52 protein-coding genes and 3 pseudogenes (2 of these 55 cut by a window edge) are annotated in these 57,671 nt (G+C 61.0%); 34 read left to right on the top strand and 21 right to left on the bottom strand.

The features are described 5' to 3' along the window. Both C7G61_RS19205 and C7G61_RS19200 read left to right on the top strand, forming a co-directional pair. Nucleotides 1-693: the 3' portion of an ABC transporter permease gene (locus tag C7G61_RS19205; RefSeq protein ID WP_108517123.1), read on the top strand. 123 nt of this gene lie to the left of the window's left edge; the window shows 693 of its 816 coding nt (coding positions 124-816); the start codon falls outside the window, past its left edge; its stop codon occupies nt 691-693. After that, nucleotides 677-1,825 (top strand): ABC transporter ATP-binding protein, encoded by a 1,149-nt coding sequence (locus C7G61_RS19200; RefSeq protein WP_108517121.1) that lies wholly within the window; start codon nt 677-679, stop codon nt 1,823-1,825. Before C7G61_RS19205 ends, C7G61_RS19200 begins: the two co-directional genes overlap by 17 nt. Before the next feature lie 11 nt (nt 1,826-1,836). Here the strand turns inward: C7G61_RS19200 and C7G61_RS19195 are convergent, their stop codons facing one another. Next, a complete protein-coding gene (locus C7G61_RS19195) occupies nt 1,837-2,490 on the bottom strand; it encodes a DUF1028 domain-containing protein (RefSeq protein ID WP_108517119.1) in 654 nt (217 codons plus the stop codon). Nucleotides 2,491-2,529: 39 nt separating this feature from the next. Between C7G61_RS19195 and C7G61_RS47465 the strand changes: the two genes are divergently transcribed. Continuing rightward, a complete protein-coding gene (locus tag C7G61_RS47465; RefSeq protein WP_108517117.1) occupies nt 2,530-3,117 on the top strand; it encodes a M20/M25/M40 family metallo-hydrolase in 588 nt (195 codons plus the stop codon). Here the strand turns inward: C7G61_RS47465 and C7G61_RS19185 are convergent. Further along, entirely contained in the window at nt 3,050-7,096 is a 4,047-nt protein-coding gene (locus C7G61_RS19185; protein WP_244608363.1) for an AfsR/SARP family transcriptional regulator, read from the bottom strand. The two genes, C7G61_RS47465 and C7G61_RS19185, sit on opposite strands and share 68 nt — an antisense overlap. 224 nt (nt 7,097-7,320) lie before the next feature. Between C7G61_RS19185 and C7G61_RS19180 the strand changes: the two genes are divergently transcribed. From C7G61_RS19180 to C7G61_RS19165, 4 genes are all read left to right on the top strand, one after another. Further along, nucleotides 7,321-8,466 carry a helix-turn-helix transcriptional regulator gene (locus C7G61_RS19180; RefSeq protein WP_108517114.1) on the top strand — a complete coding sequence of 382 codons (1,146 nt, stop codon included), beginning with the start codon at nt 7,321-7,323 and terminating at the stop codon, nt 8,464-8,466. A 178-nt stretch (nt 8,467-8,644) separates the two neighbouring features. After that, on the top strand, nt 8,645-8,920 hold the full coding sequence (locus tag C7G61_RS19175; RefSeq protein ID WP_145963653.1) for a hypothetical protein: 276 nt from the start codon (nt 8,645-8,647) through the stop codon (nt 8,918-8,920). Nucleotides 8,921-9,055: 135 nt separating this feature from the next. Continuing rightward, a complete protein-coding gene (locus tag C7G61_RS19170) occupies nt 9,056-9,382 on the top strand; it encodes a hypothetical protein (RefSeq protein ID WP_145963652.1) in 327 nt (108 codons plus the stop codon). Between the two features lie 173 nt (nt 9,383-9,555). Next, nucleotides 9,556-10,035, top strand: a complete 480-nt coding sequence (locus tag C7G61_RS19165; RefSeq protein WP_338026097.1) for a DUF6647 family protein — start codon at nt 9,556-9,558, stop codon at nt 10,033-10,035. Between the two features lie 430 nt (nt 10,036-10,465). Here the strand turns inward: C7G61_RS19165 and C7G61_RS19160 are convergent, their stop codons facing one another. The 4 genes from C7G61_RS19160 to C7G61_RS19145 form a co-directional block, all read right to left on the bottom strand. Next, nucleotides 10,466-10,660 (bottom strand): hypothetical protein, encoded by a 195-nt coding sequence (locus C7G61_RS19160; protein WP_108517105.1) that lies wholly within the window; start codon nt 10,658-10,660, stop codon nt 10,466-10,468. Nucleotides 10,661-11,080: 420 nt separating this feature from the next. Further along, on the bottom strand, nt 11,081-11,287 hold the full coding sequence (locus tag C7G61_RS19155; protein ID WP_108517103.1) for a hypothetical protein: 207 nt from the start codon (nt 11,285-11,287) through the stop codon (nt 11,081-11,083). Nucleotides 11,288-11,603: 316 nt separating this feature from the next. After that, complete coding sequence (locus C7G61_RS19150) at nt 11,604-12,965, bottom strand: amidase (RefSeq protein WP_108517100.1); 1,362 nt, start codon at nt 12,963-12,965, stop codon at nt 11,604-11,606. Beyond that, nucleotides 12,962-14,140, bottom strand: a complete 1,179-nt coding sequence (locus C7G61_RS19145; protein WP_108517098.1) for an MFS transporter — start codon at nt 14,138-14,140, stop codon at nt 12,962-12,964. Before C7G61_RS19145 ends, C7G61_RS19150 begins: the two co-directional genes overlap by 4 nt. A gap of 44 nt (nt 14,141-14,184) precedes the next feature. Here C7G61_RS19145 and C7G61_RS19140 point away from each other — a divergent pair, with 44 nt between their 5' ends. Next, nucleotides 14,185-14,526, top strand: a complete 342-nt coding sequence (locus tag C7G61_RS19140; protein ID WP_108517096.1) for a hydroxyisourate hydrolase — start codon at nt 14,185-14,187, stop codon at nt 14,524-14,526. A gap of 8 nt (nt 14,527-14,534) precedes the next feature. Here C7G61_RS19140 and C7G61_RS19135 read toward each other — a convergent pair whose 3' ends face one another. From C7G61_RS19135 to C7G61_RS19120, 4 genes are read right to left on the bottom strand one after another with little or no spacing between them, the layout of a single operon-like run. Continuing rightward, complete coding sequence (locus C7G61_RS19135) at nt 14,535-15,350, bottom strand: ABC transporter permease (RefSeq protein WP_108517093.1); 816 nt, start codon at nt 15,348-15,350, stop codon at nt 14,535-14,537. A 3-nt stretch (nt 15,351-15,353) separates the two neighbouring features. Continuing rightward, nucleotides 15,354-16,217, bottom strand: coding sequence for an ABC transporter permease (locus C7G61_RS19130; RefSeq protein WP_108517091.1), 864 nt, complete (start codon nt 16,215-16,217; stop codon nt 15,354-15,356). 11 nt (nt 16,218-16,228) lie between these two features. Next, the gene (locus tag C7G61_RS19125) at nt 16,229-17,272 is read right to left on the bottom strand and encodes an ABC transporter substrate-binding protein (protein ID WP_108517089.1); all 1,044 of its coding nucleotides are present in this window, start codon (nt 17,270-17,272) and stop codon (nt 16,229-16,231) included. A gap of 34 nt (nt 17,273-17,306) precedes the next feature. Continuing rightward, the gene (locus C7G61_RS19120) at nt 17,307-18,401 is read right to left on the bottom strand and encodes an ABC transporter ATP-binding protein (RefSeq protein WP_108517087.1); all 1,095 of its coding nucleotides are present in this window, start codon (nt 18,399-18,401) and stop codon (nt 17,307-17,309) included. Nucleotides 18,402-18,486: 85 nt separating this feature from the next. On the opposite strand from C7G61_RS19120, the gene C7G61_RS19115 reads away from it, so the two are divergent. Beyond that, on the top strand, nt 18,487-19,875 hold the full coding sequence (locus C7G61_RS19115; protein ID WP_108517084.1) for an amidase: 1,389 nt from the start codon (nt 18,487-18,489) through the stop codon (nt 19,873-19,875). Here C7G61_RS19115 and C7G61_RS19110 read toward each other — a convergent pair whose 3' ends face one another. Beyond that, the gene (locus C7G61_RS19110) at nt 19,876-20,625 is read right to left on the bottom strand and encodes an aspartate/glutamate racemase family protein (RefSeq protein WP_190241884.1); all 750 of its coding nucleotides are present in this window, start codon (nt 20,623-20,625) and stop codon (nt 19,876-19,878) included. A gap of 2 nt (nt 20,626-20,627) precedes the next feature. After that, nucleotides 20,628-21,407: a GntR family transcriptional regulator gene (locus C7G61_RS19105; RefSeq protein WP_108517412.1), complete on the bottom strand. Its 780-nt coding sequence runs from the start codon at nt 21,405-21,407 to the stop codon at nt 20,628-20,630. Nucleotides 21,408-21,590: 183 nt separating this feature from the next. Between C7G61_RS19105 and C7G61_RS19100 the strand changes: the two genes are divergently transcribed. From C7G61_RS19100 to uraD, 6 genes and pseudogenes are all read left to right on the top strand, one after another. Next, nucleotides 21,591-22,538: an ABC transporter substrate-binding protein gene (locus tag C7G61_RS19100; protein WP_244608381.1), complete on the top strand. Its 948-nt coding sequence runs from the start codon at nt 21,591-21,593 to the stop codon at nt 22,536-22,538. After that, complete coding sequence (locus tag C7G61_RS19095) at nt 22,522-23,373, top strand: ABC transporter permease (protein ID WP_108517078.1); 852 nt, start codon at nt 22,522-22,524, stop codon at nt 23,371-23,373. Before C7G61_RS19100 ends, C7G61_RS19095 begins: the two co-directional genes overlap by 17 nt. Further along, nucleotides 23,373-24,149: an ABC transporter ATP-binding protein gene (locus C7G61_RS19090; RefSeq protein ID WP_108517076.1), complete on the top strand. Its 777-nt coding sequence runs from the start codon at nt 23,373-23,375 to the stop codon at nt 24,147-24,149. Before C7G61_RS19095 ends, C7G61_RS19090 begins: the two co-directional genes overlap by 1 nt. A 115-nt stretch (nt 24,150-24,264) precedes the next feature. Further along, complete coding sequence (locus C7G61_RS19085; RefSeq protein ID WP_108517074.1) at nt 24,265-24,990, top strand: aspartate racemase/maleate isomerase family protein; 726 nt, start codon at nt 24,265-24,267, stop codon at nt 24,988-24,990. 21 nt (nt 24,991-25,011) lie between these two features. Next, nucleotides 25,012-26,420 (top strand): annotated as a pseudogene (gene hydA, locus C7G61_RS19080) (dihydropyrimidinase). Between the two features lie 38 nt (nt 26,421-26,458). Further along, entirely contained in the window at nt 26,459-27,346 is an 888-nt protein-coding gene (gene uraD, locus C7G61_RS19075) for a 2-oxo-4-hydroxy-4-carboxy-5-ureidoimidazoline decarboxylase (RefSeq protein ID WP_108517071.1), read from the top strand. Between the two features lie 448 nt (nt 27,347-27,794). Here uraD and C7G61_RS43975 read toward each other — a convergent pair whose 3' ends face one another. From C7G61_RS43975 to C7G61_RS19060, 4 genes are all read right to left on the bottom strand, one after another. Further along, nucleotides 27,795-28,025, bottom strand: coding sequence for a hypothetical protein (locus C7G61_RS43975; RefSeq protein ID WP_145963651.1), 231 nt, complete (start codon nt 28,023-28,025; stop codon nt 27,795-27,797). Continuing rightward, complete coding sequence (locus C7G61_RS19070) at nt 28,025-29,005, bottom strand: Bug family tripartite tricarboxylate transporter substrate binding protein (protein ID WP_108517069.1); 981 nt, start codon at nt 29,003-29,005, stop codon at nt 28,025-28,027. The genes C7G61_RS43975 and C7G61_RS19070 overlap by 1 nt, the downstream gene beginning before the upstream one ends. Nucleotides 29,006-29,256: 251 nt before the next feature. Further along, on the bottom strand, nt 29,257-30,498 hold the full coding sequence (locus tag C7G61_RS19065; protein ID WP_202975781.1) for an alpha-hydroxy acid oxidase: 1,242 nt from the start codon (nt 30,496-30,498) through the stop codon (nt 29,257-29,259). A gap of 105 nt (nt 30,499-30,603) precedes the next feature. Next, complete coding sequence (locus C7G61_RS19060) at nt 30,604-31,584, bottom strand: LysR family transcriptional regulator (protein ID WP_108517064.1); 981 nt, start codon at nt 31,582-31,584, stop codon at nt 30,604-30,606. 234 nt (nt 31,585-31,818) lie between these two features. Between C7G61_RS19060 and C7G61_RS19055 the strand changes: the two genes are divergently transcribed. The 10 genes from C7G61_RS19055 to C7G61_RS19010 all read left to right on the top strand — a co-directional run bounded on the left by C7G61_RS19055 (nt 31,819) and on the right by C7G61_RS19010 (nt 44,921). Then, the gene (locus tag C7G61_RS19055) at nt 31,819-32,433 is read left to right on the top strand and encodes a UbiX family flavin prenyltransferase (RefSeq protein WP_108517062.1); all 615 of its coding nucleotides are present in this window, start codon (nt 31,819-31,821) and stop codon (nt 32,431-32,433) included. A 32-nt stretch (nt 32,434-32,465) separates the two neighbouring features. After that, entirely contained in the window at nt 32,466-33,884 is a 1,419-nt protein-coding gene (locus C7G61_RS19050) for a UbiD family decarboxylase (RefSeq protein ID WP_108517408.1), read from the top strand. 6 nt (nt 33,885-33,890) lie between these two features. Then, nucleotides 33,891-35,624, top strand: coding sequence for a thiamine pyrophosphate-binding protein (locus tag C7G61_RS19045; protein WP_108517060.1), 1,734 nt, complete (start codon nt 33,891-33,893; stop codon nt 35,622-35,624). Between the two features lie 54 nt (nt 35,625-35,678). Continuing rightward, nucleotides 35,679-36,521 (top strand): helix-turn-helix transcriptional regulator, encoded by an 843-nt coding sequence (locus C7G61_RS19040; protein ID WP_108517058.1) that lies wholly within the window; start codon nt 35,679-35,681, stop codon nt 36,519-36,521. Nucleotides 36,522-36,653: 132 nt separating this feature from the next. After that, entirely contained in the window at nt 36,654-39,668 is a 3,015-nt protein-coding gene (locus C7G61_RS19035; RefSeq protein WP_108517055.1) for a xanthine dehydrogenase family protein molybdopterin-binding subunit, read from the top strand. Continuing rightward, a complete protein-coding gene (locus tag C7G61_RS19030) occupies nt 39,665-40,480 on the top strand; it encodes an FAD binding domain-containing protein (protein ID WP_108517053.1) in 816 nt (271 codons plus the stop codon). The genes C7G61_RS19035 and C7G61_RS19030 overlap by 4 nt, the downstream gene beginning before the upstream one ends. Then, nucleotides 40,477-40,995 carry a (2Fe-2S)-binding protein gene (locus C7G61_RS19025; RefSeq protein ID WP_108517051.1) on the top strand — a complete coding sequence of 173 codons (519 nt, stop codon included), beginning with the start codon at nt 40,477-40,479 and terminating at the stop codon, nt 40,993-40,995. The genes C7G61_RS19030 and C7G61_RS19025 overlap by 4 nt, the downstream gene beginning before the upstream one ends. Further along, nucleotides 40,988-42,532 carry an AMP-binding protein gene (locus tag C7G61_RS19020; protein ID WP_108517049.1) on the top strand — a complete coding sequence of 515 codons (1,545 nt, stop codon included), beginning with the start codon at nt 40,988-40,990 and terminating at the stop codon, nt 42,530-42,532. The genes C7G61_RS19025 and C7G61_RS19020 overlap by 8 nt, the downstream gene beginning before the upstream one ends. A gap of 25 nt (nt 42,533-42,557) precedes the next feature. Beyond that, nucleotides 42,558-43,364, top strand: a complete 807-nt coding sequence (locus C7G61_RS19015; protein ID WP_108517047.1) for an enoyl-CoA hydratase/isomerase family protein — start codon at nt 42,558-42,560, stop codon at nt 43,362-43,364. 102 nt (nt 43,365-43,466) lie between these two features. Beyond that, complete coding sequence (locus C7G61_RS19010; RefSeq protein ID WP_108517045.1) at nt 43,467-44,921, top strand: aldehyde dehydrogenase family protein; 1,455 nt, start codon at nt 43,467-43,469, stop codon at nt 44,919-44,921. Between the two features lie 31 nt (nt 44,922-44,952). Here the strand turns inward: C7G61_RS19010 and C7G61_RS19005 are convergent, their stop codons facing one another. After that, nucleotides 44,953-45,906: a LysR family transcriptional regulator gene (locus C7G61_RS19005; RefSeq protein WP_108517042.1), complete on the bottom strand. Its 954-nt coding sequence runs from the start codon at nt 45,904-45,906 to the stop codon at nt 44,953-44,955. Nucleotides 45,907-46,103: 197 nt separating this feature from the next. On the opposite strand from C7G61_RS19005, the gene C7G61_RS19000 reads away from it, so the two are divergent. The 7 genes from C7G61_RS19000 to C7G61_RS18970 all read left to right on the top strand — a co-directional run bounded on the left by C7G61_RS19000 (nt 46,104) and on the right by C7G61_RS18970 (nt 52,716). Further along, on the top strand, nt 46,104-47,093 hold the full coding sequence (locus C7G61_RS19000) for an ABC transporter substrate-binding protein (protein ID WP_108517040.1): 990 nt from the start codon (nt 46,104-46,106) through the stop codon (nt 47,091-47,093). Between the two features lie 159 nt (nt 47,094-47,252). After that, on the top strand, nt 47,253-47,972 hold the full coding sequence (locus C7G61_RS18995; protein ID WP_244608361.1) for an ABC transporter permease: 720 nt from the start codon (nt 47,253-47,255) through the stop codon (nt 47,970-47,972). Next, nucleotides 47,870-48,730: an ABC transporter ATP-binding protein gene (locus tag C7G61_RS18990; protein WP_244608360.1), complete on the top strand. Its 861-nt coding sequence runs from the start codon at nt 47,870-47,872 to the stop codon at nt 48,728-48,730. Before C7G61_RS18995 ends, C7G61_RS18990 begins: the two co-directional genes overlap by 103 nt. Before the next feature lie 21 nt (nt 48,731-48,751). After that, nucleotides 48,752-49,546, top strand: coding sequence for an enoyl-CoA hydratase/isomerase family protein (locus tag C7G61_RS18985; protein WP_108517036.1), 795 nt, complete (start codon nt 48,752-48,754; stop codon nt 49,544-49,546). Nucleotides 49,547-49,548: 2 nt separating this feature from the next. Beyond that, nucleotides 49,549-50,721 (top strand): thiolase family protein, encoded by a 1,173-nt coding sequence (locus C7G61_RS18980; RefSeq protein ID WP_108517034.1) that lies wholly within the window; start codon nt 49,549-49,551, stop codon nt 50,719-50,721. A 1-nt stretch (nt 50,722) separates the two neighbouring features. Continuing rightward, complete coding sequence (locus C7G61_RS18975) at nt 50,723-51,139, top strand: Zn-ribbon domain-containing OB-fold protein (RefSeq protein ID WP_108517031.1); 417 nt, start codon at nt 50,723-50,725, stop codon at nt 51,137-51,139. A gap of 8 nt (nt 51,140-51,147) precedes the next feature. Beyond that, nucleotides 51,148-52,716 (top strand): class I adenylate-forming enzyme family protein, encoded by a 1,569-nt coding sequence (locus tag C7G61_RS18970; RefSeq protein ID WP_108517029.1) that lies wholly within the window; start codon nt 51,148-51,150, stop codon nt 52,714-52,716. A 463-nt stretch (nt 52,717-53,179) separates the two neighbouring features. Here C7G61_RS18970 and C7G61_RS18965 read toward each other — a convergent pair whose 3' ends face one another. Further along, nucleotides 53,180-53,770 carry a FadR/GntR family transcriptional regulator gene (locus C7G61_RS18965; RefSeq protein ID WP_190241883.1) on the bottom strand — a complete coding sequence of 197 codons (591 nt, stop codon included), beginning with the start codon at nt 53,768-53,770 and terminating at the stop codon, nt 53,180-53,182. A gap of 163 nt (nt 53,771-53,933) precedes the next feature. On the opposite strand from C7G61_RS18965, the gene C7G61_RS18960 reads away from it, so the two are divergent. After that, the gene (locus tag C7G61_RS18960; protein WP_108517025.1) at nt 53,934-54,551 is read left to right on the top strand and encodes a glutathione S-transferase family protein; all 618 of its coding nucleotides are present in this window, start codon (nt 53,934-53,936) and stop codon (nt 54,549-54,551) included. A gap of 72 nt (nt 54,552-54,623) precedes the next feature. On the opposite strand, the pseudogene C7G61_RS18955 reads toward C7G61_RS18960, so the two are convergent. The 3 genes and pseudogenes from C7G61_RS18955 to C7G61_RS47460 form a co-directional block, all read right to left on the bottom strand. After that, a pseudogene (locus C7G61_RS18955) lies at nt 54,624-55,292 on the bottom strand (oxidoreductase); the annotation flags it as partial. A gap of 318 nt (nt 55,293-55,610) precedes the next feature. Continuing rightward, entirely contained in the window at nt 55,611-55,919 is a 309-nt protein-coding gene (locus C7G61_RS18945) for a hypothetical protein (RefSeq protein WP_108517022.1), read from the bottom strand. Nucleotides 55,920-56,325: 406 nt separating this feature from the next. Then, nucleotides 56,326-56,589: pseudogene (locus C7G61_RS47460) on the bottom strand (DUF6088 family protein); the annotation flags it as partial. Nucleotides 56,590-57,480: 891 nt separating this feature from the next. On the opposite strand from C7G61_RS47460, the gene C7G61_RS18940 reads away from it, so the two are divergent. Then, nucleotides 57,481-57,671, top strand: partial view of a phosphoribosyltransferase-like protein gene (locus C7G61_RS18940; RefSeq protein WP_244608359.1) — the start only. It continues 958 nt past the right edge of the window; only the first 191 of its 1,149 coding nucleotides appear in the window; the start codon lies at nt 57,481-57,483; the stop codon falls past the right edge of the window.

Raw genomic sequence — 57,671 nt, 5'->3', positions numbered from 1 at the left:
ATCCTGCAATTTCCGCCGCAGTCCTGGTCGCTGCGCTGGTTCTGGCGCGCCTTCTCCTATGCCGATTTCGCCAAGGGCTTCTGGAACGGCCTGACGGTGACTGTGTGGGCGTCGAGCATTGCCGCCGTGGTGGGCTCGGCCTTTGCCTTCGCCATTCATCGCTACAAATTCGTGCTCAGGGATTTTCTCGAAGGCATTCTGCTGTCTCCGCTGATCATTCCGCATTACACGATCGGTCTTGGCGTGCTCATCCTCGCCTCGCAGACGGGTATCGGACGTGGCTTTCCGCTCGTCATCTTCGCCCACGTGGTAATGGTGCTGCCCTTCGTGATGCGCAGCACGTATATTTCACTGGAGAATCTCGACACCCGGCTCGAACTGGCGGCGTCCAGCCTTGGCGCGACGCCGCTGCGGATCCTGTTCACCGTGACGATTCCGCTCCTGATTCCGGGCCTGCTGAGCGGCTGGCTATTCGCGGCAATCCTGTCGTTCAACGAATTCACGGCAACTTTGTTCGTAAGCAGCCAGGCCACCCAGACGCTGCCGGTCGCCATGTACAATTACGTCCGCGAATTCGCGGATCCGACCCTCGCCGCACTGTCGGTCATTTACATCGTTGTGACCGCAACTTTGCTCACGATTGCCAATTCCTTCCTGGGCCTCGGAAAAATTCTGAATGTTGATGCGCACTGATCAGAAGACTGCGAGCACGCCAGCCCCGGCAAGCGACAAGATCCGGCCGGCCGTGCAGCTCGATGGCGTCACCAAGCGCTTCGGCGATTCCGTCGCGCTGCATGAGGCCTGGCTCAAGATCCAACCGAGCGAGTTCATGACCTTGCTGGGTCCGTCCGGCTGCGGAAAGACGACGCTGCTCAATCTCGTCGCCGGTTTTCTTGAAGCCGACAATGGCGAGATCTTCATCGAAGGCGCTCTGGTGACCGAGACCCCCGCGCATATGCGCGAGATCGGCATTGTTTTCCAGAACTATGCGCTGTTTCCGCATATGAACGTCGCCCACAACGTCGCTTACGGCTTGAAGACCCGCGGCATCGAGAAGAAGGAAATCGCGCGCCGGGTCGACGAGGCGCTTGCGCTCGTCAAGCTCACAGGCTTCGCCGACCGCAAGCCAAGACAGCTGTCTGGCGGCCAGCAGCAGCGCGTCGCGCTCGCACGCGCGCTCGTGATCAAGCCGAAAGTCCTGCTGCTTGATGAACCGTTCTCGGCCCTCGACAAGAACCTTCGCGGTTCCATGCAGGTCGAGCTCAAGCAGATCCAGCGCGAGCTCGGCGTCACTACGATCTTCGTCACCCACGATCAGGGCGAGGCGCTGTCGATGTCAGATCGCATCGCAGTGATGTCGGCCGGGCGCATTCGCCAGATCGCCGCACCGGACGATATCTATCGTCGGCCCGCCGATCGCTTCGTCGCCTGCTTCGTCGGTGATGCTAATCTTCTCAACGGTCGGCTCGTTGAGCGGCGCGGCGATGTCGCGATGGTCTCGATTGGTGATGTGTGCGCCAGTGTTCCTGCAGCGTCCATTGCTGAAATATCTGTTGGCGATGTCGTGGACGTCTTCGTACGGCCGGAACATCTTTCCGTGACGTCGCGCGGAGCCTCCAGTTCGCTGCCTGGTACGGTGATGACACAGGTCTTTCAGGGCGGTCATGTGGATCTCTATATCGACGCGCCGGGAAGCGCGCATGATCGCATTCTGGTGCGCGTGCCGGGAATTGCCGCGTTGTCGTCGTGTCCCGTCGGAGCCGAGATCGGACTGACGATTGGTTCCGACGATATCGTGGCATTTCCGCCGGGCGAGGCGCGGTGAGGCGAGCCCGTTTAGAAAGATGGCGCTGCGCCCGGATTCATCGCGCGTGCGATATAGTCTTTCTGCTGCGGCCGGTAGCGTTCCCACAGCGCGCGCAATTCGCCGATCGGCGCATCGTGCCAGTCGACACGCAGATCGACCACCGGCCAATCGAAGATGTGAGCCACATGCAGGCCTGCGGCATGTTCGTCGTCGGTTTCGCCGCCGGCATCGAGGCCGGCTTCCAGCGCCGACATCAATCGCTCCGCCAGCAACTGGCCGGCGGTTTCCTCAAAACGTGCGATCATCACGCTGGGCACCTTCTCATCAACAAGCAGATTGCCGAGCGCGAGGCAGCCGGTGCCTTGTGCGATCGCTGCGGTTGGCAGCGCCTGCGTGCCGGAATGCCATGCCACCTGACCATAGCGGTCGATCACGCCGACCTGCCGCCACGTCGGCTGCGGCGTACCGAGCGTCAAGTTGTTGAGCACTGCAGCCGCACCAAAACCCTGACGCAACTGCGCGAGACCGGTCGGGCCAAGCGCCGGGTCGGTCGCATTCTGCGACACCACGAGGCCCAGAGGTCCTACCCAGGCGCAACGCGCCGGCACGGCAATGCTGGACGAGGTGATGGCAATGCCGAACGCGCCGGTCTCCGGACAGCGCGCCGAGATGGAATAGGTCATCGTGATGCTCCCGCAATTGTAAAAGTATTGGGACTATAGATGATCGATAAGGTAGCTCAAATACTTTGCGAGCTGATCAGTATTGAAAGTATAAGTGCGAATTCGAATCTCGATATCATCGCATATATCGACAAGATACTTGCGCCGTCCGGTGTGTCCGCGCGGTGTGTGCTATCGTCCGATGGACGCAAGGCGTCGTTGCTCGCGACCATTGGTCCGGCGGATAGGCCGGGACTTGTTCTCTCAGCGCATACGGATGCGGTGCCGGTGGAGGGCCCGGCCTGGACCGTGTCGCCATTCGCGGGCGTCATTCGCGATCAACGCATCTATGGCCGCGGCGCCACCGATATGAAGGGCTTTCTGGCGGTGGTGCTCGCCAACGTGCCGCGTGACGTTTCTGGTGCGAAACTGGTGCGGTCCGCGCACGTCGCTCGGGTGGCCGGTCCTCTGAAGGGTTTCGGATGCCGGCCGCCGAAACACGCGGTGCCATCTCCCAAGTGGCCGGCGTCCGAAACACCTCACACAAGTGGCCATTCAGCAATGGGCCATCCAGTCAGACCTATGCTCTCAATTGAGCAAGCAACGCTTTGGCATCTTTCAGGTCGGCTGTGTCGAAGCCCTCGGTGAACCAGCCATAGACAGGCGCAAGTAGATCACGGGCTTCAACATGCCTCCCCTGGTCGCGCCATAGCCGCGCGAGGCTCGTGGCGGCGCGAAGCTCAAACATCCTGGCGCCCTGCGCACGGCTCACGTCCAGCGCCCTACCAAAACACTCTTCCACATCGGTCAACGAATGTCCCGCGGCGCGCCGCACCTCGCCCTCATTCCGGTGAAGCTCCGCCTCCCAAATGTATTGTTCGGAGCGCTGTGATCTTTCTCGCGCATCGATGCACAGTGCCAAAGCTGACTGGAAGTCGCCAGCGCGACCACGAACCTGGGCCAACAGGCTCGTGAAGAGCGGAACAAGAAATGTCAGATTCTTGGCGTCGACATCGGCAATGCCCTTTTGCATCAGAGAAATGCCGCTCTCCGGTCCACTAGTCCATGAGAGGGCCCAGCCCTCAAAAATGATCCCACTGCTCCGCCATGCCAACACGCCGTGCTCCGTCGCAAGAGCATTCAAGGTTTGCGTATGAGTTAGCACTGCGGCTGCATTTCCGAAAAGCTGCTCAAGCGCGGCTCCCGCTAAAAAGTGGACGAAACCAATTGTGTTGACGTGATTGAGTTCGGTAGCGCAGCTGAGAGCTCGTATCTGCATTTTTGCTGCACGATCGGGGAAGCCTGAAATCCATGCGACTGACGCTAGCAACGCTAATGCAGACGCGAATGGATCAGTGATGTACCGGGCCGCAAGGGATCGGTCACGCTCGGGATCGTACAGCGCAAGAGACTGCTCGAGTTCTTTCCGAGCCAGTCCAAGTTTTCCAAGCTGATACAACACAATCCCGGTTCCACGATGTGCCATCAGCTGCATCACCCGGTCGCCTTGGCGGATGCCTAGCGTCTGGCAGCGTTCTGCGAATTCCAGCGCCTTGTAAGTGCTGCCGGTCGTATTGCAGTAAGAGAACTGGGCATAGAGCGACGCAAACAGGTGTCCGACATTATCCAGCTTCTCGGAGAGGAGAATTGCGCGCTCGCTCGCAGCCCCGACCTCAGGACTTGAGTATCCACTCACTGCCACCAACGGTGTGCCTAAGGTGATCTGGAAATCGAGCTCATGGCGATCGCGGTCCTCCGACTCCGGGAGCGTCCTCAGAAGCGCCAATCCCCGTCCAAGATGGCGGACTGCTTCCTGATCAGCCGAGCGCTCGGTGGCGCGTTGACCCGCCTTGAACCAATGGCCGATCGCCTCCGTCGCAAGCTCGGCCTCGGTGAAATGATGGGCGACGGTCTCGGGCAGGGTTTCGGTCACCACCGGGAACTGCTCGACCAGCACTTTGGCGATGCTCGCATGCAGTTGCCGCCGCCGACTCTTGAGCATCGTGGCGTAGGCGGCGTCCTGCACCAGCGCGTGCTTGAAGGCGTAGGTCGCGATCGGCGGCGTTCCGCGGCGGCAGATGAGACCGGAGACCGCCAGCCGCTCGAGCGCCGCGTCGAGGTCCTCCGGACTCAAAGATGCCACAGCGCTAATCAGTTCATGGGAGAACTCTCGTCCGATCGCGGCGCCGATCTGCGCCACACCCTTGACCGAGGCGAGGCGATCGAGGCGCGCCACCAGCGAGGCCCGGAGCGTCGTCGGGATCGCGAGCGGCAACAGCGGTCCGTCGAGCACGTAGCGGTCCGCAGTCTCACGCAACAGCCCGCTCTCCAGCAGAGCGCTCATCAGCTCCTCGATGAACAGCGGCACACCATCGGCGCGTGCAAGCACCTGCTCGACGACCGCATCAGGCAGCGCCTTGCCCTTGGTGACGCCGACAATGATGCCGGCGCTATCGCGACGGCCGAGGCGGCTCAGGGGCAGCGTCGTCACATGGGGCTGGTCGACCCAGGTCGGCTGGAATTCCGGCCGGAAGGTGACGACCAGCAGCACCGGCATGGTAGCGGCACGGGCAATCAGTCGATCGAGCAGGTCGAGCGATGTCGGATCAATCCAGTGGATGTCCTCGAACAGGATCAGGACGGGGCGCAGCGCCGCTGCGCCGTCGAGCTGGTCGAGAAGCGCCGTGAACGTCATCTCTCGCTTCTTCTGCGGGCTGACTGCCAACGCGGGGTACCGCTCGTCGGCCGGCAGCGCCAACAGCTCGGCGATCAGCGCCACATCGCGCGGTACATTTTTAGCCGTTGGCTTGAGCAAGGCCTCTAGCTTGTCGAGCTTCGTTCTGTCGCTATTCCCCGGTTCGAAGCCCGCGGCCCGCTCGAGCTGCGCAATCAGCGGGTAGAGCGGGCTGTGCGTATGGTGCGGCGAGCAGAAATAGCGAAAGCGTGCATACGGCTCGCCCTCGCGCGTGGCCAGGCTTTCAGCAATTCGCGACTTGCCGATGCCGGGCTCGCCCGAAAGCAGCACGACGCGACCCTCACCGAGCTTGGCTTGATCCCAGCGGCGCAGCAGCAGCTCAATCTCTTCCTGCCGGCCAACGAGCGGGGTCAGCGCGCCCGCGCGCCGCACCTCGAAGCGGCTAACGCCGGCCGTCTCGCCGCGCACCTGCCACGCCTCCATCGGTTGCGGCAGCCCCTTCACGTCGATAGCAGCAAGCGCGCGGCAGTCGAACATCCGCCCCGCCAGCCGATGCGTGCCGGCGGCGATCACGACCTCGCCGGGCGCTGCCGCGGCCTGCAGCTGCGCTGCCAAGTTTGGCGCCTCGCCGATCGCAACGCACTGCTGTGTGTCGCCGGTCCCTGACCGCTCGCCGATGACAACGAGCCCGGTGGCGATGCCAACGCTCACCTGAACAGTCACGCGTGGAGACGCTTTCAACGTGCCGATCGTGTCAAGGATGGCAAGGCCCGCACGCATGGATTGCTCGGCGTCATGCTCGCCAGCAGCGGGGTAGCCAAAATAGACGAGCACGCCATCGCCCAGGTACTGGGCGACAAATCCATCGAAGCGCGAAACAACATCGGCGACCGATTTGTGGAAGGCGGCGATGAGATCGTGCATGTCTTCAGGGTCGAGGCGCGCCGAAAGCGGCATCGACCCGACCATATTGCAAACCATGATCGTCAGCTGTCGCCGCTCGGGGCTTCCGGAGTCGACTGCCACCGCAGACGATGCTTCATCGCCGTCCGCTGCGGGATTGTCGGCGTTCTCGTGGTCTCTCATATTGCCAAAGGGCAACGCCACAATCGATGACCGGTCGGGCTGCGGCAGCGCGGGCCTGGCGATCTCCCTTTCAGCGGACGACCTGCCCGGCGGCTCCGTGGCGCGAAGCTCGGCGGCGAGCGATCTGGTCGCAGCATCGGGCTCCGTGTTCAGTTCGCGCTTGAGCAGCGCAACGAGGTCCTGGTAGTGCTTGAGAGCCTCGGCCTTGCGTCCCGTAGCGGCCAGCGCCCGTACCATCAACCGGTGGGCGTCCTCGCGCATGTTGTTGAGCGCGATGGCGCGCTGGCCGGCCTTCAGCGCCTGTTCGGCACGGCCAGCGGCCAGATCTTGTTCGCCGAGCCCCATCATGGCGCCAAGGGCAAGATCCAGCAATCTCTCGCGTTCACCAGTCAGCCATTCGTTCCAGCCCTCCTCGCCTACGCTAACGTCGTCGATCAGCCGACCCCGGTAGAGATCGGCTGCCGCGCTCAACGCATCCCGGCTACCGTCACGGACCAGGGCCTCGAACTGGCTGACGTCGCATCGGACGGCCGCCGCATTGAGCGATACGACCTCACCATCGCTCTCCAGAGCGTCCTCGCCGAGCACTTTGCGCAGCCGGAACAAAGCCTGGCGCAGGTTCTGCCTGGCCTGCGCGTCGAAGCGGGAGCCCCACAACAGGGCCGACAGCTTCTCACGCGACTGCGGCCGGGGCGCGTTGCAGGCCAGATAGGCCAACAAGCCTGCAAGCTTCTTGCTCGGCAGGTCGACCACGCCATCCGGTCCGGTCAGCTCAAAGCCTCCCAGCAGCGAAAGACCAAATTTTGGAAAAAGCACGCCGTCCATTGGCGCACGCGGAATTTGCACGATGAAGCTCCTCCTAGGACACAATTTCTACGCTTTTCTTGGCCCTCCGAGCAAGATTAACGCCGTTGTCACGCCGAACTGACGCCGGTGACGACGGCGGCAGGGCTCAATTGGCGAGGTACCGGGCATACCGGCCGCCAGAATCGGAGGACCACCATGCGCTCCGTCGGGATCATTGCATCCCTCGGCGCACTATCGAGTGGCGCTGCCAGGGAGGGCTCTACGTGATCGGTTTGGACGGTGTCTCCGCCCAGCAGCTATCCGACACAATCGGCGCGATCTACGACTGCGCGCTCGATCCGCATCAGTGGCCAGACACTTGCCGGGAAATTGCCGATCTGTGTGAAAGCACAGCGGGCGGAATATGCGTTCACGACATGCGGCACGTGCAAAATGATCAGTTATTCGTGTTCGGATACCGGCCGGAATTCCTTGAAAAGCTGGGAAGCCACTATGCACAAAGTCCAATGGCAGCAGCGGATATCGTCTCGAAGATCGGTGACGTTAGTGCTCTCTCTATGATGCGCCTCGAATTGTTGGGAAGCCGTTTCGCTCGAGAAGTGCTGGAGCCGTTCGGACTACTGGACATAATCTGGTTCCCGGCGTTGCGGACTGGCGGTCGCATGGCCTCCATGCATGCCTCACGGAGCGAGAAGGCGCCGCATTACCAACAGCTCGAGATCGGCCTGCTCAAGCTTCTTTCCCCGCACGTCTGCCGTGCCCTCGCCATCTCGGATGCGCTCGATATCAGGGCGCTGAGGTCGGAGATGTTGGAAAAGACGCTTGATGCGCTTGTCACAGGTGTTTTCCTCACGTCACGCGATGGCCGCGTCGTCTATATGAATGCCGCTGCCGAGAGGCAGGTCAAAACCGGCAGCTCCATTCGCATCGTGAACAACCGGATTTCTCCCACCGATCCCGCCACGCGCGCTGCGCTGTCGAAGGCCATTGACAAGGCGTCGCGCGACGATATCGACCTGGATACAAGCGAGCATTCCCTTGCGATCCCCGATGTCGATGGCGCCGGCTATGTCGCAACCCTCCTTCCGGTCGATCGCGGTCAGCGCAGCGGCATTATCGCGCCGTTTGCAGCATCGGTAGCTGTGTTCACAAAGGATCCTGCTGAGGCGCCGCTGATGCCGGGTGAGGCTTTTGCCAGGCTTTACAGGCTGACCGGCGGCGAACTCCGCGTGCTGCTGGCGCTTACTCAGGGGTTGGGCGCCAAGGAGGCAGCCGACATGCTCGGCATCAGCGAGCCGACCGCGCGCACCCACCTGCAGCACATCTTCTCCAAGACCGATACGACCCGGCAGGCCGATCTCCTGCACCTGTTGCAGAACTCGACGCCTCAGGTTCGGGCCCCACAGTAGCCGGTTCATTAATTCCTGAGGCGGCCTGCCTCTTGATCGGCACCGCGTCCTATGGGCGACGGGACCGGCGCAATTGCGATCTGGGCTGGGGCCGACGGGCCCGGGCAGACGATCGGAAGGCAGCACACAACAGCAGTACCAGCCTCATTGGTTCCGATGATGCGGCGGCGGCGGTCGATTGCATAACATCAAGCATCGCCAATCCCAGGCACGTGCAACCGAAGGAACCGTCATGCGCGCACATCCCGTTGTCGCGGTCGCCACACTTATCCTGGTCGGGGTCGGGGTGAAGCTCACCTTCTTTTCCGCGCCGATGGCTGCGGCAGACGTACGCTCCTCCAAAAGCGCGAGCATCGACGTCGCCGAGATACATCGAGAGATCAAAGATCTTCCGGTGGAGAATTTTCACGACATGACGTTCGCATTTCCAGTGGCGATTGATCGCACGATCTAGCGCCTCCGAGACGCGGGCGTTGCCTTTCTTCTTAATACTCACACCCGGAGCGGCAATCGATATTGAGCAGTGAATCTTTAAGCGCCTTCTTTTCAAAAAAAATCATCGCGGACCAAACTGCCTCAGGAGGTTTTCTTGCAAATTTACAGAAATAAACTTGGTCACGCCGACCATGCCATTGCGCGGCTGCCTTTGACATGGTGGGAGCGCGCCTGCTTCCGGTCAAAGCTGCGCACGGATATGAGGGACAGATCTGATTTTCTACGCGATATCGGCATCGACGCGCTTGAAGCGCATGCTGAAGCGTGCCGCTTTTTCTGGCAACCGATCACGCTGAAGCGCCTGCCAATCCTGGATTATGCCCCTGCAACTGCCGCCATCGCGCGGTCAGCCGTCGAGGCCATTGGTTCCAGATTTTGTGCTGACAGCGCATCAAATCATCAGGCTGCCGTGGTGTCCTGATAATGAAAAACACTTCGCACTCTTCGGCCGTACTGCCGCCTCTCGCTTCGTTTCACGTTTTATCACGTCGGCGCTGCACAGCTCACGGCGCCTCCAGGCGGGTCGAATCCTGCGTCAATACGAACACTTGATCGCGCCTTCCGAGCAATCCGCTCCACGCCAATCTAGCCAGGATTCCGAAACTCGGGAAATGCTCGTCACCAGCAGGCCGGCTCAACCGAGAGGTCGTTTCCTTGGATAGCCTGATCGCAATCTACATCGCATGGATCGTTGCCCAGACCGGTTTGTCGGCTCCCGATCATCCGCCGATCCACTTCGTGACACCGACGGAAATGGCAATGCGACATAGCTCGCCGGAAAATAGCGGGCTGGAGTTGCAGGCGCTCTATAATCGCAACAAGGGCTCAATTTACCTGCCGCAGGAGTGGCGACCCAATGATCTGCGGCAGAAGAGCGCCCTGTTGCATGAATTGGTGCATCATGTGCAGCGGTTCAACAAGATGGAGTTGCCTTGTCTCGCCGCGCTTGAGCGCCAGGCCTACGACCTACAAATCAAATGGCTGCGCGAACAAGGGGTGGACGATCCTTATGATCTGATCAAGACAAACGAGCTCACCGTCTACTTGGTGAGCACTTGTCGTGACGGATCATAGTCGCTTGCGACAAGAGCTGGTTCTCAACGGTTTCGGCAGGGTGAATTGAGTGATCGACCGCGCGCCGGTGCAACTTCGATTGTCCGGATTTTGCCTGCAATCGGCCGAACAGCCCTTTGTCGGGCAGGGCCAGGGGCGTTTTACAAATGGCGCAATGATCTAGTAGTGCCCCTGATTTGCCCGACGTGTCAAAATGTTTTCGCGGAGTTCGCTCAAAGCATCCATGCCGGCGGCCACCATGCTACTTTGCATGGGGTTGTTTTCGATATTTTGGGCGGGAGCGGCACCAGTCCGCCTTCGCCCTTACAGGCATCTTGAGTCGATTCGAAAATCACGCTGGATGTTGAGTGTTGAGCCTCGACGGTCCTACTAGATGTCGCCACCCACCAGCGCCGGTCGACTGCAGAGGATGCAGTCCAAAAGCTTCATTTCACCAGGCGTTTGGAAGCTCGCCGTCCTTGTGCGCACCTATCCAGACGTCCTGTTCGAGATTCGGCTTTTCCAGTCCGAGGGCCGCAAACGTTTCGTTCGGCATCATCTGCAGGGCGCCGAACACCGCCAGCCGGTGAGTGCCGTCGATGGGGCTCAATCCTTCGGGTCGGCGGATGATGATGATCGGCGCCACCGGGAACGTGCCGGCGTTCAGCGTGTAGTGAAAAATGTTGTCCCAGCGACGTTTGGTGCTCTCACTTGGCGCGCCGCCTGATATCGTTGCGGATCTCCATTACGTTCGCCTGCGCTCTCGGTGACACGGAACGTTGACCGAGCGGCCGCCCCAAACGATGGTGGCCGTATAGTTCGGCCGGCGGCCATCCCATGCCTGCGTCGTTCGCAAGCTCGATCAACCATCGATCACACGGGCTGGCGTGACGGCATGTCGCGGCTGAGTCAGGGCCTTGGCTCACCAAACGGCGTCGCGGAGCGCGTCAATCAAGCTCTTAGCGGCAATGTGTGATGCACGAGGCACTGCGGGGCATCCTAGCGCGGTAACGCTGTAGGCCAATGTTCGGCTGAACGGGCGCGCGAATACGCGCGGTGGGGGACTTCACTCCCCGTGGCCTCTTCCGGTTTCTGCTAAATTATCTGCGGGGCCGTCAGTCAGGTTGGACGGAGCAAGCCCCCTCGCGTAGGGCGTGGTCATGGCGTCGTAGTTACTCGCGAGACGCAACAGACGTTTCTTGATGAAGGGGTCGGCTTCTTTGGCAAGTTGCCTGATATGCTGGGCTCGCTCTCTATAAAACGCGTCGTCCATCAAGATCCCCAAAATGTGGCACGTCCTGAATCCGGCGGGCAGTGGCTTAGCGCCGGTTAGCAGACCCTGGAAAACGCTGGTGTGAACGAGATCACAAGGGCATGCAAAATGATCGATTGGTGCAATTTTGGCGGCTCGGCACGAATTTTCGTCGCACGAAATGGAGTTGGTTCAAGCTGAATAGCAAAGGTACAACGGACCATCGGGCGCAACGGCAGCTTCTGGCGCTAAGCGGGCATTGACCTGTGGATGTTCGATTTGGCCAACTCACGCTTGAAGAATCCAAAACCAGCTTGCTCATGATAGCTGGGACAAGTCAGCGAGGAAGCGTGCGTATCTCAGCCTCAATGCGCATTGCCGCGTGCAGCAACATCCAGTCCCGTCTCCTTCGTGCGATGATCTGAATACCAAACGGAAGGCCGCTACGATCGTGCCCGCAGGGAACTGTAATTGCGGGCAAGCGCGCATGATTGACGAAAGGCGTGAAGGCGGCGTGAGCCCGAGGGCTTACTTCCTTGCCATCGACCATTTTGGGGCCCAGTTGTACAAGAGGCCAGGCAACACAGGGAACGGTCGGGGCGAGCAGCAGGTCGAACTCGCAAAAGAATGCGGCGAACGCGGCTCTGATTGCGGCACTTGCGCCGAGGGCGGCAGTTACCTCCACTCCGCGCAAGGAGAGACCGCGTTCGATCTGCCTGGCCACGTCGGGGTCGAATTGCGCCGGATCTTTTTGGAAGGCCGCGCCGTAGAGCCCGGCAAGTCCCACATGCTGCAGAGGCATCAGCGCCTCCTCGGTTGCGCCTTGCGGCCAGACTGGGTCTCGACGGACAATTCGCAGTCCCTTTTCGCCGAGATGCTCGACGATGGCCTCGAGCCTTTCGGTGATGACGGGATCGACGGGGATATCCAGCGCGAGCTTTGGCGAGAACGCGATGCGTAACTCCGACGATTCTGCATCTGCGGACTCAACCAGCGCGGAAGCAGAATCGCGGACATCGGGGCCGGCCATCACCTCGAATGCGAGCGCTGTGTCCGCGACGTTGCGAGCGATCGGTGCGATCACGGATATGTCGAAGAACGGCTCGGCGAACCCCGGGCCATATGGAATGGCACCATATGACGGCTTGAAGCCGACAACGCCGACATGGGCGGGAGGGCGCCGGCTCGAGCCGCCAGCGTCGGTGCCGATTGCCAGCGGTACAAGGTCGGCTGCGACAGCCGTTGCCGGGCCGCCCGACGAGCCACCGGGTGTCAATTCCGGATTGAGCGGATGCCGTGTTGGCCCGAACAGCAACGACGTCGTTACGCCTTTGCAGGCGAATTCAGACGTGGCGCCCATGCCCACAACGATAGCTCCCGCCTTCTTCAATCGCTCGACGGCAATGGCGTCGCAGGGCGCCACAAAATCGGTAAAAAGCCGAGACCCCTGCGTCACCCGCCAGCCGTCGACCCAGATATTGTCCTTGATGACAACAGGGACGCCGGCAAGAGGCATGCTTTCACCGAGCTGCAGGCGACGATCTATCGTGGCCGCGTCCGACAGCGACCGCTCGGTGTCCACGGTCACGACAGCGTTGAGCGCTTTGGCGGCAGCGATGCGATCCAGCGCGGCGCGAACGATTTCGACAGCTGAGGCGCGCTTGCTCGAGACTGTGGCGACGATTTCGTGCGCATTCATCGTGCGCCTCCCCGGATGAGTGCTGCCGTTCCACCAAACGCGAGGATCGCGAGGCCGACGAACGCGCTGGCAAGGCCGGCGAGGGCCTCAACGGCTGACATCAGGACCGGCGTCACCAACAAGCCGGCATACGAAGCTGTCAGCACAGCTCCAGTCGTCTCGCCGATGCGGTCTTGCGGTGCAAGCCGGGCGACCTCCGCGAGAAAGATACCGTTCCAGCCGCTGGCCGTGAGACCAAAGGCAGCGGCGAGCACATATTGTCCCGATTTGCTGAGCATGTCGCCCCATAGCCCGAATACGGCTGCACAAGCGGCCATTCCCAGCCCGAGGCTGATCAATACCAATCGCACGGAGCTGACACGCATCGCCAGGAGGCCCCACCCGAGGCGTCCCAGCAAGCCGCCGGCTTGCGCGCAGGCAAGCGCGGCCCCCGCTTCGAGATGGCTGAGCCCGAGTTCGCGTACACCGAGCGAGACAAAGTAGGTGTTGAGGGCGAGCTGCATTCCGCTAAAGGGCATCGAAGCCGCCGCGAGGGCAGCGATACGCCGGTCAGAGCTTACCAACGCCAACCGTGCGCGCATACCGAGTTGCGGAGGCGCTCGCGCCAACCCTTCATATCGGGGGCGTAACCACTCGAATACGATAATCCCGCCGATGGCACAGACGCCTACCGTTGCAAAGGACCACTGCGGGGCAAGCCAGATAGCGATAGCGGGCAACGCAAGCGAGCCGCAGACCGCACCAATCTGATTGCCGGTCTGGCGCACCGAGAAAACCAGGGGACGCCGCTCATCGGTAACCAGGTTGCCCAACAGTGCCGTGCTGGCCGGGGTCTCTGGACCAAAGGCGAGCCCGAGGCAAAGCCCTGCGACAAGCAGTGCAGGACCTGTTCCTAGCGCAGCGAATGACATGCTGGCGACCACCGCGCCGGCGCAGAGGCTTGCCATGCGAAGAGACCCGATGCGGTTGATCAGGCCACCCGTCCAAGAAGATGTGACCACGCCGACGGCGAATACGGCCGTAGAGAATATCGAAAGGCTGGGAATATCGAGATGGGTGGAGGGGGCGACAGCTCCCGGTGCAAACAGCGCGAGCGCCACGAGCGCCTGGAGCCACGTCATGGCCACTAGTGCTGGCAAGAGTGCTGGCTGACCGGCCGTTGGTGCGTGTATCATCTGCCAGTGCCTGGCAGACAGGGGACCAAGGGGCAGGAGCGAAAATGGCCGGCGGAATATCCATTCATGCAGTCGATGTCGCAAGCGGGCGTCCGGCCCAGGGCTTGCGTGTCGAGATATGGCGCATCGAACCCGCGCCTACGCGGATCGCTGAAGGTCGACTTGGCTCGAACGGCCAGCTCGATCATCCAGTAGTAAGCGGATCGGGAATCAAGGCTGGTGAATACGAGGTTCACTTTCACCTTGGTGAATTCTTCGCGGGTAGCGCTGGCGCCAGTTTCCTCACCACCGCGCCTTTCCGTTTCAGGATTGAGGAGGTGGATGAGCATTTTCATCTGCCAATGAAGTTCACCCGCTGGGGCTATTCCCTGTTTCGGGGAGCGTGAGGCGCGCGTCAGCTGGTCAAACGCTTCGAGAGGCCGGTGACACGCTCCATGATCGCCATGAGCGCCACCGTAGCGATGATCAGAACACCGGACAATGCGGCGATCGTGACGTCGAGTTTGCCTTCAAGATCCTGCCACATCCGGATCGGCAGCATGTCGGTGGCAGCGTCGCGCAGGAACAGCGAGACAGGCACATTGTCGAACGAGGACATGAAGGCGATGAACGCACCGGCAATCACCCCAGGGCGGATCAGGGGCAATACAATCCTCCGAAAGGTGTAAAAACGGCTGGCGCCGAGAATGGCTGAACTTTCCAGCAAGGTCGTCTCCAGTTGGGCGAGCGCCGCCACCGTGTTGCGCACCACATAGGGAACGCAAACAACGGTGTGGCCGATGACCAGCGTGAGCGCGGATACCGGCAGGCCTACCAGCGAGAACAGCATCAGGGCGGAGAGCCCAAAGGCGAGCGCGGGAAGCACCAGCGGCGACATGAACAGCGAGTCCAGTACGCGTGCCGATAGCGTAGGCGAGCGTGCAATGGCCAGTGCTGCGGCAACACCGAGCACGATGGACAGGCCAGTCGACCACATTGCGACGACAAAGCTGTTCTTTGCGGCAAAATGCAATTGCCATGCGTCCCACAGCTCGCCGTACCATCGCGCCGAATAGCCCGGCGGCGGGAATTTGAGCGAGAATCCGTTGGTGAATGAGACGATCAGGACGACAAGCGAGGGCGCGATGATGACGATCAGTGCGATCAGCGCGACCGCCGTCATGACGACTTCGAAGCTGATGGCCTCCCAAGTGCGTTTCCGGCCGCCCATCGGTCAGGCTCCACCATATCCGCGCGACAGCCGGCCTAGCATGCCGAATACGGTCACGACGGCGAGAACCGCAAGAAGAAAGATGATCGAGATCGCGGACGCAAATGGCCAGTTCTGCAGTGTCGAGGCCTGCTGGTAGAGATACATCGGCATGAAGAGCATTTGTCCGCCGCCGACGAGAGACTGCGTGATGAAAGCCGTGATGGCAGCGGCGTAGGTGAGGGTGCAGCCGGCGATGACGCCGGGCAGCGACAACGGCAGGACTACCCTCCAAAAGGTACGCCAGCTTCCGGCACCGAGGGAGCAGGACGCATCCTCGAGGTTCATGTCAATTCGCCCGAGCGCGGTGATGAGCGGCAACGTCATCAACGGCATTTGCACCTGGGCGAGAGCAAGCACCACCCCGGCCTGGGTATAGAGAAGGCGAATTGGTGTGTCGATTGCACCGATCGAAAGCAGCGTCGAGTTGATGATGCCCTGACGGCCCAGTATGACGATCCACGCAAAGGTACGTACGACGACACTCGTCAGGAGGGGCAGCAAGACGATGAGGATGATGAGCGTCTGGGCTCGCGATCCGACCCGGTGGTAGAGCCATGCGATGGGAAAGCCCAGCACAAGGCACAAGGCGGTCACTTCCGCGCCCAGGAGCAGCGTCGAGCCGAGTACGCTCAGGCTGAATGGATCGGTCAGGAAATGAACGTACTGGCCGATGCCCCAGACGACACCGGCCGCATCGTTGTGCAGCGACAGAACGAACAGCTGCACCAATGGCGCGACAAAGAAGAACAGGAAGAATAGAGCCAGCGGTGCGGCCAGCCCTATGCCGTATGATGTGACGTCGCGCGGCACCGATGCGGCAGCCATCGTCGTGGTCCTCAGAGCTTGATTTCGCGATTGAACCGTTCAATCCAGGCGGAACGCTGCTCGTTGATCTTCTTCCAGTCCTGGAAGACGAACTTCTTCTTCAATTCCGCCGTGTCTTTCGCCAGCACGCGGGCGATCTCGCCGCCCATCGGGACCTTGGAATTCGTCGGCACGATCAGATACGGCGATTTCATCAGCGTCGTCTGTACCTCCGGCGAGAGGGAGGCTTCGATGAGCTTGAAGGCGAACTCCTTGTTCGGCGAGTTCTTGACGACATGGATCGTGGTCTTGAAAGCGATCGCGCCTTCCTTGGGTGCCACGAATTCAACGGGAACGCCGCGCGCCTTGAGGATTTGGATGGCATTGAAATTACCGGGCGAGATATCGATCTGCCCCTGCTGGAACAACGTCGCCAATGCACCCGGATTGGCTGCGACCGCGGCCAGATTTGGCTTCAGCGCTTCCAATGCCTTGAAGGCCGGGTCGACATTGGCTTCCGAGCCCCCATGCATCTTGGCGATTTCGACAAGCCATCCGGTGCCGAGCGTCGAGTTTAGATTGGTGATGCCGACTTTTCCCTTGAACTCCGGCTTCCAGAGATCGGCCCACGAGGTAGGCGGAGTTTTGACCGTGTCGGGATTGTAGGTGAGCCCGACGACCTGGAAGAACGGTGCCGGCCCCGTCGGCTCCTGTGCTTCGGCAATGAGGTCCTTGTAGTAAGTACTCTTCTCGACCGGGAACGCTTCGACGAGGTCCTGCCCGATCGCAACAAGGGCCGGACCGGGATCATGCAGCATCACATCGATCGGCGGATTGGCACGCGCCGCGTTCACTTTTGCGATCTGGTCGACGGACAGCATCGGGTCGAGCACGATCGATGCATCGGCGTTCGCCTTGCGGAAGGCTGGCACCAGCACCGCTTTGTGGGCCTCCTCCCAGCTACCCGTGAACGTTGCAAAAACCAGCGGGCGGGCCTGGGCATAGCTTAGTCCCGGGAATGCCTTCATGGCCCCGAGCGTCAATGCGGTCGTTAGAAGTGTTCTGCGATTGATCATGAGGTTTTACTCCCGTTGTAGTCTGACGCGGTTCTCAAAGTGATGCCGGAAAAGCGGTAGCGAGAGCAGCAGCGAGCGGTGCAACACGCACCGCAACGCCACTCTCCAGCAGGCGTGTATCGCCGAACCGCGCCTGGGATATTTTCACGCCCGAACCATCGGCCGTTGTTACTTCATGTACGACAGTGGCGCCGAGCGGCAGGGCCATTCCGACCACGCCGGCGAAGCCGGAATCGTCGGTCACGAACTGCAAATGCTCCGGTCGAATGCAAACCGTGACACGGCCGCCTTCCGCCATCGACTTTGACGCGGGTCTCGCGATGATGTCGGCACCGGCGTCGAGGCGAACTTTCGCGCCGGTCGGATCGGCCGACACCAGTGTGCCGGGCATGCGGTTGGTGGAGCCGACAAACGTGTTCACGAACAGGGTTTGCGGACGGTCATAGACGTCGGACGGCGATCCGAACTGTTCGAGCCGGCCCTGGCTGAGAACCGCGACGCGGTCGGCCATCGACAACGCCTCTTCCTGGTCGTGCGTCACAATGAGTGTCGTAATGCCTGACACCCGCTGCAATCGCTTGACTTCGATCTGCATATCGAGCCGCAGATTCTTGTCGAGCGCCGCAAAGGGCTCGTCGAGCAGCAAGATCGATGGCTGGATCGCCAGTGCGCGCGCCAATGCCACGCGCTGTTGCTGGCCTCCGGAGAGCTGGCGCGGCAAACGTTCGGCCATCGCGGGAAGCTGGACAAGTTCGAGCAGGCGCTGCGCTTCGCGCCGACGTGTTGCCGTGTCGACGCCGCGGGCAGCGAGGCCATAGGCGACGTTCTCGGCGATCGTCAGATGCGGAAACAGGGCGTAATTCTGGAAGACGATGCCGACGGCGCGCCTGTTGGGTGGCAACCTGTCGACGATGTCGTCGCCGATAATGATCCGCCCCTGGGTTTGAGCGATAAAGCCGGCGACGATGCGCAGCAGCGTGGTCTTGCCGCAGCCGGACGGGCCGAGCAATGCGATGATTTCGCCGCCCTTCACGTCGAGATTGATATTTTCCACTGCGATCGCGCCACCGGGATAGCGGTGCGTGATCGCGTCCAGTACGAGCGAACGACCGCCCTTTGCTTCAGCCATGGGGCATTCCTCCCGACATTGGTGGGAAAGCAAATCCCATGCCTGCGCTATCGTCATTTCCGCGGAGTTCGTGCATTCTTGCGCCATGACAATTGAAGCCAATCCTTGCGAATTGACGGCCGCTGCTCTGGCCAAGGCTTTGACACGGCGTGAGATCTCCGCGCGTGCTGTGCTGGAGGCCCATCTCGCGCGCATTACCGCGCGCGACGCCCAGCTTTCGGCCTTCATTACGGTCGATGCCGACGGTGCGCGCCGTCAGGCCGATGCATGCGACGCGGCAGGCGCGCCGATGGGCCCCCTGCATGGTCTGCCAATCGCCGTGAAGGATCTGACGAATACCAGGGGATTGCGCACGACGTGTGGATCGCTGCTGTTCCAACACAATGTCCCCGAGCAAGACGAGCTTGTGGTCGCGAGGCTTCGACAGGCAGGCGCTGTGATTATCGGCAAGACCAACACGCCGGAGTTCGGCTTTGGCGCGGTCTGCACAAATCGGCTGCGCGGGCCAACGCGGAATCCCTTCGACCTCGCGTTGACTTCCGGTGGCTCTTCGGGCGGTTCTGCTGTCGCTGTCGCAACGGGAATGGTTCCTCTCGCTCACGGCACCGATTTCGGCGGCTCCGTGAGAACGCCGGCAAGTTTCTGCGATGTGGCCTCGATCCGCCCGACACCCGGCCGGATACCGGTTCCTGCGCGCGCCCTTGGCTGGGACATGCTCGCTACGCACGGTCTTCTGGCGCGCAGCGTTGACGATCTCGAACTTGCGCTCTCCGCCTGCGTTGGCCCCGATGTTCGTGACCCGCTGTCGATCGGCACTGAGCCTCACATTGGGTCTGACGCGGGACGGCCGCAGCTCGCGGTCACGGCTGATTTCGGAGTCGCACCGATTGCGAAGGAAGTTCGCTCGCGCTTTGCTGTGGCTTGCGATGCGCTGTCGCAGATCGCCGATGTCGAAGAGGTCTCTCCCGACTGTGGGGGCGCCATCGAAGCTTTCCGTACGCTGCGGGCCGCCCATGTTGCTGACAGCTATGGCACACTGCTGCGCGACCGGCGGGCCGAACTCACGCCGACTGTCATTTGGAACATCGAGGCGGGCGCCCAACTCACGGCGCAGGATTATCTCGCCGCCGAGCGGCGGCGCACGGTGGTCTTCCGCAGTTTTCGCGGCTTGTTTTCCCGCAAGGACTTCCTTGTCGTGCCCGCGGCATCGGTTCTTCCTTGGAAGAACGACGAGAGCGATGTGATGCTGATCGACGATATGCGCCTCGAAACGCCGATCGACTATCTCGCCGTCACCTTCATCGTCTCGCTGGTCGGCTTCCCGGTGCTGACCTTGCCGACGCCGAGACACCCGGATCAGAAGCCGTTCGGCGTTCAGATCATTGCCGCCCCGGGGGAGGAGTCCAAATTGTTCGCATTCGGCCGTCGGATCGAAGAGCAATTGGGCTTTTGTCATCGTCCGCCACCCATCTGATCAAGTGTCGCGATGTTCGAGGCGGGCGGCGAGCGGAGTTGCGAGGCCGCTCGACGGTTTCGCGTCGGGCCGGCGAAATGTCCCCGCGCTCGCTTTTCGCAGCCGGAGCGCGTGCAGGGCTTCGACCTGTTTCACAGCTGCAACGACCTGATCGATGACAGGCACCGGAATTCGATCGGCGACCCGCTCGGCCAGTCCCGACAAGGGCGCGCCGGCTAGGATAAGGACGTCGGCTTCATCCTCCTCCACGGCGCGCTTCGCGAGTTCGACCAGAAGGTCTTCCTTTTCGGCCCCCACCTCGGCGATCTCACGGAACGGGTCATCGAGCATGCGGATGCCCGCACATCGTTCCCAGAGCCCGTGGGAACGAACGCATTCCTCGAACCAGGGGCCCAGCGCCCGGGCGAATGTCACAAGGCCAAATCGACGCCCAGCCATGCATGCCGTGAGCATCGCGGCCTCGGCCATGCCGACGACGGGAATGTCGAACAGTTCCCTGGCTGCAAACAGTCCGGGGTCGCCGAAGGCCGCGATGATCGCACCGTCAAATTCCCGGTGTCGTTCCGCGAGCATTTCCAGCGCTACGGCGCCACCGATCTGAGCTTCGGCGCGCGTCGATATGTAGGGCACGCCGCGCGGCGCGGTGAGAGGTATCAACGATGTTCCCGGTGCAGCGGCACGCTGTCCAACCTTCAGCATGAGGTCGGTGATATCTGCGCGTGTGTTCGGATTAAGCAGCAGGATATTCATCGTCAGGCCGCCGGTCTGCTGATCGGGGTTTTGGGCAGAACCTCCAATAGCGCCGTGCCAGTGCGTTGCACATGCGCCGAGAGGAGGCGCCCTGCCGCTTCGCCATCGCGAGCCTCGAGTGCCGCAAGAATGGCCGCATGTTCCTCAACGGAATTGCTCCAGCGCCGCTCCGCACCGAGCGCTAGATAGCGGGCGCGCTCTGCCCTCGACAGCAATGTCTCGTGCGCCTCGCGCAGCGGCGCATTCCGTGCCGCACGAACGATCAGGCCGTGTATCTCGCCATTGATGGCGAAATAATCGTCGAGCTTGCCATCCCGGTGATAGTTCTCCATGCGCGTCTGCAGGAGGCGCAGACGTTGCAAGTCGCGCTCGGTGGCACGTTGGGCCGCAAGTTCAGCCGCGAGCCGCTCGATGCCGGCGAGCGCTTCGAACAGCTCGAGTATGCGATCTCTCTCGATCTCGGCGATCCGCGGGCTGCGGTTCGGTCTTAATTCCACCAGTCCTTCGGCGGCCAACAGCTTCATGGCTTCACGCAACGGCGTTCGGGAAACGCCAAGCGCCTCTGACAGCCTGGTTTCCTGCATCGACGATCCGGGCTCCAATTCTCCGCGGATGATCATGTCGCGCATCCGCGCCGCGGCGCGCTCATGCAGGCCTGTCCGCTTGAGCTTGACTGTCTTTCGACCCGTACCGACGTCCGATTTTTTCCGCACGTGTCCCGCCTCATTGAATTCGAGATTAGCCGTTTTGGGGCTCATGTCCTGCCCAAAGTATCGGCGTATATAGATGAAAACAATAGCATATCGAATAAATTGTATGCAGTGTGCAAAATCACCATTGCACTGGCGTACGCACGGAAGGATGATCGCAAATCGCGGCGTCGCAGGCGCCACCAACGGAGCGCAATGATGGCGAAGCCTTTCCACCGAGCCTTTCTTCTGATCGCAGTGACGCTGGCGGGAACGATGTTTGCCGCCGCGCAAACGCCGAAGATCAAACTCGGTTTTGCGAAGTGCGCGCACTGTTTACCGATGTCGCTGACCCCTGGCCTCGCCAAGGGCGTCGAGATCGAGGCCACCGGGTTCAATTCCGGCAATGACGTTCTGACTGCACTGGTGTCGAAGAGTATCGACGTCGCACAGGTGACTTACCTTCACTATGTGACGGCGCTCGACAAAGGCTTCGACGTCGTCGCGGTCTCCGGCCAGATCAATGGCGGTTCGGAGTGCCTCTCATCCAACAAGCTCGCGCTGGCGGGCGAGGATTGGGTCGCCTTCAAGAGCATCGTCGCAAAAGCAAAGTCCGACGGACAGCCCCTGAAAATTGCAGCCTCCCGAGGTAACGCGCAGGACATTCACATGCGCGGCGCATTCCTCAAACAAGGTGTCGATCCCAACAAGGACATTCAATTCGTCAATATTCCGAACCCTGCCGATCATTTCGCCGCCCTGCAGCGCGGGGAAATCGACATGGTCTGCTCCGTGGAGCCGTTCGCCTCGCAGATCAGGCTTGCCGGGGCCGGCAAGCATTTCGTTTTCCCCTATGACCAGGCGGCCGGCAACCTCACGAACCTGATCGTCACCCGTTCGGACGTCGTCGCGAGCCAGCGTGCCGGCGTCCAGGGCGTGGTCGGCGCCGTTGTCGCGCTCAATGACAAACTGTCAGTCGAAAATGGTCCCTGGATCGACGTCATCAACAAGCTGACCGGGCTCGACAAGACCGTTGCCATGGAGGCACTGAAAAACGCGTCGCCGGATGCGGCTATTCACCGTCCGCAAACGCTCGCCATCGCGACCATGATGCGCGACCTCAAGTACATCTCGAAGGATGTTTCCGCTGAAGCGGAAAAGAACATGGACTATTCGTTCCTGGAGCAGGCGACCGGCAAGGCGAAAAATGACCTCGGTTATTGAGATTTCACCGGCAAAACCGGTTGCGCGCACGGTTCGCGCATCTCAAGCCTTGGAGCGCTTCGTCGTTCCCGCGCTCCTGATCGCAGGCTGGGAAGCTTTCGCCCGATCCGGCTATCTGCCTCCGGCGCTGCTGCCTGCGCCAAGCGCGGTGCTGCACGCGCTGGGCGACTGGGTTTTCGGTTTCGACGAGACAACGCAGACCTATTCCGGTCACTGGATACGCGACGCCTGGGCCAGCGGCCTGCGCGTTTTCGGTGGCTTCGCTCTGGCGAGCGTATTGGGCATCCTGGCTGGCGTCGCCATCGGCTGGTCCCGTCTCTTTGAAAAGGCCCTTGAACCGACGTTGCAGATGTTGCGGCCCATTCCACCCGTCTCCTGGATACCACTGGCCATCATCTGGTTTGGTATCGCCGACAAGCCGGCGATATTCCTGGTCTTTCTCGGCGCGTTCTTTCCGGTCCTCATGAACACGATCCATGGCGTGAAAACGGTCGACCACAATCTCGTGCGCGCCGCCGCAATGATGGGCGCTACCGAGCGGCAGTTGCTGGCCGGCATTGTCTTTCCCGCGGCGCTGCCTTCGATTTTCTCCGGTCTGCGTATCGCGATCGGCTCGGCCTGGATGCTGACCGTCACGGCCGAGATGGTCGCGGTCAAGAGCGGCCTCGGCTACGTGCTATGGGATTCCTATTACTTTCTTCGCTACGATCTGGTCCTTGCCGCCATGATCTCGATCGGCCTGCTCGGATATCTGTCCGACCTCGGTCTCAAGGCCATCATGGCGCGCGTGCTTCACTGGCAGAGCGCAACGACCGTGCAGGGGAGGGCCGGCTGATGGCTGCGATTGAACTTCGCAATGTCGTCAAGATATTTGCCGACCCCAAGCGCGGTCGCGAACTTCTGACGCTGGACAATATCGACCTCGACATCGATGCGAACGATTTCGTTTGCCTGCTGGGCCCGTCGGGTTGCGGCAAGTCGACCTTGCTCAACATCATCGCCGGGTTCGAAAATTCGACTTCCGGACAAGCTCTGGTCGACGGCAGGATCGTTGAAAGACCGGGTTCTGATCGTGGCGTGGTCTTCCAGCAGCCGACGTTAATGCCCTGGCTGACCGCGATCGACAATGTTGCCTTCTCTCTGAAGCTCAAAGGCGTTGCGAAGCAGGAGCGCCAGCGGAGGGCCATGGAGTTTATCGATCTCGTCGGCTTGACGGGATTTGAGCATCACCATCCCGCCGAATTGTCGGGCGGTATGAACCAGCGCGTCGGCATCGCACGCGCGCTTTTGATGAACCCGCGCGTTATCTTGATGGATGAGCCGTTTGCCGCGCTCGATGCGCAGACCAAGCTCGAAATGCAGGAAGAACTCGTGGCGATCTGGCAGAAGCACCGCTGCACGATTGTGTTCGTCACGCATAGCGTCGATGAGGCGCTCGTGCTGGGCAACAAGATCGTCGTCATGACCCGAAGGCCGGGTCGCATTCGTGAATCCGTCACCTTCGACCTGCCGCGGCCACGCGACATCACTAGCCCCGAATTCAACGACGCCAAGCGCCGCGTCCTCGCGCTTATCCGCGAGGAATCGACGCGCGGTGCTCATGTGGCCTAGCCATAGAGGTGATCGCGCCAAATCTCCCGGCCTGGGATTTACCGGGAAGCCTTCTTGGGCACGGCATTGCGTTGATCGCCATGGTCGGCCACAACATGGACCGATGGTGAATGCAATGCGAACGCGCCTTGGGATGCTTACGCCATCGTCGAATTCGGTTCTCGAACCGGTGACCTGCGCCATGCTCGCTGGAGCCCCCGGGATCAGCGCGCACTTCTCCCGCTTCCGGGTGACCGAGATCGCATTGGATGCCCAGGCGCTCGATCAGTTCGATCCATCCAGGATGTTGCCGGCGGCAGATTTGCTTGCCGACGCCAAGGTCGATGCCATGGCCTGGAACGGCACTTCGGCCAGCTGGGTTGGAATCGAGCGCGACCGGAGCCTTTGCGAAGCGATCGGTGCGCGTACTGGAAAGCCTGCCACGACGTCGACACTGGCCTGCATTGATGCGGTGCGGTCGAGTGGCGCGCAAAGGGTTGGCTTCGTGACGCCCTATACCGACGATGTGCAACTGCGCATCGGCAAGGTTTGGGCGGGTGAAGGTATTGCCTGTCATGCCGAGCGACATCTCAGGCTGCGCGATAATTTCTCGTTCGGAGAGGTAACTCCTGCCGAGATAGCTGACATGATCCGTGCCGTTGCTGCGGAGGGCTGCGACGCGATCGTCGTCCTGTGCACGAACATGGACGGGGCTGCCATTACGGAGGCCCTGGAGCGTGAACTGAATGTCTTGATTCTCGATTCCGTCGCAGTCACGCTGTGGCGAACGATGTTGCTTGCCAATGCAGACCCGAGAATATTGTCAGGGTGGGGACGGCTGTTTCAGTCCCCATTCACCTAGAAGCGACCGGAGGCATTTCACTTGGTACAGCTTGACCTCGCCATCCGCGGCGGCACTATCGTAACGGCCAGCGACGAATTCCGGGCTGATATCGGCGTTCGTGATGGCCGCATCGTAAGCATCGCCGACCGTATTGATGGGGCATCGCGGGAGATCGATGCAACCGGCTTGCTGGCTTTGCCCGGTGGCATCGACAGCCACGTCCACATTTCGCAACCGTCAGGCCCTGACGTCGTGATGGCCGACGATTTTGCCTCGGCTACTCGCGCCGCCGCGGCCGGCGGCAATACCACGATCCTGCCATTCGCATTGCAAATCAAAGGTTCATCGCTGCGCGCATGCGTCGAGGAATACCGAAAACTCGCCGAAGGCGAATGCTACATCGACACATCGTTTCATCTGATCATATCTGACCCGACGGCGGTCGTTCTCGGTCAGGAACTGCCGGCGCTCGTCAAGGATGGTTACACGTCCTTCAAAGTCTTCATGACTTATGAAGACCTTGTTCTAAGCGACAAGCAGTTGCTCGAGGTTTTCGAGGTGGCCCGCCGCGAGCAGGCGCTCGTAATGGTGCATTGTGAAGGGTACGATGCCATCCGTCACCTGACCGAAAGACTGGAACGTGAAGGGCATATCGCGCCATATTTTCACGGAACTTCGCGGCCTCAGATTGTTGAAAGGGAAGCGACGCACCGCGCGATCAGTCATGCCGAGATTGTTGGCGTCCCGATCATGATCGTTCACGTGTCGGGCAGGGAGGCTATGGAGCAGGTACGCTGGGCTCAGCAGCGGGGCTTGCCCGTGCACGCGGAGACCTGCCCGCAATATATCACCCTGACCGCCGACGATATGAAGGGCCTGAATATGGACATGAGCGGTGCGAAATATGTGTGCTCGCCGCCGCCGCGCGACAAGGAGAGCCAGGACGCGATCTGGGAAGGTATCACCGGGGGCGTCTTTCAGACCTTTTCATCCGATCATTGTCCATTTCGGTATGACGATCCGAAGGGCAAGCTGACGCCGAACTCGCGCACTTCGTTTCGCTGGGTGCCAAACGGGATTCCCGGAGTGGAAACGCGTCTGCCGATCTTCTTCTCGGAAGGGGTGTCGAAGGGACGGATAAGTCTTCAGAAATTTGTGGAACTGACGTCGACCAATCAAGCGCGGATCTATGGCCTTTATCCACGCAAGGGCTCGATTGGCGTCGGCTTCGACGCCGACATCGTCCTGTGGGACCCGAAGCTCAAGAAAACGATCCGGCAGTCCGATCTACATCACGGCTCTGATTATACACCGTGGGAAGGATTTGAGGTAGTAGGCTGGCCGGTGATGACCATCGCCCGGGGCAGGTCGTTGCGGACAATGGTAAGATCGTCGGGACCAAAGGCGCCGGCGAAGTGCTGAGCCGCGGCAAGTCGAGCTTGGTCTGAACTGCCGCCCCTCCAGCTCTAATGGTAGCTAGGGTAAAATGTCGTCAGTACTTCTCTCCGTTTTGAATGCTTGCAGCAGGGACGAGTTCGTCGCGGCTCTCGGCAATGTCTTCGAGTATTCGCCCTGGATCGCCGAACACGCTGCTATCGCAAGGCCTTTTGCGGGCGTGCAGCAACTGTTCGAGGCGATGAAGACTGTCGTCGAACAAACAGCACCGGACCGCCGGCTTGCTCTCATCAGGGGTCATCCAGATCTCGCCAACAAGACGCAGCGTGCCGCCGGCCTCACCGCGGAGTCTAGCGCTGAACAGAACGGCGCTGGACTCGATCGGTTGTCGGATGCCGAATTCAAGGCATTTGAGCGGGTCAACAGCGCCTACCGCACCAAGTTTGGTTTTCCCTACATTGTATGCGCACGTCGCCACACCAAGGGTTCCATCCTGCGTGACTTCGAACGCCGCCTGCCGAACGATACCGCGACCGAGGTACAGAACTCGATCAATGAAATATACCGGATTGCGGCGCTGCGTGTTGCCGAGCTTGTGGTGTCAGACGATCGGCTCGGGGTGTACGGGCGTTTGTCGACCCATGTACTCGACGCTCACAGCGGTAGGCCAGCAGAGGGCGTTGCGGTCGAACTGGTTGAGTTGTCGGACCTCGGCGCAAGTCGCGTCGTGACCCGTACGATCACGAACGCGGACGGCCGAACCGATCCGCCGCTGATCTACCACCGGCCGGTCCCGATCGGCTGTTACGAATTGACGTTCAGTGTGGGAGACTATTTTGCCGGACAGCAAGTAGCGACATCCGATCCGCCGTTTCTTGACCAAATTCCCCTGCGCTTTTCCGTGAGCGAGCCGGAAAGCCATCTCCACGTGCCGCTCCTGGTGACGCCCTGGAGCTACACGACCTATCGGGGTAGCTGAGCAGGCCATCCCGATCGCGCCACGCAGATGAGGACGCGCTCGAGCGGCCTCGAGTTGGGCGGATGTGCGCACCAGGCGGCGTGCTAAACCTACTGAGGCGGATTTAACTGAGGGCTCAGTTCGCGAGATGAGCGGTTATCGAATGACTACTTTGGCGCAAAGCGGACGTCAACGGAACGACTGCGAGCAATCTTGCCGTGACATGACCGGCTCGATGAGCGATCTGCTCACGTGTACAATTGGCCGTTCGGCAACTAAATATCCATTTCCGTCAGCGCAAACTTCTTATGTCTACCTAGAGCCGGCCATCTGCATTCAGACAACGGATCATGGACAGGCCGTCCGGACTGGACGAGGGGGGAGGTATCTGCTCGGCCCGCCCCGGTGGTGAATTGCGACTATGCCGATATCGACGCGCGCTGTTCTACAGGCTGCGCCAGGACGTCTGTCAGACGAAAAAGCACCAACTGCTTCTCCGGCTTCCGCCACGCCTGTTTGCTCCAGAAGGGCGCTGGAAACGATTCGGCATCGCCCGCGACGCGGTAAGGGGGAACAGCAGGCCGGTAGCGTCGATGCAGAATTCTTTTACGTCGGCAGCACAGTCCGTGAGGTCGATTGCCGCATCATGTCGGACAGTTGTCGGATCAATAGCGTCACTGACCCCATCGATCGCAAACATCAGTTGCTCGAAATGCCGGTTTCTTTGATGAGAGTTCGCCATTTGATGACCTCAGATGAGATCAAGGCTTTGAATTCAGCCTGGGTCGTGTAGATCGGGTCGGCGCCGATATCGACCATCCGCTTCTGCACCGTCGGATCAGACATGATCTTCACCACCTCTTGGTGCAATCGATCAATAATCGGTTTCGGCGTTCCCTTCGGCACGAGCAGACCGAACCATGCGAAGGATTCCAGATCCGAAATGCCCGATTCCGCCATCGTGGGGACATTCGGAAGTGCCTTGCTGCGTTGCTTGCTGGTTACCGCGAGGGGCCGCAGCTTACCGGCCTGAAGTTGGCCCGCGATGTTGGGTATGAGTTGAAAGCTTGCCGGGACGTCGCCAGAGACAAGATCCAGTGCGAGTGGGCCCGCGGCGCGGTAGGGGATATGACGCAGACGCGTTCCCGTCCGGCGCTCGAACAGCACGCCTGCAAGATGCTGCGAACTTCCGTTGCCGATCGACGAATACATGACCTCGTCAGGCCGCGCTTTTGCAAAATCGATAAATTCCTGAACATTGTTCGCGGGGATCTTTGACGGATTGACCACAAGAACGTTGGGCATTGTGGAGATCAATGAGATCGGCTCGAAATCGTTCTCTGGATCGTAAGGGAGGTTGGTTGTGAGCGTCTTGTTGACGGCGAGCGGACCTGAAGAGCTCAGCAAAAGGGTGTAGCCATCCGGAGCAGCCCTCGACACGTTATGCGTGCCGATATTACCGCCGGCGCCTCCCTTGTTTTCGACCACGATGGTGCCGCCCAACGCCTCTCCCAGTTTCTCCGCTAGAATACGGGTGACTGCGTCGCTTGCGCCGCCTGCGGGGAAAGGTACCACCAATGTAATCGGACGGGAGGGATAGTTATCTGCAATTGCCGAAGGGCTATATCCAGCCAGAGCCGAGAATATGCATAGGCCAATCGCGGTAAAGCGGAACAGCATTTTGGGGTCCTCAGAGATCGGTTTCCTCGCGGGCCGTAGCCGCTCCGAGGGTCTGCAGCTGCAGGACCTCGGGCTCGACCTCTTATCGCGTGCTCTTAACGCCGCTGAACTACGATTTTGAACCTATGGCTGATCTGTCTCGATCCCGCGGAGTCTCGCGACTTACCAAGGGGTCTCAAAAATTGCGGAGAGAGCAGAATGCGTCCGTGCCCTACCGAACGGCACAGGATTCGGCGCCTTGCCTTGCGCATTCAAGTGAAATCGAAGGCGTCCCGATGGCGAAACGTCAGTTGCGGGAGCGCGTCGAGCGATGGGGCGCCCAGTTGCCCCATTGCGGTTTCAAGTTCTTCCTTTAGAAGACCTGCGACGTAGCCGGCGCCTCGCTCGCCGAGTGCACCGAGCCCGAGAAGGAAAGCGCGGCCGGCAAATGTGCCGCGAGCTCCGAGCGTGATGGCGCGCGCAACGTCCAGACCCGATCGGATGCCGCTGTCGAACAGGACGGTGGCTCTGGTGCCGACGGTTGCTGCGATCGCGGGAAGGACATCGATCGCCGCCGGAGCGGCGTCGAGCTGTCGGCCGCCATGGTTCGAGACTAGGATCCCGTCGACTCCCACGGCAATCGCTTGCTCGGCATCAGCAGGATGCAAAACACCTTTCACAACCAGCGCCCCGGACCATGCATCGCGTATTCGTTTAACGCTATCCCAGGAAAACGTGCCCTTAATCTGGCTCTGCACAAAGCCGGCCGTCTTCGCCAGCGTCGCCGGCTTCTCGACATAGCGTTCCATATTGCGAAAGGCCGGTGTGCCCGCTCTCGCGAGCGCCAGCAGCCAGAGCGGCGACGAAGCGACGTCGAAGATGGTCTTTGCGGTAGGGCGGAACGGGACCACCAGGCCGTTGCGCAGGTCGCGCGGCCGTTTGGAGCGAACCGGAGCATCCAGTGTTGCGGCGAGGACGTGCACGCCGGCCGCGCCGGCCCGTCTGACCAGATCGAAGGTGACGGAATGGTCGTCTGCGGGCAGTCCGTAGAGTTGAAACCACCCATACGGGCCAGCGAGCTCCGCAACTTCCTCAATTGAGGCGGTTGCGAGGGTGCCGGCGATATACGGAATTCGCAGCTTGCCGGCAGCCGCCGCAAAGATCCGGGTGGCGCCCGGCCAGACGATGCCATCGACTCCCACAGGCGAAATGCCGATTGGCATCGCGCAATTGATACCGAACAGCTCGACCTCGGTACGAACGGGAGCAGGCATGCCATAGCGCGGCACCAACTGCACGGCATCCAGAGCCTGCCGATTGCGCAGCGTGTTCAGATCGTTTCCCGTGCCGCCCTCAAGGAAGTCGAAGGCAAAGCGCGGAATACGGCGACGGGCGCGACGCTCAATGTCGTCCAGGGTCGACAGGCGTCGACGCAGGCGCGCCTCGGGGCCCGTTCCGCTGCCGGCGCCCCAGGCCTGCGCATGCGGCGAGAAGCTGCGGCCAAGATTGCCCAACATGAGAAGCGTCCCTTGATTGCATAGCGGGACTTCTCTTAGGGCGCGGGCGAACATCAGCGCAAATAATTACGAATGATGACATTGATAGCTCTTGATGATTGGTCAGGGTCGCGCAGATCGTGATTTGGGGCGCGGTGTCCTGCGTCTTGAAGCAGCTGCGGTACCCGGCTGCACATAGTTGCTGGCCGATCTCGCCGCCTCGACCAGGTCGCTGCGTATGATATCAAGCACCGCTCTTGCCGCGGCGGATACCATCCGGCGTGGGTGATGGACCCAGGCGATGGAGCGGGAAATTCCCGATTCGTCGAAACGATGCGCTCTCACCTTGCCGTTCGCCAGCGATTGCTGCAGCGCGATCGTCGGCAGCGCCGTGACGAGATTCGTGGTGGCAACCACCTCGCAAAGTGCAGGCAAGGTGTCGAGCTCCAGCCTCGGCTTCAACTCGATACCAGCTGTGGCGGCGTGCTCCTCAAGAATCATTCGCAGGCCATGCCGTTTCGACGGCAGCACCAGATCGAAATCCGCCAGATGCTCGAACCGCAGCGTTGCCGGCAGCTTGATCGATGCGTCCTTCTGACAGGCGAATACCATCTCCTCTTCCATCACGTGGTGGGTCGTCAGCGAGATGCGCCTGCGCGGCACGTTGATCAACGCAAAATCGAGCTGCCCGGAGTTCACCCAGTCGGTCAGGGTTTCGGTGTAGCCTTCGCATGCCGAGAGCGTGATCTCAGGATATAGATTCGCGACCGTTGCGGAAGAGCTTGCCATCGTGCTCTGCGCTACCGAAGTAATGAGTCCGACAGATACCTTGCCTGAAAGGCGGCCGTTAAGCCCTGCCATCTCCTGCTTGGCGTATTCAACGTCGCGCAGGATAGGGCTCACCAGCCGGGATAGAGCTTCGCCGGCGACGGTCAGTGTCATTCCGTGGCTGCTGCGGTCGAACAGCTTTTGACCAAGCTCGGCCTCGAGCTTGGCGATCTGCATACTCAGTGCAGGCTGCACGATGTTCAACTGACGGGCAGCGCGTGTAACGTTCTTTTCTTCCGCGAGGCAAAGGAAGTACTGCATCAGCCTGAATTCCATCGCGTCCCTCCTGTTCCTCGGCCGCCTCGCTATCATTTCAGATGATCAATATGATAATCAATCATTATTTGTTTTGATGCTGGCTTCCCCCTACGATTGCTTCAAATCCTGATGGTTCGAGCCGCGAACGTCGGGCCGGAACGCCCCGCTCCACGAAAGAAGGGTTCGGGATCGCCGTAATTTGCTGCCGATAGATGATGTCGCAGCAGCGAGAGGGAGCGCCGTCGAAAGGCCATGCAGGATCGGCTGCCACAACGGTTGATAATCGGCATCTCGGGTGCCTCGGGCGTGATCTATGGCGTGCGGTTGCTGCAACTGCTGCGCAACGCCGGCGTCGAGACACATCTCGTGATGTCGAAGACGGCCGAGCTGACCTTCGCCTATGAAACCGACCTGAAGATTGCCGAGGTCAGGGCGCTCGCCAACTTCAACCATCCCATCGGCGACATGGCAGCCTCGATCTCCAGCGGTTCCTTTCGCACGGCCGGAATGATCGTCGCCCCCTGTTCGATGCGGTCGATGTCGGAAATTGCTTCCGGCGTCACCACCACGCTGCTGACGCGGGCAGCCGATGTCGCATTGAAGGAGCGGAGACGGCTGGTGCTGATGGTGCGCGAGACCCCGCTGCACACCGGTCATCTGCGTACCATGACAGCGCTTTCGGAGATCGGCGCCATCATCGCGCCGCCGGTGCCGGCTTTCTACGCCAAGCCGGACAGCCTGGACGACATGGTCGAGCACACGGTCGGACGCGTGCTAGATCTGTTCGGCATCGACATCGGCGTGGTTCGCCGCTGGGGTGAAGACGAAGCCTTGAAGCGTCGTTCGCTGAAGAAAATCGCGCCCTAATGGTTGAAGAAAGCCGGGGAAAGGATCTCAACATGCGGACCGAAAACCTGACAGAATCCGCCGCAGCGGACACGCCAAAGGATTTGCGCTCCTGGCTCGCTCATCTTGCCGAGCACGGCAAGCTGGCCGTCGCCCGCGAGGGAATCGACCTTGCCGATGAACTCGCGGCCGTATCGAAGCGGCTCGAACGTGATCGTGCCGTGCTGTTCCCAAAGCCCGGCGGACATGACATTCCCGTCGTCGCCAATCTGTTTGCCGCGCGCGACTGGGTCGCGGACGCGATCGGGATCAGCGAGGATCAATTGCTGCCTCGCTTTATTGCAGCGGCGCGCACGCCGCTTCCGACCCGGGAGGTGGCAAGCGGGCCGGTGCAGGAAGTCGTTCACAGCGAGGTCGATCTACTCAAGCAATTGCCGATCCCCAAACACAATGAACGCGACAGCGGACCCTACATCACCGCGGGTCTGTTGATCGCCCGCAATCCGCGTACCGGAATCCAGAACGTCTCGATCCATCGCTGCCAGATCAGCGGGCCGAATCGGATAGGCGTTCTCCTGCTGCCGCGTCATACGCTCGCCTACTTTCGAATGGCGGAAGAAACGGGCGGGGCGCTGGAGATTGCCATCGTGATCGGGGTGCATCCCGCCCTGATGCTGGCGTCGCAGGCGATTGCAGCGCTGGACGAAGACGAGATGGAGATTGCCGGCGCGCTGCTCGGCTATCCGGTCGATGTCGTCAAATGCAAGACCAACTCGGTTCGCGTTCCCGCGCATGCGGAGATCGTGATCGAGGGGCGAATCCTTCCTGGAGTCCGCGAGCCCGAAGGGCCGTTCGGCGAGTTTCCCCAATATTACGGGCCACGCGCCAATCGCGAGGTGATCGAGGTCGATTTGGTGACGCACCGCGCCCAGCCGATTTTTCACACCATCGTCGGCGGCAGCTACGAACACCTCGTTCTCGGCGGGGTGCCGCGCGAGGCGACGCTGCTGCAGCACCTGTGGCGGAGCTTTCCCAACGTGCTCGATGTGCGCCTCACGCGCGGCGGGGTCTGCCGCTATCACCTGGCGGTGCAGATCGACAAGACGGCCGACGGCGAGCCGAAGAACATCATCATGTCCGCCTTTGGCGCGCATTACGACATCAAGCAGGTAGTCATCGTCGACAAGGACGTCAACATCAGCGACCCCGAGGAGATTGAATGGGCTATCGCCACGCGTTTCCAGTGCGATCGCGACCTCCTCGTTATCTCCGGGGCGCTTGGATCCAAGCTTGATCCGACCACCAAAAACGGTATCAGCGCAAAGATGGGTCTGGATGCGACGGTGCCGATCGATGCACCCGAACTCGATTTCAAGCGCATTCATGTCAAGGGCGAGGAGCAAGTCGATCTCGCCTCGGTGCTGCAGAAGGATTCCAGTGCCGCGTTCTACCGTATTCTAAGAGGTGAATAACGACCGATGTTGACGACCTCAGGCCTGCGTAGCGGCGGCGAAATTCTTATTGACGCGTTGAAGATCCACGGCGTGGATACGGTATTCTGCCTTCCGGGCGAAAGCTTCCTGTCGGCGATCGATGCGCTGGCCGGCGCCGACGATACGATCCGGACAATCGTGACGCGGCATGAGGGGGGCGCGGCGCACATGGCCGAGGCTTATGGAAAGCTGACGGGCCAGCCCGGGATTTGCTTTGTCACGCGAGGCCCGGGCGCGAGCCATGCGACAATCGGCGTTCACACCGCCTCGCAGGATTCCACCCCGATGATCCTGTTCATCGGGCAGGTCGCCCGCGGCATGCTGGGACGGGAAGCGTGGCAGGAAGTCGACTTTCGGCAGATGTTCTCAGGCATGGCCAAATGGGTAGTCGAGATAGATCGCACCGAGCGGATCCCCGAGCTGGTCAGCCGCGCATTCCACGTCGCGACGTCGGGCCGGCCTGGGCCGGTCGTGGTCTCGCTGCCGGAGGACATGCTCGCCGAACGAGCCGTCGTTGCGGATGCCGGACTTTACGTGCGCGCCGCAGCGCATCCCGGCGCTGCCCAACTATCTCGCCTTGTCGAGATGATCGATTCTGCCGAACGGCCGCTCGTGATGGTTGGCGGCGGTGGTTGGAATACCCGTGCCTGTTCGGATCTCAAAAGCTTCATCGAGACCTTCAGCCTGCCTGTCGTCGCGGGCTTCCGGCGGCAGGACATTCTCGACAATCGCCATTCGAGCTATATCGGGCACGCCGGCCTCGGCCCCAGCCCAAAGCTGATCCAACGCATTCGCAGCGCCGACCTGGTCATAGCCATTGGCGGACGCCTGGGTGAGACCACGACGTCGGGCTATACGTTATTTGAGGTTCCCCGGCCGGCCCAGCGCTTTGTTCACGTGCATGCCGATCCGAACGAGCTCGGCCGCATCTATCAAACCGATCTTTCCATCAACGCCGGCATGCCTGAAGTCGCCGCGGCGCTGGCACGGCTGCGGCCCTCGGAAGGATACAAGCCGGAGGCGCAAACGCGGCGAAAAGCGTGGATCGCTGCAGCGCGTGATGAATTGGTTGCCGATCAGTTACCAGGATCTATGCCGGGTTCGGTTGATCTCGGAGCGGTGATGTTACACTTGCGCGAAGCGCTGCCGGATGACGCGATCATTTCGAACGGCGCGGGCAATTACGCAATCTGGGTCCACAAGTTTCACCGCTATGGCGGCTTCGGGACGCAGCTTGCGCCCACTTCCGGATCGATGGGATATGGCCTGCCGGCGGCGATCGCGGCCAAGCTGGTCCATCCTGATCGTACCGCGATCTGCTTTGCCGGAGACGGTTGCTTTCTGATGAGCGCCAACGAACTTGCGACCGCGGCACAGCATGGGCTCGGCGTGATTGCCATTGTCGTCAATAACGGCATCTTCGGATCGATCCGTATGCACCAGGAGAAGGAATATCCGGGCCGCGTTCACGCCACGGCGCTCGAGAATCCGGATTTTGCGCTGCTCGCCCGTGCCTTCGGCGGCTATGGCGAACAGGTGCTGGAAACTGGGACGTTTGCCGCGGCGTTTGCGCGGGCAAAGGCTTTTGCAGACGAAAGAAGCATGCCGGCGGTGCTCGAACTGAAGATCGATCCGGAAGCAATCACGCCGACTGCCACGTTGACGCAGTTGCGCCAGCGCGCGGTTGCATCGCGTGACGTGACCCGGTCCTCGCACTGAACGGCATACCTTGTGGTGGTAGAACAGGGAAAAAGCATCTGAAGGGAGAACGGCATGTCGACAGCTTTGCGGATTGCTCATGGCGCCTTCGGAAGGGTTGCACTCCTGGATATGGACCGCTCGTTGGTGCGTCACGCGCACCCGCATTGCCACGTCCTGCTGAAGGTTGAAGGCGCTGACACGCAATTTCTGGTGGGAGATCGGGTATGTCCGCTTACTGACACCAACGCGGTGCTGGTCGATGCCTGGAAACCGCACGCCTATGTGCACGATTCGGCGCAGCCGCGGACCCTCATTCTCGCGCTCTACGTCGAGCCGCATTGGCTAAAGGAGTTTCGCCCAGGCTGGGCTGCCAGCGGTGCACCGGGCTTTTTCGACCGGCCTTCGGGTGAGGTCTCGCCGCGGATCCACCAGCTCACCCGGCAGCTCGCGACCGATATGATAGAGCGTCCGGATTGTCTACGCGCCCATGAACAGGCGCTCTCGGACCTGATGATCGCGGTGATCGAGCGCTTCACACCCTGGCGCAGCTTCCCAAGTTCAGTCCGCGGCATGAACGCGATGACCTGCGACTGGCGGATCAAGCGGATAACGCAAGCGATGCGCGCCCAAGAGGGTGCATGCGCCAGTGTCGATCAATTCGCGAAAGGCGCGGGGCTATCGCGTGCGCAGTTCTTTCGCCTGTTCGAGTCCTCGCTCGGCGTGTCGCCAAAGATTTACTTGAACGTGATGCGCATCGAGCGGGTACTCGATGCGGTGATCCACCAGGACACACCGTTTAGTGAACTCAGCGAACGCTTCGGGTTTCCGGAGCCCGCGCATTTCACGCGCTTCTTCCGTGACCATGCCGGTGTCAGTCCGCGCGAGTTCCGCAATGTCGCGCGACTCGCGGCCTGACTACGGCCCACCCGCAGCTGCAAATGAGACGATTTGATAACTGGTGAGAGCAGGCGGTATGGCCGGTGCCCGCCACTTTTTTGACAACTGATGGGCGTCGCGTCGAAGAGGGCGACGAGGAGGAATGTCGGAATGGCGCCGGCCGCGTTTCGATCAGCATCTATGGTCGACCAGGACGCTTCGGCGATACCGCCGTGGGTCGGCCGTTCGATCGAGCGCGTCGAGGACGCTGCGCTCTTGAGCGGTGGCGGCCGGTTCATCGATGACCTCGGCACGCTGCCAGGCACACTGCACGCCGCAATCCTTCGCTCGCCACATGCGCACGCTGAAATTCTCTCGATCGAGGCGGAGGCGGCGAGGCGGGCACCGGGCGTCGCGGCCGTTCTCACGGGCGAGCAAGTCAAGGCGTTGACCGCGAGCCTGGTCGTGGGCGTGAAGGCACCCGTTGAGTGCTGGCCGATTGCAACCGAGCGCGTTCGCTATGTCGGTGAGCCCGTCGCCATTGTCATCGCGACCGATCGTGCGCGGGCCGAAGACGCCGCCGAACTCATTCATGTCGAGTATCGGGCGTGCGCCGCTGTGCTCGATCCGCTGGCGGCGCTCGCAGCCGATGCGGCGGTCCTGCATGACGGCTTTCCCGGCAATCTCGCCAGCGACCGCAGTTTCCGTTACGGCGATCCGGAGCAGGCATTCGCAGACGCTGCACATCACGTTTCGATCGATATCCGATATCCGCGCAATTCCTGCACGCCGATCGAAACCTATGGCGTGATCGCGTCCTATGACGCCGGCGAAGATGCCTTCGATGTTCTCGCCAATTTCCAAGGCCCGTTCAGCATTCACACCGTGCTTTCGCGCGCGCTGAAAGTTCCCGGCAATCGGCTGCGACTGCGCACGCCGCCGGATTCGGGCGGCAGCTTTGGCGTCAAACAGGGTGTATTTCCCTATATCGTGCTGATCGGCGCAGCGGCGCGCGCCGTCGGACGGCCGGTGAAATGGATCGAGGATCGGCTCGAACATCTCACCGCCTCGGTCTCGGCGACCAACCGCGCGACGACGCTCGCCGCCGCCGTCGCCGCGGATGGAAAAATCCTCGCGCTCGATTGGGACCAGGTCGAGGACTGCGGCGCTCATTTGCGCGCGCCGGAGCCGGCCACGCTCTACCGCATGCACGGCAATCTCAGCGGTGCCTACGACATTCGCCACATGAGGGTGCGCAATCGCGTCGTCGTCACCAACAAGACGCCGAGCGGCCTCAATCGCGGCTTTGGCGGACCCCAGGTATATTATGCACTGGAACGGCTGGTGCAGCGGATCGCGATCAGTCTGGGGCTGGATCCGCTTGAAGTCATCAAGCGCAATCTCGTCCCTGCGAATGCCTTTCCCTATCGCACGGCGACCGGCGCCTTGCTCGATTCCGGCAACTACCAGGAAGCTGTCGCCAGAGCCGTCGGGCATGGGAAACTGGAAGAGCTAAAGGCTCGCCGCGACGAAGCGCGTGCGCAAGGCCGCCTCTATGGCATCGGGCTTACCGCGGTTGTTGAGCCCAGCGTCTCCAATATGGGCTATATCACCACCGTTCTCACGGCTGCCGAGCGGCGCAAGGCGGGGCCGAAGAACGGTGCGCAGGCGACCGCGACGGTCGCGCTCGATCCGGTCGGCGGGGTTACGGTTCACGTCGCATCGGTGCCGCAAGGGCAGGGCCATCGCACGGTGCTGTCACAGGTGGTGGCCGATGTGTTCGGCCTCAAGCCGCAGGACGTGCGCGTCAACACCGAAATCGATACCGCCAAGGACGCCTGGTCGATTGCCTCGGGCAACTATGCGAGCCGTTTTGCAGCGGCCGTGGCCGGTACGGCAAAACTGGCCGCCGAGCGCATCGCGGCCCGCCTCGCGCGTATTGCCGCCAGCCAGCTGAATGTCGAGCCGGGTGACATCGTGTTCGGCAGCGGCTTTGTGGCATCGAAACACAATCCCGAGAACCGGGTCGCATTCTCCCGGCTCGCTGCGCTGGGCCACTGGTCGCCTGGCTCGGTGCCCGATGATGCCGGACAGACCATTCGCGAGACCGTGTTCTGGACGCCGCCCGAGCTGACCGCGCCCGATGACGAGGACCGCATCAACTCCTCGCTTTGCCATGGCTTCATCTTCGACTTCTGCGGCGTCGAAATCGACCGTACGACGTTCGAAACCCGCATCGACCGCTACGTGACCATGCATGATTGCGGCACCATCCTGCATCCGGGCATGGTGGACGGCCAGATCCGCGGCGGCTTTGCGCAAGGCCTGGGGGCAGCGCTCTACGAAGAATATGCCTATGCCGCCGACGGCAGCTTTCTGACCGGAACGTTCGCGGACTACCTGCTGCCGACCACGGCCGAAGTCCCCGAGCCACAAATCATTCACATGGAAACGCCGTCGCCGTTCACCCCGCTAGGGGCAAAGGGCGTCGGTGAAGGCAATTGCATGTCCACGCCGGTGTGCATCGCCAATGCGGTCGCCGACGCGCTGGGGCTCGCCGACGTCACGCTGCCGCTGCTGCCGGCAAAGCTCGCCGAATTGGTGCGCGGTCCGGAGCCGGAACCGCCGACGGGGCAATCGAGGGCCGCGCCTGCGCGCGAAGGAGACCGCCGTCTGCACGGCGAGGGCGGTGCGACCGTCAACGCGGCGCCGGAGCAGGTGTGGACGATGCTGCTCGATCCCCGGACATTGCAAGCGGTGATCCCCGGATGCCAGCGCGTGGACAAGATTTCCGAGACGCATTTCCGCGCTGATGTAACGCTCGGCATCGGGCCGGTCAGCGGACGTTATCGCGCCGACGTAGAGCTGTTCGATCTCGATCCACCGCATGCAGTGACGCTGCGAGGCAAAGCGGAGGGTGCGCTCGGCTTCGGCGGCGCCGAGGGACGCATCACGCTCGATCCCGACGGCAAAGGCGGCACCCGGCTGCGCTACAGCTATGACGCTGCGATCGGCGGCAAGGTGGCCAGCATCGGCGGCCGGCTGCTCGATGGTGCCATGCGGGTGATCATCGGGCAGTTTTTTGCGGCGCTGGCGCGCGAGGCCGGCGGTGGCGCGCCGGCAAGCGACTTCTCATCCTTCGCGTGGCTCCAGAAGTTCGCGGCATTATTTGGAGGGCGACGATGAAGCCCGCCGCCTTCGACTATATCCGAGCCGAATCCGTCGGCGAGGTGCTCGATGGGCTCGCGCAAGAGGGCGGCGATGCGCGCGTGCTCGCCGGCGGGCAATCGCTGATGGCGATGCTCAATATGCGGCTCGCCAAGCCAAAGCTCCTGATCGACATCATGCGGCTGAGCGAGCTGGGGCGGATCGAGCAATCGGCGGAGGTGGTGACGATCGGAGCGGGGGTGCGCCAGGCCGCCTTGCTCGCCTGGCCAGCGCTCGCCGGGACCCTGCCGCTGCTCGCGCTGGCGCTGCCATGGGTAGGACATGTGCAGACCCGCAGCTGCGGCACTGTCTGCGGTTCGCTCGCGCATGCCGACCCGAGCGCGGAGATGCCGCTTGTGCTGGTGGCGCTCGGCGGTGAGGTCCATTTGCGTAGCGCGAAGCGGCGCCGGCGCCTGGCAGCAAACGACTTTTTCCTTGGGATGATGCTGACCGCACGGGCGGAAGATGAGCTTATCGAAGCCGTCTCGTTCCCAGCCCAAGGCAGAGGTCGATGCGCTTTCCGCGAAGTAGCCCGCCGCCATGGCGACTTCGCCATCGTGGCCTGTGCGGCGGTCGCGACGTCGAAAGGCGTCCGCTTCGCCGTCGGCGGCGTCGGCGATGTCCCGCTGGTGCGCGACTGGCCGCGCCTGGACGGCAGTGCGCTCGACGATGCGCTGAACGGCTTTGCCTACGAGCTCGACGCGCGCAGCGACGTGCACGCGACCGCGCGTTATCGACGGGATCTGGTGCGCATGATTGGCCGCGATCTGGTGCGCGAGGTGCTGCAATGACGCGTCTGAGCGCCGAGAGCCGTCATGCCATCCGTTTCACCCTGAACGGCCGGCCGGTAGAAGCTGAGGCCGAGCCGCGCACGCTGCTCTCGGACTTCCTGCGCCAGCAGATCGGCGCGACCGGGACCCATGTCGGCTGCGAGCACGGCGTGTGCGGCGCGTGCACGATTGTCGTCGACGGCATGCTTGCGAGGTCATGCCTGACCCTGGCAGCCCAGGTCGAAGGCTGCGACGTGCGCACGATCGAAGGCCTCGCCCCATCACCCGATCGACTCGGCATTCTGCAACAGGCCTTCCGCCGCAACCACGCTTTGCAATGTGGCTTCTGCACCGCCGGCATCCTGATGTCGCTCGATCATTACCTGCTGGACCATCGGGCGCCGAGCGAAAGCGATATCCGCGATCTCCTCAGCGGCCATCTATGCCGCTGCACCGGCTACACGTCGATCGTCAAGGCGGCGCTCGAGGCCGCTGCCGAGCTTGCGGAAACCAGCAAAGAGAAGACAGATGCTTGATCTCGGCAGCAGCTTTATTGCGAGTGTCGCGCGCGATCCCGACGCCACTGCACTGGTCGACGGCGAGATCCGCCTCACCTATCGACAGTGGTACTACAGGATTTCGTCGCTGGTGGCGTCCTTCGATCGTATCGGACTCAAGCCCGGCGATCACATTGTCACCGCGCTGCAGAACCGCTGGGAGGCGGCGACCCTGCATTGGGCCTGCCAACTCGCAGGACTCGTCATCACGCCCATCAACTGGCGCGCCAAGGCCGACGAACTCGATTTCTGCATCGAGAATTCCGAGGCCTGTGCTGTGTTCTATGAGGACGTTTCTGCCGAAGCCGTGAACAATTCCACACGCGCGGCCGGGCTACAGCGTGTATCGATCGGCCTGCGGACCGGCGACGCGATGGCGTTTGCCGACCTGATCGAGGGCAGCGCGCCGGATGCGTCGCCTCGCGCCAGTGCCGATGCCTGGTCGATTATGCTCTACACGTCGGGCACGACATCCAGGCCGAAGGGCGTGCCGCGCCGCCATCGCGCCGAGCGCGCGGCGGCGATCGCGCATGTTGCGCAAAATCTCTATGGCCGCAGCGAGCGGACGCTCGGCGTGATGCCGCTCTATCACACCATGGGTGTCCGCTCCTTGCTGGCGATGTCGCTGATCGGCGGCGCCTTCGTCTGTCTGCCACGCTATGATAGCCGCCAGGCACTCAAGCTGATCGAGCGCGAGAAGATCACCAATCTCTACCTGGTGCCGACGCTCTATCATGATCTTGTCCACCACGAAGCGTTCCCCTCGGCGCAGGTATCAAGCGTGCGAAAGCTCGGCTTTGCCGGCGCCTCGATGACCGACGGATTGCTCAAGAAGCTCAACGAGGTCTTCAAGCCGGATCTGTTCGTCAATCATTACGGCAGCTCGGAAATCTACACCTTTACGATCGATCAGAACGCCCCGGCGAAACCAGGTTCGGCGGGCAAGGCCGGGATCAACCAGCACGTCAAGGTGGTCCGGATGAACGCCCGCTCGGCGGCAGAAGTCGCCGCGCCGGGTGAGGAGGGCGAAATCATCGCGTCGCTTGCCGGCGACGAGGCCTTCGAAGGCTATTGGCGGCGCCCCGATGCCGATTTGAAATCGCTGCGTGAGGGTTGGTACTTTACCGGCGATACCGGTTTTGTCGACGGCGACGGCGATTTGTTTGTAACGGGACGTGTCGACGACATGATTATCACGGGCGGTGAGAATGTTTCGCCCGTTGAGATCGAAAGTTGCCTTTCCCTTCACCCCGCGGTTGCGGAGGTTGCGGTCGTCGGTCTTGCCGATGAGAAATGGGGCAAGATCGTCGCGGCTTTCGTGAAGCGGAGTGCGCCGGTCAGTGAAGCCGAACTCGAATCATTCTGCCGCGACTCCGGGCTGACCAACTTCAAACGTCCTCGCCGCTTCGTCTTCGTCGATGCCATTCCGAAGTCCCCCGTAGGAAAACTGCTGAGACGGCTGCTCGTCGCGGGTGAATACGAATCCGAAAGTCGTCCGCCACCAACCGCAGCTTAGTTCAATCATCAAGAGGAAAACGAAAATGCCATCACCTTTCAAATTCGCCGACCCGCGTCTCGGCAAGCTCGACGGCTTCCAGGTGGAAATCGACGAGGCGCACGAACGGGCCGACATCGTCCTCAACCGGCCTCCCTACAACATCGTAGCGATGCCGCAGCGCGACCAGCTTCGGCTGGTGTTCGAGACTCTGGACGAGGATCCGCGCGTCAGGGTCATTGTCGTGCGGTCAATCGGCGAACATTTCTCGAGCGGCGGGAATATCGGAGGCTTCATGGAAGCGACGCCGGAGCACGTGTCGAAGCTCGCCTGGAATATCGCCTCGCCGGCGCGTTGCGCCAAGCCGGTGATCGTTGCCAACCGCGGATATTGTTTCGGGGTCGGGTTCGAACTCTCTCTGGCGTGCGACTTCAGGATCGCATCTGAGACGACATTTTACGCTTTGCCGGAGCAGAAACTCGGACAGATTCCCGGTTCGGGCGGATCCGCGCGCCTGCAGAAAATGATCGGCATCACCCGCACCAAGGATATCGTCATGCGTTCGAAGCGGATTTCCGGAAAGCAGGCGCAGGAATGGGGAATTGCGACCGAGTGCGTGCCTGATGGTGAACTGGAAAAGGCGACCGACAAGCTCGTGGACGAGCTTCGCACGTTCTCGCCGTTGGCTCAGCGCACGGCAAAGAAGCTCCTCAACGATACCGAGGATTCGACGCTGGCCATCGCGATCGAACTCGAGGGCCATTGTTACAGCCGTCTGCGTCAATCGGCGGATTTCAAGGAAGGTGTCGAGGCCTTCAACGCCAAACGCGCTCCGAATTTTACCGGGCTCTAGGGCTGTAAGGCCAGCATCGAACGTGACCCGGCAGAAGGACTCCCACTCGCCGGGTCACGTCGTGCTGTGCGCTTCGCAAGCAAACTCCAGGATCAGCATTTTATGACATCAACGCAGGCTCGCAATCTCATCGACGGTCTTTGGCAACCCGCTCAATCCGGACGGACGGTGCCGAGCATCGACCCGTCGACCCAGCATATCCTGGGACGTTATGCAGCAAGCGGGCGCGCGGATGCAGAAGCGGCCGTTGCCGCGGCACGCCGCGCTTTTGACCGTCCCGAGTGGGCGCAGAATGCACGACTCCGCCAACTTGTGATGCTGCAATGGGCCGATCTGATGGAGAGCCGCGGCGAGCAATTGGCGCATCTCCTTACGTTGGAGAATGGAAAGCCGCTCGCGCACTCGCGGGGCGAGATCGCCGGCAGCGTATCGGAGATCCGCTACTATGCCGGCTTGACGCGCTACATTCCCGGCCACGTGTTCGAGGTCGAACCCGGAGCATATTCGACCCTGCTGAAGGAACCGGCCGGTGTCGCCGGGCTCATCATCCCGTGGAATGCGCCCGCAGTGCTCTTAATTCGCGCACTTACGCCTGCGCTTTGCGCGGGCTGCACCGTGGTTATCAAACCTGCGCCGCAAACCGCGTTGATTACCGCCGAGCTTGTAAAATGCCTCCACGAGGTACGAGGCTTGCCTAATGGAGTTGTCAATCTTCTCTCGGAAGACGGCCATGACGTTGCGCAATATCTCGTCACCTCACCCGAGGTGGACGTCATAAGCTTCACCGGTTCAAACGCCACGGGCCAGCGCATTATGGCAGCGGCGGCCCCGACCATGAAGAAGCTGTCGCGTGAGCTGGGCGGGAAATCGGCCTGCCTTGTGTTCGAAGATGCGGACGTGGCTGGCGTCGCTCCGAAGCTCGCCGCGGCGGCTACGATCATCGCCGGGCAGCAATGCACCGCAGCCCGCCGCGTACTGGTCCACGCTTCGCGTTACGATGAAATGAAGAGCGCACTCGGGTCCGCTCTCGCACGCGTCAAGGTTGGAGCAGGCACAGAAACCGCAGCGGAGATGGGACCCCTGATCGACGCGGCCTCTCTGGAGAGCGTCTCCAGGCGAATTGCAGAAACTATGGACGTTGCCGACGAGGTTGTCCTGTGCGGGGGACGGCCGGACGGCGATCTTTCTCGGGGGTTCTTTCTCACGCCCACGCTTGTCGCGCACCACGACACCGCTGCATTCTTTATCCAGGAGGAAATCTTCGGCCCGTTGGTGGTGATTGAGAAATTTGAAGATGAGAAGGAGGCCGTCGCCAGGGCAAATCACAACGAGTATGGGCTCTCAGCCAGTGTATGGACCAACGACGGCGCACGCGCGATGCGGGTGGCGCGCGCGCTGCGGAATGGCACAGTCTGGATCAACGACCACAACAAGCTGTTTGCCGAAGCCGAAACGGGCGGCTACCGCCGCAGCGGTCTTGGCCGCCTTCATGGCTACGAGGCGCTGAACGATTTTGTCGAGATCAAGCACGTCTATCAGAATTGCGGTGTGGTGTAGAGGTGGTCGATCTCCTTCTGTAACGGTCCCGTCAAGTCCTTGTCAGTTCAGCTACGCCTTGCGTCGCCGATAAAGATTGGCCGGCGCTGCCTTCGATCTTGAGCTTGCGCTCCATGAAATCGAGAAACGCGCGCAAGCGTCGCGATTCCTTTCGCTTGCCGAGAAATGTTGCGCTGACCTGCAGTGACGGACTTTCCCAGTCGGTGAGCACGCGAATCAGCCGTTTGGCTCTTACATCGTTCTGACACATGATGTTTGGGAGGATGCCAAGTCCGACCCCGCCGATCACAAGCTCACGTGCCACTCCGATGTGATTCACGGAGATCCGTCCGACGACGTCGATTACCTTGACACCAAGCCCGCTGCGAAAATTCCAGACGCCTTCGGCACGCTGATGTTCGGTCACGATGCAATCGAAGCGTTCGAAATCGTCTACGCTGAGGGGAACTCCCTTTCTTTCGAGGAACGACGGGCTCGCATAAACGCCGCGCGTAATGCTTGCCAGGTGGCGGATGCCGCCGTGCGTCTCCGGAAGAGTGCCCAGTTGCACAGCGACATCGTAGGGTTCGACCGATACATCGATCCAGCGGCTGTTGGCGTCGATCACGAGATGGATATCGGGATAACTGACGGCGAATGCGGCGATTGCGCTGCTTAACCAACCGGTGCCGAAATCCACGGGCATGCTGACCCGGAGCATTCCCCGCAGTTCCGTTTGCATGCGCGTCGTGCCGAGACCCGCTTCCTCTATTTCGGCGGCGATGCGTTCGCAGTGCTCGTAAAGCGCCTGACCGATATCGGTGACGGCAAGTTTGCGGCCTCCTTTCTTGAACAGGACCGCGCCGAGCTGATCTTCCAGAAACATCAGCTTACGGCTGACGGTGGATTTTGGAATCTCGAGCTTTTTCGACGCGCTGCTGATGCTGCGGGCATTGACGACCTCGAAAAACAGCAGGAGCGCGTTCAGGTCCAGTTTTCTCGCCACCGCGTGGACTCCCTGATTGAATTCGTCCCATTTTTGGGCCGATGGGGGTCTGAAAATGCGCTATCGTCCCGACTTTGGCAAGTTTAGGGTCAATTTAAGCTTTGGAATCCTGATCGGCTTCGAATTGCCGGACCGGGTCGTAGCGAAGCCAAAAGCAAGAAAAGACGCGGACCACGCAGCGATTCCGGGAGGAGAAAATGGCGCACTTCACAAGGCGGAACTTACTCGCCGCTGCGGCCGCGAGCTCATTTGCGTTGCCATCGTCCATCCGGCATGCGCTGGCAGCGGCGGATATTCGGGTGCGATGGGCATCGCTGCAGCCGGGTTTTACCGTATTGCCGGTTCAGTACATTCTCGCGAACGATCTCGGCGGCAAGAACGGTCTCTCCTTTCCTGATCCGGCCCCGTATACGGCGGTGTCGACCTACTACAACGACTTCGTCGCCGGAAATTACGACGTCTGCATCGGTAGTTGGGACACCTTCGCTGCCCGGTACCAGGCCGGCGTGCCCATCAAGTACCTCTGTACAATCACCGACGCCAACATGATCGCGCTGTTGGCGCCCAAGGGCGGCGTCGACAACGTGTCGCAGCTCAAAGGCAAGACGATCGCGGCCCTGCAGTCGACCGGTACCTATCGCATGGTCAGGGCCCTCATCAACGAGGCGTTCCGTTTCGACATCGAAAAAGAGGCGACGATCCAGAACGTCGACAATCCTGCCGCGTCGGTGACGCTGCTGATGGCCGATCGGGCCGATGCGGCCTTGTCGTGGGAGCCAAACATAACGACGGGTCTGATGAAGAAGCCCGACTTACGTGTGATCCTGAAGGCGGGCGACGTCTACAAAAGGCTCTCGGGAGGGCTGGAGCTACCCTATTTTGGCGTGGCGATCCGGAAGGAATTGGCCGACGCCAATCCTGGCATCGCAGCGAAGGTCAGCAAGGTCTTCGAAGATTGCATCAGCGGCATCAATGTGGATACGGCGAAGGCCGTCGATCTATTTGGCAGCAAGACCGGCGTTGCGCCAGACACGCTCAAGGAGGCCATGAGTTCGAAGCGCCTCGCTTTCAACTACCGGCCCATGAGCGATGAACTTTCGAGATCGTCGATACTGTTTGCGAGCGAGTTTCTGGCGCGCAACGGCCTGCTGACCAAGCCGGTCGATCAAAATTTCTTTGCTTCCTGATCGATCATGACGGAAAGACCCATGTCCATTGCGGTAGGAACCGATCGAACGTCGCGTCCGGAGCGCTCAGTCGCCGCGGAACTCGTTAAGCCCCTGACCGGAGTGATAGCGGCTCGGAAGAATCCCGAGGGTAGACGCGATATCTTCGCGACGTGCGTCGTGGTCGTTGTCCTTCTTGCGGCAATGGAAATCACCAGCCGCTTCGTGCCGGACTATATCATGCCGTCGCCCGTGATCGTCTGGAACGCGGCGCGGGAGCTGTTCTTCTCGGATCCCTACCACGTTGTGGTCACTCTCGTGCGCCTGGCCATTTCCGTCATGATTGCGATGGTTGCGGGGGTGTTGATCGGTCTCGCGATGGGAATGTTTCCTTCCGTTCGCCCATATCTGAAGGCCATCGTCGTTATCGATACCGGCATTCCCGCGCTGTCGTGGATGCTGATTGCGGTGTTTTGGTTCAAAAATCCGGAATCGCGAATTTTCTTCATTCTGCTCGTCATCCTGCTGCCGTTCTACGCTCTCAATGTCTACGAAGGCGTACGGGCGTTACCGAAGGAACTCGTCGACATGATCGAGAGCTTCCGCCCGTCGCGCTGGCAGGTGCTTCGCTACCTCATTCTCCCGCACATCGTGGCCTACATCTTCCTCACCACGAAATCGGTGATCGGCTACGCGATCCGCATGGTGATCTTCGCCGAACTCGTTGCATCCGCAGTCGGTATCGGCGCGCGCATGAACCTCGCCCAATCGACGTTTCGGATCGATCAGGTGCTGGCATGGACCTCCTTCCTCGTCATCCTGAACCTGCTGCTGCAGGCATTCGTGAACGGTCTGGAGAAAATCTCTCTGAAATGGCGCGCGGAGGCGACGGTAAGATGACCGAAGAAAACCTTATTGAGGTCCGCGACGTCACCAAGACGTTCGGCACCTATCTGGCAGTCGATAATCTTTCGATGAGTGTCCGCCGCGGTGAGATTGTGGTTCTCCTCGGGCAGACCGGCGCCGGGAAAAGCACGGTCTTGAATCTGATCATGGGTACGACGTGCCCGAACTCCGGCCAGATTCGGGTGGCCGGCTTCGATCCCTACGCGTCCTTCAAAGCCCTCAAGGGACGGCTTTCGGTCAGCTTCCAGACCGACAGGCTGTTGCCGTGGCGTACGGCAGTCGAAAACGTCGAGCTTGGACTGCTCATTCTTGGAAAATCCAGGTCACAGGCACGGACGCGCGCCAGGGAATGGCTTGCGCGCGTACGTCTTGAGGGTGCCGACGACAAATATGTCCATGAGCTCTCGGGAGGCATGCGGCAGCGCGTATCGCTTGCCCGCGCACTCGCCATCGATCCCGAAATCGTGTTCCTCGACGAGTCGTTCAGTCAACTCGACCATGTCACGTCAAAAACGTTGCGCCGGGACTTCCTTCAGATCGCGCGGGAATTTCAAAAGACCTGCCTGCTGATTACTCACCGGATTGATGATGCACTCGAAATGGCCGACCGCGCGCTGGTATTGAGCCCCCCGGCCAAGGTCGCTCTCGAAATCAGGATCGACGACGAAGCGAGGTCCGACCCACGCAGGATCGCCGAACTTCACGCTCAGATCGCAGCCGCCATGGGCGGCGAATCCCAAACCGAACATTGAAATCATCGGAGACGAAGACAGATGAATTACCAGGACGTTATCCTCAACCGGGAAAATGGGTGGGTCGAAATCACGATCAACCGGCCTGACAAGCTGAATTCGCTTCGAGAACAGACGGCCGACGAGATCCTCGCGATCCTCAATGAAGTCGAGCACGACAGGAGCGTACGGGCGGTCATTCTGCTTGGCAGTGACAAGGCATTTTGTACTGGTATCGACACCAGCGAATTCCAGATCGAGGAAAACGGCTATTTCGATTTCTACCGATTCCGGAAGAGGACCCGGAAGGTGAATCGGCTCTTTAAGGACATCGGTGGTTTTACCAAGCCGCTGATAGCCGCTATCGAGGGTTTTGCGTTGGGCGGAGGCCTTGAGCTTGCGCTCGTCGGAGACATCATTGTCGCCGGCGCGAACGCAAGATTCGGACTGCCCGAGATCAAGCTGGGAATGATGCCGGGCGGCGGCGGCACCCAGACGCTTCCAAGGCTGATAGGCAAGCCGCTCGCAAAAGAACTGATGTGGACAGGCCGGCGGATCACCGCCGCGGAAGCCGAGCGATACCGCATCCTCAATCATGTCACGGAGCAGGGGAAGGCACTCGAAAAGGCTCGCGAGATCGCGAAAAGCATCAGCGACAACGCACCGATCCCGGTGATGATGACGAAGTCCGTGATCGACCGAGGCATCGACATGTCGCTGGCTGACGGCTTCGACGCCGAGGGCGACGCATCCTTCCTGCTCTACTTCACCAAGGATCGCGACGAAGGGCTGAAGGCCTTTCGTGAAAAGCGGTCGCCAGAGTTCCGCGGGGAATAAAAATGACTGCGAAGAAACGCGACGTTGTTATCGCCGGCTATTCGGAGACGGCGATTGACTTCAAGACGGGACGCAGCGCGTTTGACCTCGGAGGCGAGGCCTTGGCCAAGCTTCTCGCCGCAACCGGCATTTCAAAGGATACCATCGACGGCCTCTCCGTGACGACTCCTCTAAGCGAATGTCCCAATCCGTTCTTTGCCGTCTACATGACCGAAGCGTTGGGCCTTACGCCGACCTGGCTCAATTACGGCGGAACTGGCGGATGCTCGGCGACTGGAGGCGTTGCCCGCGCGGCCTCCGCCATTCGCGACGGACATTGCGAGGTCGTCGTCGTTCTGTCCGCTGATGCTCCAAGCACCGCGTGGCGCGCAAACTACGGAGCTTACCGTTCGGAATTCCAGGATCCGCCCGGCGTCCAGGGGCCGCCGGCAACGTTCGGGCTTCTGATGAGCAGGTACAACCATCAGTTTGGCATCAAGTCGCAAGCGCTAGGAAAAATCGCCATCACGCAGCGAGAGCATGCTCTTCATAACGAGAACGCCTACGCGAAGTTCAAGACACCGATCACGATGGCGGACTACGAAAAGTCGCGCGTCATTGCGGATCCACTGCGCCTCCTCGACTGCGTCATGTTCTGCGACGGCGCAAACGCGTTTCTCGTAACAACAGAGGAGAAGGCTCGCAGCCTCGGGATCACCAAGATGGTGTTTCCCACGGCCTATGCCGAAGTGACGAATTTCAACGGCAATCAACCGCTCTCGGAGATCACTGAAACCGGCTTTTCGGCGATAGCGCCGAAGGTGTTCAAGCAATCAGGCCTGACAGCGAAGGACATTAGCATGTTCCAGCCTTATGACGACTTCACCATCGCCGTCATGATGAAGTTCGAGGACTTCGGTTTCTGCAAACGCGGTCAAGGCAGCGATTTTACCCTCGATACCGATCTCTCGCACAAGGGAACGCTGCCGCTCAACACGGGAGGAGGCCAGATCTCGGCCGGTCAACCCGGACTTGCCAGTGGGGGCCTCAATCTTGCCGAGGCCGTTCGACAACTGTTCGGGGAAGGCGGCGGACGCCAGGTGCCAAATCCGAAGAACGCGCTGGTGACCGGCATCGGCGTTATTCCTTATGCGCGGAACTGGGGTACCAGCGCTGCTATGATTTTGGAGGCATAAAATGGCTGAAGAAAAGGTGGGACGTCCCATCCCGAAACCTTCGGTTTACGTGGACACCAAGCCGTTTTGGGATGGCGCCAAGGCAGGCAGGCTGGTGCTGCAGTACTGCAAGGACACCGGACAGTTTCAGCACTATCCGCGTCCGGTAAGCATCTTCACCGGCAGCCGGAATCTGGAATGGCGCGAGGTAGCGGGCAAGGGCACGATCTATGCCTGCACCGTGATCCGCGTTCCTGGCCCCGGTCTCGACGGGCGGCTTCCCCTTTCGGTCGCAACCATCCAGCTCGACGAAGGCGTTCGCATCCTTGGTAACATCCTGAACAAGGACGCCGATACGGTCAAAATCGGCCAACGCGTCGAGGTGGCGTGGGATCGTCTTTCTGACGAAGTACAGTATCCAGCATTTAACGTGGTCTGAGGCCCGACATGCGTCTGGAAACCATACTCAGCGCGCAAGCCGTGCGTCACCCTGACAAGATTGCCCTGGTCTGTGGCGACGAACGGCTTACCTATCTGGAACTCGATAGTAGAATCCGTTGCGTCGCGAGCGGTCTTAGGACGCAAGGCGTTGGTCCGGGTGATCGGATTGTCGTGTTTGTGTCCAACGGCGTTGAGATCGTCGAACTATACTACGCGGCGTTCTCGCTAGGAGCGATCGTGATCCCGGTCACGACGCGGCTAACGTCCCACGAGCTGCAGCATATCTGTTCCGACAGCCAACCCCTTGCGATTGTTTTCGAAGGAAATGGGGTGCCTATCTCTGAAGTGCTGCAGGCAAATCCGGATGCGGTCTGGATCACCACAGGAAGGGACGTAGATGGCGCAGTCGAGTATGCGGAGCTAAGAAAGGCCGAGCCCGATCTGTTACCGCGGCTGTCGATCGAGTCGGATGACGCAATCATAATGTACACTTCGGGGACGACCGGGAAACCGAAGGGAGCCATTATAACCCACTCGAACGTGGTCGTTCAGCATTGTTTCATAAACGCCGTCGAATGGGGAATTTCGAGCGAAGACCACTATCTCGTGACTACGCCGCTCGCCCATCGCACGGGATTCGCGCGGCTTGCCAATTCGCTCACGCTCGGCGGCACGCTCGTCGTCATGAAGAAGTTCGATCCGCGTGAGACCGTCGACACGATCGCGAAGGAAAAGATCACCGTCGTCGGCATGGTCCCAACAGTGTGTCGCATGCTGCTTCCCGAGATCAATGCCGATCCCTCGCGCTGCGCCTCGCTTAGGCGCATCGTCGTGACGGGTGAAGCGTTTCCGGTCGAGCTGAAGCGGCAGTTTCTCGAGCTGCTTCCGGACGTACGGCTTGTGTCGTTCTTCGCGATGACCGAGGTAGGCGGCGTTACCTCGCTTTCACACGACGAGCAATTCGATCATGCCTCATCGATCGGCCGGCCGACGCCCGGCGTCGAGGTTCAGATCGTCGATGATGCGGGTATCGAGGTGAAGACGGGCGAGCCAGGCGAACTGCTCGTGCGCGTGGGGCAACCCGGCCGGTATTCGGTGATGCGCGGCTACTACAACCGGCCCGACGAGACAGCGAAGACCATCAAGGATGGTTGGATACATACCGGTGACGTCGCCAAGGCGGACGAAGACGGCTACCTCTACATTGTCGATCGCAAGAAGGACATGGTGCTCAGCGGCGGCTTCAATATCTACACCAAGGAAGTCGAGCAGGCCCTTCTGCAGAATCCCCACGTCGCAGACGCCGCGGTGATTGGGGTGCCCGATGCCGTCTTCGGAGAGGCGGTCGCGGCCTTTATCGAGCGGGAGAAAGGAGCCGCTCCCACGCCGGCCTCAGTTGTCGAGCACGTCCGCAACCTGGTCGCCGGCTACAAGAAGCCAAAATACATATTCATCGTCGACGCGCTACCGCGAAATTCGCTCGGTAAGGTTCTCAAGCGCGAACTACGCGATCAGGCGATCGACCTCGTCGAAAGCGCGCAGCTCCTTGATAAGAGCGCCTATTCGTCATTATAAAATGGAACAAGAACGGAGGATGTTGCGTTCGGGACACTGAGCAGCTTGGCTTTCGGCGGATGCTCTTACGTGGCTGGAAGGGGTCGCGCTACTGTTGCCGCCGCTCTCTGCTCAGGTCCAAATACCCGGCTGCGACCGAGATGGAGCAGGCGCCGCCGCGACCCTGATAGTGGCCGACCTGCCGATCGAGTAGCGTGCGCGACAATGGCGCTGCCCGAGTTCCCGGCACGCATTGCGCTGTTGATAGGCAGACCAAAAAAAACCGCGGCGATCAACCGCGGTTTTTAGGCGACGACGCCTTGCGTGACGATGCCCTCGTGCTGGAGCGCGATCGACTACTAAACAAAGCCCGCGCGCCCGCGCTCTAGGCGGGCTTTTTTTCATCTGGCTAGGCAATGCCACTTCAATGAGTTGCGGGTCCCATCGCGAGCACCGCGTCTCGTCCAAACGCGATGGTTTGATTTCAAGTAGCGACCGTATCGGCCAGGGTGCGGCTCTTGGAATTGGCGATGTGCTGGCGCATTGCCTGCCGGGCGCGGTCGGGGTCTTCTTCCAAGATGGCGCGGTAGATCTGCACGTGCTCGTCCTGCACCATGCGCAGCCGCGCATGGGTGCTGCTCAAAGCCAAGCTGCGCATCACGCGCATGAAGTCGAAGATCTGCGTCGACAGGGCCTGCAGGCAGTTGGCGAACAGATCGTTGCGGCAGGCTACAGCCACGGCCTGGTGGAAGCGCAGGTCGGCCGCGTGGCCGATCTGGCGCGTCTCGATGGCTTGAGCCAGTTCGTCCAGCGCGGCCCGCATTTCTTCCAGGTCTTCATCGGTCCGTCGGCTGGCCGCGAGGTAGGCTGCGTCGCCTTCGATGGCGCTGCGCAGCTCCATGCAGCGCAGCAGTTCTGGGAGCCCGCCGATGGGCGCGAGTTTGAACAACTCCGCGTCGCGGCGCAGCCGCACAAATGAGCCCGCGCCGCGCTGGGTTTCGACCACGCCGTCCGCGTGCAGCCGTGACATGGCCTCTCGCACGACCGGGCGCGATACGCCGAAGGCCTCGCACATCTCCGCCTCCAGCTCAAGGTCGAGCCGCGCGCTTACACCCCCGCCGAGTACAAGGCGTGGCTGGCGGATCAGGCAGTAGCTTGGGCAAAGCTGATCAAGGACGCGGGCATCAAGCTCGAGTGATGGCCGCAGGCGAAGCACACACCCAGAGGAACTGGCCAGCATGATTGATGTGTACGCATGGGGGACCACGAACGGTCTCCGCGCAACGCTCGCGATGGCCGAGTGCGGGCTCGCGCACCAGGTGATCCCGGTCGACCTAAGCCGCAAGGCGCACAAGACGCCGGAGTATCTGGCGATCAACCCTGCCGGCCAGATCCCGACCATCGTCGACCACGGCGCGCCGGGAGGGCCGCGGGTGCTGGCGCAATCGGGCGCCATCGTGCTGTACGCATGCAACAAGGCCGGCCGCCACATCCCGACGGACGAGGCGACCCACTACACGGCGATGCAATGGTGCATGCAGGCCGCCACCGACATCGGCGGTGCCAGCGCCGGCCTGCAGCAGGTGGCGGTGGTCGCGCCCGAGAAGGTGCAGAGCACGGTCGACCTGTTCGAGCAGCGCTTCATTCGATACTTCGGCTACGTGGACCAGCAGCTGCAGGGCTACGATTTCCTTGCCGGCGACTTCTCGTTCGCCGACATCATGCTGTACCCCAATTACGTGCTGCGCCGCGCGCTGATCGAGCGATTGGCCGATCTGCCCCGCCTGCGCGCCTGGGCCAAGCGCATCGCGCAGCGGCCCGGCGTGCAGGCCGGCATGCAGTTGCTGGAGGCGTGAGGTGAACGGCGCCGAATCGCTGGTGCGACGCTGGTGGCCTGCGGTGTGTCGACCTGGATCGGCCGCACGCGGTCAGTATGCTCGGGCGGTGCGCGCAGGCTGCGACGCCGGTAGCGCATCAAGCCGCAGGTCCTTTCGAATCCCGGCATCCACCAAGCCGGCGGGCGCAAATCGGCGAAGTAATCGCAGGCGGTTCGCGAGTTTGCCGGCCGCGTATCGGATTTTCGGGTGCGTCGCGTTGGCCGCCTTCAGGACCGTGTCGGCCACGACGCCAGGCTGTACGGCCGTTGCCATCACCTCGTTCACTCTCTGGGTCACGCCTTCGCGTGCCTCGCGATACGCATCGAGCTTGGCATCCGGCTCCATGAAGTTCGCGTCGAACGGCGTCTTCGTGTACGCGGGTTCGATGACCGAGACCCGGATGCCCCTGGTGCGCAGCTCATGGTCGAGCGATTCCGAATAGCCTTCCACTGCGTGCTTAGTTGCGGCATAGAGCGCGCCATAAGGCATCGGCAGAAAGCCCAGCACGGAGCCGATGTTGATGATGCGGCCATTCCCCTGGCGTCGCATGTGAGGCACGACGGCGCGCGTCATCCGGACCAGTCCGAAAAAGTTCGTCTCGAAAATCGCTCGGGCCTGATCCATCGAGCTCTCTTCCGCCCCGGCAGGGGCAACACCGAAGCCGGCGTTGTTCACGAGCAGGTCAATGCGGCCGTCGCGCCGCATCACTTCGGCGACGGCGGCTCGTGCTCGTCCGGGCGGTGAACGATCTCAAGCTATCGGACGACATTCTTCGCGCGACCAGGAACCGGTTGGGCGACTGACTGCTCATCGCAAACGCAGACCGACAAGATGGCTCTGCTGTGGGTCGGGTAGGTAGGAAACACGTCGATCGCTAATGGGGCCGTTCGATCAAAGTTGTTCGGCGGTTAGTGCGATATCACCGCCGATCTACGATCAAGAAGGAGACCCTATCCTATCAGCGAGCCGACGAAGGGAAAGTCTCGTCCTCATCTCTCCGTGAGCGTCTGGGCCGGCGTCCCGCCAAGACGGTGCTGCTCAAGTCTGTTGGCCGTATCTCTCGGTTACCGCCGCCGCGACGAACTTTCTGCGTCCGGCGCTGCCCGGGCTTGTGCCATGGGCGGCGCACCAGTCCGGGAATGTGGCGGGGTCGATGTAAACACGCAGCACGACGTGTCCATAGGCCTTGAGCCCTTGCTCCATTTCCTCGGCCATCTTCAGCCACTCTTTCCAGCTCGGCGGCATCTTGTCGCCATCGTCGAAGATTTTCAGCAATGTCGGATAATCTTCCTCCTTGATCCAATAGGCCCCGACCGCGGGAGGCGGTTTATCCTCGAAGTTGTTCATAGGTGTTCTCCCTGCAGATGCTGCCTGTCACGAATACGATCGAGGCGGGTCGCGACATGCTGAGGCCCCTGCCTACGCGCCGTTCAGGCGCTCGGAGGTCTTACGGCTGGCGCGAGACGTGATCTTCACTCCAGAAATCATCCAGCTTGGCGGCTTTGTTACGTATCGCGGCGCTTCGGCGTGGTGTAGCGAGCGGAATATCCTGCCTATTGTGGAATTAAAGAAGGGAGGTTGGAAGCTCTATCCACGTGCTCAGGTGGAAGCACCGTTTATCGGGCCGCCGTAGCTTGCAACGTGAACTACACGACGGCAAAGGCGTGGGTCAGATCACGACACTGTAAAAAATCAGCTGATTGAGCGTCAATTTATTCAGTCTGGTGTTGAAGCAATTTCTTGACGTGTGGAACTAGCCAAGAACTACTATCCTCGTCGGTGTGCCGGGCACGAGGCCGAGTTCTTGGGCGGCTGACCGCTCATCCACCAAGACCTTGATGCCGTCACGACGACTGATGGCCGCAAGCACAGCGGCGTAATCCGGCGGAACGAGAACGCCTTTTTCGAAACGCGGGACATCGTAGAGGGCCCGGCTAATCCGTCTCACGAGATTCTGCGCTTCCAGCCTGTGGAGGGCAACATCGACGGCCGTTCTTGTGCCGAGATCGATGAAATCACGTGGGGTCCAGACTCGCGAGGGGGGTCTCGTTTCATCCGCGCAAGAATCTTGAAACTAACGCTTTCAGTTGCCTTGGCCATTGCCGACATGCCTGCGCTGCCCAGCTCACGGAGCTTGCAAGCTAATCTGCTAAGCTGCTGATTCGCATCGCAAAAAAATCTCGCTTAGGGCAAAATCGACTCGCATTTCGTTGGAAAGCCGCGGAGACCGAATCTCCTTTCTTTGGAATCGGCTCGCTCTTAATTGGGCTCGACACTTCGCGAGCGAAGGCTGGTGGGCCCGGCAGGACTCGAACCTGCAACCAGACCGTTATGAGCGGCGGAATATCGATCAGGTTCGTTGATTTTGCTGCGGTTTCGTTTGATTTCGATCGTGTTTGTTCTGGTTTGTTCAGGTAGTTTCTGGTGCGAAACTGGTGCGGTGATAAAACGTTTAGGGGATTTGGGATCGCGCACCAGATTATCGCCCTTAGACCCTGCTGACTCTTAATCAGCGGGTCCCAGGTTCGAGCCCTGATGCGCCAACCAATCCTTCAATAAAGTCAATGGATTGCTTGGCCCTTGCGGAGGTCCTCTCGCTCGCGTAGGGCTTGGGTCACATCTGGGTCATAGCCCGCACCGCGCTCCGCGAATGAACGCGCGAAAAAGATCGTCGATGCGAAGCTGCAGTCGAGCGCAAGCCGGCGCCAAGTCCGGCCGGGATCGTTCAGCACGGTCGAGCCCGCCTTGAATGTCGAAGACCCGGGGATGGCCCTTGTTGAGAACGGGAAAGGACAGCCACCAACAGTTGCTAGGCGGCCCTTCACCAGTATAACGGGCTACGGGGTGTAGGCGGCCGAGCCAACAATTCTCCCCTCCCAATTCGGATGTCCCCACTGGAGAGGCGCAGTTGAACGACAGGATGGCCTTAAGTCTTCTGGCCGAAGTGATGGGCTGGCCGGAGGACGATCAAAGGATCGCCACTGACGAATATGCCTGGCTGCGCATGATGTCAGCGGTCAAGTACGATGGCTACTCGTATTTCCGCGCTGGCGTTCGCTTCCTCGAGACACTGGCGACCTGGCTCAAGCAATTCGACGC

Source organism: Bradyrhizobium algeriense (assembly GCF_003062295.1).
GTDB classification, from domain to species: domain Bacteria; phylum Pseudomonadota; class Alphaproteobacteria; order Rhizobiales; family Xanthobacteraceae; genus Bradyrhizobium; species Bradyrhizobium algeriense.
This window is presented reverse-complemented; position numbering and strand designations above follow the sequence as displayed.

Bases quoted from the DNA above. Each gene is read 5' to 3' on its own strand.
- C7G61_RS19040 (WP_108517058.1), top strand. From the start codon at position 35,679: ATGTCGACAGCTTTGCGGATTGCTCATGGCGCCTTCGGAAGGGTTGCA.
- C7G61_RS19055 (WP_108517062.1), top strand. From the start codon at position 31,819: ATGCAGGATCGGCTGCCACAACGGTTGATAATCGGCATCTCGGGTGCC.
- C7G61_RS18980 (WP_108517034.1), top strand. From the start codon at position 49,549: ATGACTGCGAAGAAACGCGACGTTGTTATCGCCGGCTATTCGGAGACG.
- C7G61_RS18960 (WP_108517025.1), top strand. From the start codon at position 53,934: ATGATTGATGTGTACGCATGGGGGACCACGAACGGTCTCCGCGCAACG.
- C7G61_RS18975 (WP_108517031.1), top strand. From the start codon at position 50,723: ATGGCTGAAGAAAAGGTGGGACGTCCCATCCCGAAACCTTCGGTTTAC.
- C7G61_RS43975 (WP_145963651.1), bottom strand. From the start codon at position 28,025: ATGTTTGCGATCGATGGGGTCAGTGACGCTATTGATCCGACAACTGTC.
- C7G61_RS19115 (WP_108517084.1), top strand. From the start codon at position 18,487: ATGACAATTGAAGCCAATCCTTGCGAATTGACGGCCGCTGCTCTGGCC.
- C7G61_RS19120 (WP_108517087.1), bottom strand. From the start codon at position 18,401: ATGGCTGAAGCAAAGGGCGGTCGTTCGCTCGTACTGGACGCGATCACG.
- C7G61_RS19090 (WP_108517076.1), top strand. From the start codon at position 23,373: ATGGCTGCGATTGAACTTCGCAATGTCGTCAAGATATTTGCCGACCCC.
- C7G61_RS19085 (WP_108517074.1), top strand. From the start codon at position 24,265: ATGCGAACGCGCCTTGGGATGCTTACGCCATCGTCGAATTCGGTTCTC.
- C7G61_RS18990 (WP_244608360.1), top strand. From the start codon at position 47,870: ATGGACCTCCTTCCTCGTCATCCTGAACCTGCTGCTGCAGGCATTCGT.
- C7G61_RS19070 (WP_108517069.1), bottom strand. From the start codon at position 29,005: ATGCTGTTCCGCTTTACCGCGATTGGCCTATGCATATTCTCGGCTCTG.
- C7G61_RS19025 (WP_108517051.1), top strand. From the start codon at position 40,477: ATGACGCGTCTGAGCGCCGAGAGCCGTCATGCCATCCGTTTCACCCTG.
- C7G61_RS19060 (WP_108517064.1), bottom strand. From the start codon at position 31,584: ATGGAATTCAGGCTGATGCAGTACTTCCTTTGCCTCGCGGAAGAAAAG.
- C7G61_RS19045 (WP_108517060.1), top strand. From the start codon at position 33,891: ATGTTGACGACCTCAGGCCTGCGTAGCGGCGGCGAAATTCTTATTGAC.
- C7G61_RS19015 (WP_108517047.1), top strand. From the start codon at position 42,558: ATGCCATCACCTTTCAAATTCGCCGACCCGCGTCTCGGCAAGCTCGAC.
- C7G61_RS19135 (WP_108517093.1), bottom strand. From the start codon at position 15,350: ATGGGCGGCCGGAAACGCACTTGGGAGGCCATCAGCTTCGAAGTCGTC.
- C7G61_RS19095 (WP_108517078.1), top strand. From the start codon at position 22,522: ATGACCTCGGTTATTGAGATTTCACCGGCAAAACCGGTTGCGCGCACG.
- C7G61_RS19010 (WP_108517045.1), top strand. From the start codon at position 43,467: ATGACATCAACGCAGGCTCGCAATCTCATCGACGGTCTTTGGCAACCC.
- C7G61_RS19100 (WP_244608381.1), top strand. From the start codon at position 21,591: ATGTTTGCCGCCGCGCAAACGCCGAAGATCAAACTCGGTTTTGCGAAG.
- C7G61_RS19030 (WP_108517053.1), top strand. From the start codon at position 39,665: ATGAAGCCCGCCGCCTTCGACTATATCCGAGCCGAATCCGTCGGCGAG.
- C7G61_RS19130 (WP_108517091.1), bottom strand. From the start codon at position 16,217: ATGGCTGCCGCATCGGTGCCGCGCGACGTCACATCATACGGCATAGGG.
- C7G61_RS19145 (WP_108517098.1), bottom strand. From the start codon at position 14,140: ATGATACACGCACCAACGGCCGGTCAGCCAGCACTCTTGCCAGCACTA.
- C7G61_RS19140 (WP_108517096.1), top strand. From the start codon at position 14,185: ATGGCCGGCGGAATATCCATTCATGCAGTCGATGTCGCAAGCGGGCGT.
- C7G61_RS18965 (WP_190241883.1), bottom strand. From the start codon at position 53,770: ATGTGCGAGGCCTTCGGCGTATCGCGCCCGGTCGTGCGAGAGGCCATG.
- uraD (WP_108517071.1), top strand. From the start codon at position 26,459: ATGTCGTCAGTACTTCTCTCCGTTTTGAATGCTTGCAGCAGGGACGAG.
- C7G61_RS19020 (WP_108517049.1), top strand. From the start codon at position 40,988: ATGCTTGATCTCGGCAGCAGCTTTATTGCGAGTGTCGCGCGCGATCCC.
- C7G61_RS19000 (WP_108517040.1), top strand. From the start codon at position 46,104: ATGGCGCACTTCACAAGGCGGAACTTACTCGCCGCTGCGGCCGCGAGC.
- C7G61_RS19155 (WP_108517103.1), bottom strand. From the start codon at position 11,287: ATGGACGACGCGTTTTATAGAGAGCGAGCCCAGCATATCAGGCAACTT.
- C7G61_RS19035 (WP_108517055.1), top strand. From the start codon at position 36,654: ATGGCGCCGGCCGCGTTTCGATCAGCATCTATGGTCGACCAGGACGCT.
- C7G61_RS47465 (WP_108517117.1), top strand. From the start codon at position 2,530: ATGATCGATAAGGTAGCTCAAATACTTTGCGAGCTGATCAGTATTGAA.
- C7G61_RS19050 (WP_108517408.1), top strand. From the start codon at position 32,466: ATGCGGACCGAAAACCTGACAGAATCCGCCGCAGCGGACACGCCAAAG.
- C7G61_RS18985 (WP_108517036.1), top strand. From the start codon at position 48,752: ATGAATTACCAGGACGTTATCCTCAACCGGGAAAATGGGTGGGTCGAA.
- C7G61_RS19110 (WP_190241884.1), bottom strand. From the start codon at position 20,625: ATGAATATCCTGCTGCTTAATCCGAACACACGCGCAGATATCACCGAC.
- C7G61_RS19150 (WP_108517100.1), bottom strand. From the start codon at position 12,965: ATGAATGCGCACGAAATCGTCGCCACAGTCTCGAGCAAGCGCGCCTCA.
- C7G61_RS18945 (WP_108517022.1), bottom strand. From the start codon at position 55,919: ATGAACAACTTCGAGGATAAACCGCCTCCCGCGGTCGGGGCCTATTGG.
- C7G61_RS18970 (WP_108517029.1), top strand. From the start codon at position 51,148: ATGCGTCTGGAAACCATACTCAGCGCGCAAGCCGTGCGTCACCCTGAC.
- C7G61_RS19125 (WP_108517089.1), bottom strand. From the start codon at position 17,272: ATGATCAATCGCAGAACACTTCTAACGACCGCATTGACGCTCGGGGCC.
- C7G61_RS19195 (WP_108517119.1), bottom strand. From the start codon at position 2,490: ATGACCTATTCCATCTCGGCGCGCTGTCCGGAGACCGGCGCGTTCGGC.
- C7G61_RS19200 (WP_108517121.1), top strand. From the start codon at position 677: ATGTTGATGCGCACTGATCAGAAGACTGCGAGCACGCCAGCCCCGGCA.